The sequence below is a fragment of the Ruegeria sp. YTSC230 genome (assembly GCF_059609665.1).
In genome coordinates this window covers 111339-167638 of the sequence record NZ_JBXWMC010000006.1, presented here as the reverse complement: position 1 = coordinate 167638, position 56300 = coordinate 111339, and the positions used below count along the sequence as shown (strand labels likewise).

Below are 56300 nucleotides of genomic sequence, written 5' to 3'. Positions count from 1 at the left end.
CGAGATGGCATTGATGATGCGCCTCAGGTTGGCTGTCAGGCCCGGGCGACGATGGTGTAGCAGGTTCAGGAACCCGTCCGAGCGTGTTAACCGATCTACTCTGACCACGTCCGCCAACTGCAGAAAGACGATCATCACGACCGAAAACTGCACCATCTCATAAGTGCCACGCAATGGGGCTGAAAACAGACCACGAGCAATAACGTCGACATTCAGAACAACCACCAACGCTAGGACGACGAGCGTACCCAAAGCGTTGGCGGCGATTGCAAGTGAATTGGCGACCCGCGACAGGCCAGCAACTGCGGTCTTCAGCATGAAAGGCCCCTTTCGTGGATCGCCGGACGGTTATTCGGCCGTCCAGTCACGCACTCCGGTGAAACCGGCGTCTTGAAGCTTGCCAAGGTAGGCGGCCAGCATTTCCGTTCCTTGTTCGCCGTTGTCATTCAGCGTCGCGGCCCATTCCTGCGCGACATTCGGCATGGCGTTTGCCCATGCGGTGCGGTCTTCGTCCGAAACCTCAACGATCGTTCCACCGGCTTCAACGTAAGCATCCCGCGAAGCAGCGGCGCGGTCCATCGCGATGCCGGCGACATGGTCACGGTAATCGATGGCAACCGCCGTCAACACGTCTTTGACTTCGTCCGGCAGGCTTGCCCAATAGTCCGCATTAACCGTGATGGTTTTTGAGTTCACAGCACCCAGATCGGCCTTGAGCATATACGGGGCAACTTCAGCGATCTTGAACGTCTTCGCCGCTTCGGGCCACAGCATTCCACAATCAACCAGACCCGTCTGAAGCATGTTGTAGAAATCGGTCAGCCCACCGCGCACACCTGCCGCATCCTTGATGCCTTCGAGATACCGCAAGTTGAGGCCAGCACCTGCAATCTTGCGACCCTCTAGATCTGATACCGAGGCAACCGGTTCCGTGCAGAAAATTTGATACGTGTCTAGGACAACACCTGTGGCCAGATAGACTTGGTTCTGCGCAGCAAACTCGTTCTGCATCGCCGGGTATTCGCGTGCGATTTCATCTACGGCCTTGGCCACGGCACGGGAATCCGATGCCACAAAGGGTGTCGATCCCGATATACCCTGGCTGGGCAGCTTCGAAGAATGGAAGATGGTTGTGACGATGCCTATGTCACCAAGGCCCAGCTGGATTCCCTCCAGAACGCCTTTCGGCTTTACGATTGAACCGCCATAGTTCTCCTGCCAGTTCATCTTGTAGTTGCCGGCGTCGGCCAGTCGCTTGTCCACCTCCGGAATGAAGAAGTTGGTGAACTCCTTCACCCATAATGCCCGGTCTGGGTAGCCATCGATGACAACGGCAGAAATAGTTTCCTCTGCTGCGGCGGGCAGCGCCATGACGCTTGCCAGAGCAGCTCCGATAAGGCTGCGTTTGGTCCAGATTTTCATTTCTCTCCTCCCAGAAAGTCGGGCCTTTTGTCTTTATTGGTTTGTTTTGACCCAGTTGACGGTCAGGTCCGTGCCTGCCGCTTCAAATAGTTTTGCGATGGCGCAATACTTGGCTGTCTCTTCGCCCACCCGTGTCAGCTCCTCCTGACTGGCGGGCGTGTCACACTTCACGGTGAGCTCGATTTCCGGAAACGGAACATCGATCTCCTCCTCCATTAGGACACCGCGCCGATCCAGCCTGCATTTCGCGTCGATTGTCACCGCGCCGAGATCAACTCCCAACCGGTGTGCATTCTTGTGCCCGATGACGTTCGTACAGGCGATCAAGGCTGCCATTGCGGTTTCGGTCGGAGACGGGCCAAGATTTGTTCCGCCGCGTTCAACGGGTTCGTCGACAACCACATCAAGATCGCGAATTGGGATCTCGGTACGCGCATGTGTCGGGCATTGAGCTGTCGTTCGGTAAGTCACGACAGGTTTTACTTTCATAGCCACAGCGTCACCTCTTCATGCATAAGTGCAAACCTTTTCGAATGGAAAACGCGGAAGCTTCTGGAACAATCCGGTCTCGTCTGCGTAGCCCAGATTGCAAAGAAAATTGGACTTGAGCGTCGTGCCCGCGAAGAACTCCTCGTCGACGATCTTGTTCGAAAAGCCTGACATGGCGCCAACGTCCAACCCGACAGCCCGGGCCGCAATCATGAAGTACGCGCCCTGCAGAGTGCCGTTTCGAAAGGCCGTGTCCGCTACGTATTCGGGTTTGTTTTCAAACAAAGGCCGCCGATCTTCGTGCGGGAAAAGAAACGGCAGTTCCTTCCAAAAGTCCAAGTCGTAGGCAATGATCGCCGTGACCGGTGCATCCATCATCTTTGGCACGTTTTTCGGCTTTAGCGACTTGGCAAGCCGTTCTTTGCCTTCAGTGCTTTTCACGAAAATAAAGCGCGCGGGCAACGTGTTCATGCTGGTCGCGCCATTGATCGTGATGTCGTAGATCTCTTCAAGTAGGTCGTCGGAAACAGGCTTGTCGGTCCACGCGTAGTGCGATCTGGATTCTCGCAGGATCAAGGCGATCGCGTCATCCGACAAACGTGGAATCCGTTCGCGCAGATCGCGATGATCCTGCTGCGCCTTGGCGCGAAGTGCCTCCAGTTCTGCCCCGGTTGGTGCGCTCATGCTGCGGCCACCTTTGACTTGGCGTCTTTCTCGTCGATGATCGGGTTGGAGCAAATGCCGATACCTTCAATCTCGATCTCCACGGTTTCACCCGGCTTCAGCCAACGTGGATTGGGCTTTTTGGCGTGACCGACACCCGGTGGTGTGCCCAACGCAATCAGGTCTCCGGGCTCCAGAGTGGTGTATTCCGAAATCGTCGCAATGACCTGACGAACGCCCCAGATCATGTTGGCCGTGTTCGAGCTTTGTAGGATTTCATCGCCCACGCGGCTTTCGATCTTCAGACCGGAAGCCCCTTCGGGCAGTTCGTCCGGCGTTACGGTGAAAGGACCGATCGCGCCCGTATCATCGAAGTTTTTGCCCGGCGTCCATTGAACGGTTTTGCGCTGATAGTCCCGCAGCGACCCGTCGTTGAACACGGTGTAGCCAAAGACATAATCCAGTGCGTCCTCTTCCGAGATATGCCGACCTCTTTTTCCAACGATCAGCATAAGCTCGGCTTCGTAGTCTAGCTTCTCAGAACAGGTAGGCCGCACCATGGGCTGCCCCGCCGCCATGATCGAGTTCTTCCCGCGCATGAACAGCGTCGGATACTCCGGGATATCATACCCGCCTTCCTTGATGTGGTCGGTGTAGTTCAATCCCATGCAAATGATCGTTCCGGGAGCGGCAACGGGCAATGCCGGAGTGATGGAAGACACGGGCACACTGTCTGCCGCGTCAATTTTGCTGGCAAGTGAGTCGGCCAGCTCAGGCTTGGCTATCAAACCCATCAAATCCGAACCGACGACAGGGTCCAAAGCCGTTAAATTCACTGCGTTTTCGCCGTTTACAGCAAAAACCGCTGTGCCTTCCGAGGTTTCTCCCACCAGGTATTTCATTTTCACCATCCATGTCAGTTCGCTTGATTTTTGCCGACTATTTTGCCATATGTCAAATAATATCGATATTTTTGGAGATCCGCGATGGTTGCTTGGGCAGATTATAAATCAGAAGCGAAAAGCCGTGGCGCGCTGGCACTGGAGCTTTATGTTGCACTCAGCACCCCGACCAAAGCGCCAGAAGACGTAAAAGCATCCCTTCCGGATCACTTGGCGTATCAGGCGGATCTTGAACGCGCGGGAAAGTTGGCTTTTGCTGGGCCGATGTCGGATGAGACCGGTGAGCATATGCAAGGGGTTGGCCTGATCATCTATCGCGCTGACAGTCTTGAAGCCGCGCGGAAGTTGGCCGAGGGCGACCCCATGCACAAAAGCGGGGCGCGCAGCTTTGTACTTCGGCGCTGGATGATAAACGAAGGATCGCTGAACCTTTCAGTTGGTCTATCGACTGGCACGAGCGCCCTCAGTTAAGAGCACTCAAGAGTTTTTGCCGCCAAAAAGGAACAGTCAGATATGGACGCCATGCTTGATACCGAGGGCAAAGAGACATCAGCCACTCATGGCGCGTATCGAAGGCTGCGCGAAATGATCCTGACCGGCGAATTGCCACCCGGACAAAAACTTAAGATCGAGCAACTCCGCAGCCTTCTGAACACTGGCGCAAGTCCAGTTCGCGAGGCTCTTAGCCTTTTGACCTCAGACATGTTGGTCGAACGGATGGACCAGCGCGGGTTTAGGGCTGCGCCAGTGAGCAAGTGTAACTTCGAGGAAATTCTTCTGTTGCGATGCAACCTCGAGGAAACCGCGTTGCGTGCCTCCATCGCCAACGCGGATGCGGCCTGGGAGGATCGACTTGTTTTGCGTCACCACCATATGAAAAAGGCCAGCCAAAATGGGGCACACGACTTTGAAGACGCTCACAAAGCGTTTCACATGGCGTTGTTGGACAATTCGAAACTGCCATTGCTACTGCGATATTGCTCGCAGCTTTACGACCTGAACATTCGCTACCGCTATCTGGCGGCGGGCGGTTCGAGCTATAAAAAGCGGGACATCGCCGCCGAACATCATCACATTCTGGACGCCGCACTAGATCATGACGCAGACAGCGCGACCAAGCACTTGATCGATCACTACCGTCGAACGGGTGAGTACCTGAGCAGCCAGATGGATACCTGAAATGCAACGGAATTGGTTTCTGGGCGATCTATTAAACCAATTGCTGGACCGTCCTGACAAAAGGCGTGGCAAGGATGACAAACGATCCATTGCTGAACTTTGCGAGGCGCTTTTGTCCACAGAAGGTGAGGTATCGGGCTTCACGCTCGCGTCCACCATACTTGACCGCTACCAGACCCTGGATGACGCGGGAAAACTGGACTTTTTTGTCTACTTGAATGACCAGCTTGAGTTAGACGCAGAAAAACTCGCTGACACGGCGCGCCTCTATGCCAATGATCGAAGTGTCGATCTGTATCAAAAGCTTAGTGAATCCGCAGAACCCAGGCGGCAAGAGTTATTGCGTCGGCTGAACCAGCCGTCTGGTGCGACGCAAGAACTTGTGGCTATGCGCGTTGATCTACTGCGATTTCTCAAATCTGATGCCGAACTCAAGCGAACCGATATTGATTTTGTCCATTTGTTGAGAAGCTGGTTCAATCGAGGCTTTCTTGTTCTCAAGCAAATCAGCTGGGATACGCCTGCCCGCGTTCTGGACAAGATCGTCGCATATGAGGCGGTTCACCAGATCAACGATCTGGACGACTTGAGGCGCAGGCTCTACCCACCTGACCGTCGTTGTTTTGCGTTCTTCCACCCTTCAATGCCCGATGAGCCGCTGATATTTGTCGAGGTGGCCCTTACAACTGAAATCCCGGGCGCGATCGATACGCTTTTGTCTGAAGCTCGAGAACCGATTGAAGCCGAGCATGCAAAAGTCGCGGCGTTCTACTCCATTTCAAACTGCCAAAAGGGTTTAGCAGGAATCAGTTTTGGGAACCTGTTGATCAAACAGGTTGTGACCGAACTTTCGCGAGAGCTTAGAGGTCTCGACACCTTTGTGACCTTATCGCCTATACCAGGGCTTAGCCGTTGGCTGGCCGGCGAAACAGAACATCCAGAGCACGGCCATACCGCCCAGGCCGTACTGGCAGCGACGGCCTCAGCGCAAGACGTGCGCGCGATGGCCGCCCGGTATTTGTTGCTTGCGAAGCGCGAAGACGGGATGCCGTTAGATCCCGTGGCCCGCTTTCATCTGGGCAATGGTGCTGAACTTCATGAGCTGCACGCTGACGCAGATCAGTCGCCAAATGGGCGCGCCCAGTCCGGAGGCGCGATGGTCAACTACCTTTACGATTTGAACAAAACAGAACGTCACCACGAAGAATTCGCGACACGTGCTACGATCCAAGCCTCGCGTTCAGTTCGTGCGGCTTCAACTGCGGCGCTTGCGATCAAACCAAGGGAAAATACAGCGTGACCAATACCCTCTACGACAGCTTGTTTGCCCGCCACGAGGGCAACAAAGCTCCCTTCCTGCAACTCGATGATGGCAAGGTGGTTTCCTATGACGCATTTCTGAAGCGCGCCGCACAGATCGCGCATGTTTTGCAGAACAGCGGAGTTTCTCCTGGGGATCGCATCGTAGTGCAGGCCCCCAAGCTGGCTGATACGATTGCGCTCTATGCTGCTTCGGTTCAGGCAGGTGCTGTCTACCTGCCACTTAACACTGCCTACACCATGGCAGAGTTGGACTACTTCATCTCTGATGCTCAACCGGAGATGATCATTTGCGACAGCGACGATGAAGCTGAAATCAAAAAAATGGCAGCCCAATCGGGCGCAAAGCTGCTGACCCTCGGCGGCGATAGTCCAAGCCTAAGCGTAGAGGCTGACGCACAACCCTGCGTATTCGAAACCGTGGATCGCGCGCCGGACGACCTTGCGGCTTTGCTATATACATCAGGCACTACGGGCCGTTCGAAGGGTGCAATGCTAAGTCAGCGAAACCTGCTGTCCAATGCCCAAGCTCTTGTGGATTTGTGGGCCATCACCAGCGCCGATCGCCTGCTTCATGCGCTGCCAGTCTTTCACACACATGGGCTTTTCGTGGCGATGAATACGTCATTGCTCGCAGGTGCCAAAGTTCGGCTTATGAAAAAGTTCGACATTGGCATGATCCTGGAAGAGTTGCCCCACTCGACCCTTCTGATGGGTGTTCCCACTTTCTACACCAGATTGCTTGCGGATGACGGTTTCACCAAAGATATCACAAAGAACATGCGTCTATTCATTTCCGGTTCAGCCCCATTGCTGGCCGAAACCCATTTGGCGTTCGAAACGCGCACGGACCATCGGATTCTCGAACGCTATGGCATGACCGAGACGAACATGAACACCTCAAACCCGTATAAAGGTGAACGCCGCGCAGGAACTGTCGGCTTGGCGCTTCCCGGCACCGAGGTGATCGTTACCAATCCCGAAACTGGAGAACCGCTTCCCCGGGGCGAGGTTGGAATGATCGAAGTACGAGGGCCCAATGTGTTCAAAGGCTATTGGCAGATGCCCGAGAAAACCGCCGAAGAGCTAAGGGAAAACGGGTTCTTCATCACCGGAGATTTGGGCCAGTACAGCGAGGATGGCTATCTGTCGATTGTAGGCCGGTCAAAAGACCTGATCATTACAGGTGGTTACAACGTCTATCCCAAAGAAATTGAAGACGTCCTGAACGACATTGATGGTATCCTGGAATCGGCAGTTTTTGGCATTCCCGACACCGAATTTGGCGAAGCTATCATTGCCACTCTGGTTGCCGAGCCTAGCGCGCAACTTGACATGGAACAGATCGCGGTGACCATCAGAGACAAGCTGTCTCGCTTCAAACATCCGCGTCGCTACGAAATCGTCCCGGATCTGCCGCGCAATACAATGGGAAAGGTTCAAAAGAATGTGCTGCGCGAACAGTACGCGCAAAAAGAACGGCCAATGGGTGTGTCCTAGCAGCCCGCTGAAAAACTCAAACCAACCACGACCCTTTGATCTGACAACCTCTCACTTCGAACTGCCTATTCATCAGGAGATTCACTATGACCCGCATGACGGCAAAGGACTTCGACCAGGAACTTCTGGACCTGTACGACTTTTACGCGCACGGCAAAATCACCAAGCGCCAGTTCCTGGACCGCGCCGGTAAGTTCGCGGTTGGTGGTTTGTCGGCGGTCGCGTTGCTGAACATGCTCAGCCCGAATTATGCTTTGGCCGAGCAGGTATCCTTCAACGATCCCGATATCCATGCAGACTACATCACCTATCCTTCACCAAATGGAACCGGTGATGTCAGGGGGTACCTTGTCAGACCGGCTGGTGTGGATGAACCCCTGCCCGCGGTGCTGGTCATCCACGAAAACCGCGGCTTGAATCCCTACATCGAGGACGTGGCGCGCAGGTTGGCGAAAGCCGGGTTCATGGCTCTGGCTCCAGACGGCCTGACGTCGGTGGGCGGATACCCAGGCAACGACGCCGATGGACGCGAGCTGCAAAAGACAGTGGACCGGGTCGAGTTGATGAACGATTTCTTCAATGGGTTCGAATACTTGTTGAACCGGGATGATTGCACTGGGAAGGTCGGCGCTGTTGGTTTCTGCTACGGCGGCGGTGTGGTCAGCGCAATTGCCGTGGCCTATCCCGAATTGGCCGCAGGCGTGCCATTCTACGGTCGCCAGCCAGCAGCCGAAGATGTGGCCAAAATTCAAGCGCCGTTGCTTGTTCAAATGGGAGAGCTTGACGAACGCATCAACGCGGGCTGGCCAGATTTTGAGACTGCTCTAAAAGCCAACGATAAGGTTTACGAAGCCTATATCTACGAAAATGCCAACCACGGCTTTCACAATGACAGCACGCCACGCTATGATGAGGAGATGGCAAACCTTGCCTGGAACCGCACAATTGAATGGTTCAAAACCTATCTGAAGTAATTGGGGTGTGCTACGAAACCAACCTTGCGTTGGTATCGCTTTGCGGACGTCCACAGTTCTCCGAGAACAAATCTCGTGAAGTCCGAGCACTCTGACTTTCGTGATTAGAGCGCCCGCTTGGTGTCCCTGGTTTGTAGAAGGCGTGTAAACAATGAAAGCATCGTTTTTCATAGATGTCCGCATTGGTAGGCTGCGCAACCACTGGGTGTTTTAGAGCACAGCAACGAATCACGAACTTCGCTGAATGGGTGTTATGTGAAGCGATCTACGGTTGTATCAAGAACAAGCGGTTTCATCGTCTTGGCGGAAAAGACGAACGCGGGGACCGCCAACATCGGTGCCACAACCCAATACAGTCGGTTTAGAGGCGTGGGACCGTCGGTCAGAGCGCACATCCTGTTAGAATTGGCTACACAGATGCGTCCGGGTTCGACTTCTTTGGGTGAACTAAAGGCTGACCAACGCGATCAAGCGCAACAAATTGGCTCAAATTATTGCGCACTCCCAAGCCCGAACGAAAGAAGGCTTAGAAGGCGGCTTTGCGGAAATATTACAAACGTGACCTTGTCGTTTCATGTAAATGCGTTTTTCGAAATTCCGAAGGTGTCATCCCAGTTTGAGCGCGAAAGGCGCGGTTGAATGGCCCCAGTGAGGAAAATCCCACATCGTAAGCGATGCTCAGGACCGAACGCTCTGCCAACTCGGGCGATGACAACATGGATTGCGCCTCTTGAATGCGGAACGCGTTCACGAAGCTCGCAAAATTCCGGTGCCCCAAGCCTTGATTGATTGCGGACCTAATGCGGTGTTCCTGTGTCCCAAGATGTGCGGCCACTTGGGCAACGGTCAACCTTTCGCATCGCCACAGCCCCTCAGACATCGCGGTTTCAATACGTGTCATGAGCGCGGACTGCGCTGGGTTGGCTTGGTCACCCCGCTTTGGCGGGCGCGGTATCCAGATGTCTGGAACCACGCGAACCGACCACAGCAGGAACGCACTTGCAGACAGGAAAAACGCACTTGCCTGTAGTGCAAATACCCAGACAGGAAGCGCTTTATCCAGATGGGTGATTTCAAATCCGGTAATGAGAATTCCCAAACTGAGGATCCAGATCAGAAACCAACGCCGAAACCGGCGACGGGCCTCGATCAGATCCCCTGCCTGACCTGAAACTACGATCCACAGGCTATGGAAAAAGAAGATCAGTACGCAGATACCGCGAACTACACCAAGTTGCAGCTGTAGTTGAGAAAGCCATGCCAATCCGACTATCAACACAGCGATCAAGATCTGCCAAGGTCGAACAAAAACGTCATCCTGGAACAGCTCAATCACGGCCCAATAGAGCAAGACAGGGATCACACCTGCGATCATCACAAGCACAATCCGAACCGGGCCGTCGGTTAGATCAATGCTTGGCGAGGACACAATCAAGTAGGGGCCAAAACTGAGGCACAGCAAGACTACTGCCATGCTTTTCCGCTGGAATCCCCCGTTTCTCATGAAGACAGCGGCGCATAGCACGAGTGTGCCGATGGCACTGCCGCGCAGGAAGATATCCAAAATCATTGGGTCTGACATCACATGCGCAATCGAAGTCGGATTTACCCCGCCGGTCAACGGTATAGCCATGCTGAAACTGAAAAATCCTCGCCGATTTTGCAAGAAACGGGTCGACTTTCAAACTCAGCGTGCTCTGATTTGCTTCGCTGGCCACTGTCCGCCACATGTCAATTCGCATTCGGAGCAGACAATGACTCAGTTAGCCACACTCCTGTCCATCTACACGGATGTCTTCGGCGGAGACCTCTTACGCTATATTTTTGGCGCCGGCGGCACGTATCTATTGATCAATATCATGCTGGCACGGCATCTTTTTGCACAGAAAATTCGACCCTCTGCAGTGCCACAAGGTCAAATCCTCCGCGAGATACTGACAAGCCTGCGCACAGTGCTTATTTTTACTGCCGCAGGGACATCCATCGTGCTTGGTGCAAGGGCAGGTGTCATCACAATCTACCAAGACATAGCCGCATTTGGCTGGACCTATTTCGCGTTCAGTATCGCGGTGTTGATTACCCTTCATGATGCGTGGTTCTATTGGACGCACCGTGCCCTGCACTACCCGCCCCTGTTTCGCCGGTTTCACCGCTTGCATCACAAATCACACCAACCAACTCCCTTCACCTCCTACAGCTTTGACGTTGGCGAAGCCGTGGTGAACGCTGTCTACTTGCCTTTGGTTCTGATCATTCTGCCAACACACCCAGTCGCTCTGTTCATCTTTGTGACCCATATGATGCTGCGCAATGCAATCGGGCACTGCGGGATCGAAATCTTCCCCGCCAACGCAAAAGGCAAGCCGGTCTTTGGCTGGCTCACGAGCGTTACTCATCACGATATGCATCATGCGCATGCGCGATATAACCACGGGCTCTATTTTTCTTGGTGGGATCGGCTTATGAAGACGGAGCATCCAAGATACTTGACCGAATTCGCCCGCGTCGCACCGCGTTTGCCCGTCCGAATTGTCAAAACAGCTTTTTTGGTGATTGTGGTTGGCGTCGGTATGTTGGCCAGCCAAGGACATGCCTTTGACCTTAAAGGCCATTACGCATCCCCCGGGCTCGGCGTGATTGTCGCTTTTGAAGATTGCGCATCGAATGAAGCAATGAAGTGTGGACGTCTTGTTTGGGTTTGGAACAAGGACGATACGCCTCATGTGCAGGTTGGTGATATGATCCTGACCGAATTGGTCTTTGACGGCACGGTATGGGAAGGGGCGCTACGCGATCCAGAAACAGGACGGACATATCGTGGATCCATCCGGCAATCGGCCAAGCACCAGTTGACACTAAAAGGCTGCGCTGGGGTATTCTGTGCACATCAAACCTGGCATTCGACCCAGTACCTCAAAACTGTGCTCAAACGTCATGGGAATTAGGTACAAGGCCGTCTCCAAAGACGGCCCTGAGCTGCCGTTGACCGGTGCCCATCAATGCTGCGGTTGCACCCGCATTCCAGACACTCGCTGCAACGCAAACTCAGTAGCTAACCGCACTCACAGTATGCGCAAAAAGCCGGTCATTACTTTCTCAATTTCAAATGTCCCCATTGCCCCTGAGCGTCTCATAAACGCATCTCTAAAATGTTGATCTGTTCAATTAAAACAAAATAGGCTGGCGAAAAACGCCAGCTCTATACAATTGGTGTGAGGATCGTGTGGATTATCCAAGCGGTTTGTATACGACCGCATCAATCTCGACCTTGGCGTCTACCATGATTTGTGAACGGACGGTGGAGCGTGTCGGGCCTCCGTTGGGAAAATAGCTCGCATAGACCCGGTTGAACGTCCAAAAGTCGCGGGGATCATCCAGCCAGACACCGACTTTTGCGATGTCATCCAGGGTGCAGTCAGCCAGCGCCAGAGCCGCCATCAGGTTCTCCATCGTTTTCCGGGTTTGCGCCTCAATACCGCCCGCTTCGATTTCGCCGTTTTCTTTCATCGCAACCTGTCCGGAAATGAACACAAAATCTCCGGCTCTTACCGCAGGTGCAAAGGGAAGCGGTTGCCCGCCTGCTCCGGTTTTGTCATCGCCCAAACGCTCGATCTTTTTCTCAGTCATTGAAGTGCCTTCCTTCTGTTAGGTTTTTCCGTAAGGATTTGGATCCACGGCGCCATAGCCCGTGGTTGATAGGGCTGCTCCCCGGTTCGCGAGCTCAGCTGATTTCAGGACATCTTTGATTTTCAGGTAAGCAGACAGGAATATTCCGTTGAAACAATCTCCGGCCCCGGTGGCGTCAACCGCTTGAACCACTACACCGGGGATAGTGTGTATGCCTTGTCCTTCAGACACGGAAACTCCATCTGCGCCTAGTGAAAGCGCAACAACTTCAGCACCCAGATCATGGTAGAAGCTGATGATTTCCTCAGGGCTGTGAAGACCCGTCAACTGGCGGGCATCATCGAGCCCTGGCAAGACAATGCTGCATTTGCGCATTGCATCGTGGGTAACCTGTCGTGCCTTGTCCAATGGCCATAGGGCTGTACGTAAATTGGGGTCGAAGGCAATTGGAATACCTGACGCTTGCGCAGTTTGGATTGCATGTTGGGTCGCTGCCTGTAACTCAGGACTTACCCCCAGGCTGATCCCGGAAGTATAGAACATCCCGGCATTGGCGATCACATCATCTGGAACCTGAGCCGGTAGCATCCGGCTCGCGGCAGAGCCTTTCCTGTGATAAACAAAATGGTGCCCACGTTCATCATGAAAGACAAAGTAGAGCCCGGTATCTTCTCCTGAAGCGGACTGCACATGTGCGTGATTTACACCTTCTCGGGACCACAAACCCCTGAGTTTCTCACCGAATTGATCACCTCCGATGCGTGTGATCAAAGCGACGTCTGTCCCTTGTCTTGCAGCAGTCACCGCAACGTTAGAGACATCGCCACCGAACCCGCCTTTGAACGAGCCATCCGGGCAAGCGGTCAACTCGAAGAGGGGCTCTCCCAAACATATGAGGTCAGCCATAGTGCACCTTATTGATACCCGTCGCCTTCAGAAACTTTGGGCAGTGTTTGCGTCAGCTATTGAACTTTACCACGTGCCGCGACGGGAACTTGTCCCAACGCGTGATCTCCACGAATGGTTTCAATCTGGTCCACCATGTTGGTGACGACACAGGCATGATTGGGAACGATCCGGACACGCTCACCAACTTTCAGGTCGATTTTATCTGCCACCAGCACGCCGTGCTCCTCGGACAGGCCCTGAACCAAAATGTTCGGTCGACCAATCACGTATCCATGGCCTTCCAGCCCCAACAGGTCAGAGGTCAGCACCTTTGATCCGGCATCGATAACGGCACGATTGTTTGCCGGGACAGAGATCACCGTGGCAAGAACGCTCAATGCACAGTCCTCCCAGGTGCAAACACCCCGTGCCTGCAGTGAACGGTCGTTATAGATGTAAGTGCCAATCCTGTATTCGGTTGCAACGGGAACATCCTGCGCTTGCCACATGCCCGGCGAACCACCATGGGAAACGACGCGTACAGGCAGCCCGACCTCTTCGATTTCATGTTTGGCTTGGACAAGCCAATGTTGAACCTTCGCCTCCTGCCCTACCGGCGGGTAGGTCATAAGACCGAGAAACGAAACGTCCGGTTTTTCATCGATGTAGCGTGCGAGATCCCGTGCCTGCTCAGGCGTAGTTACGCCACACCTTGCCGCACCCGTGTCGCATTCAACCAGTATTCCGAGCGGGTTTGGAGCATCCGCAAAGAACCGCGCTAACCCGTCTACAGTTTCGGGGTTATCCGCGACAACAGAAAGGTTCACCTTATCAGAGAGGGTACGCAATCGCGCCAGTTTGGCATCGCCGAGAATGTTAAAGGTAATCAGCACATCATCAATGCCACCTTCGGCAATCATTGCCTCAGCCTCACTAATTTTCTGGCATGTTATGCCAATTGCTCCAGCCTCTAGCTGCCGTCGCGCCAGCATGGGAAGTTTGTGGGTTTTGATGTGCGGTCGAACGCTGAGCCCGTGTTTCGCACAATGCTGCTGAAAGCGGTCGATGTTTGCTTCGGCAATATCCAGATCGACCAGGACAGCCGGTGTGTCGATATCGGGAAAAATCATTCCACAACCTCCTTGTGAGGGTTATTGACGATGGGCCAAATTGGACGTGTCAGGTTTTTGTAGGGTGTTTTGGTGGGATCATTCGGATAGGGGCCTTCGACGGCGGCATAGATAATTTTGGAAGCGACGTCGGAGAACGCGCCGTGGAAGTGGTTTGTGGACTTGACGACCAATATCTTCTTGTCGGTGATGTCGATGCCAAGGTTCGTGAACAGGTCTGGCGAAAATGCCTGACTTCGGTTTGAATTCAGAACAACCTCTATCCCACCCAAACGTATGACAGAGCAGTCCCCCATCGGAACAACGGATGCACCAAAACTCTGAACCGCATTGCGCTGGTTTCGAACCACCGTAACCGTAGCGTCAATTGGCTTCCCCGCCAGAGCTGATGTTTTACCGCCAAAGCGAAGGTCGAACACTGCGCCTTCACCGGCTGCATGGCAAAGGCGAACCGCCATAGGATCCCAAATCGTGCCGAATGCTACGGATGTGAGCTTCTGAGCAATAGCTTCCTCAATAATGAGCGTTGAATCCCCCGCTACGCCTCCACCGGGATTGTCCCAAACGTCCGCTACGACCACTGGCCCATGTATTGCTTTGTTTGCCTCTCTCAGTGCTGCACTGGGCGACAGGTAATTTGGCTTTGTCTGCCCGCGGAAGGAAAACAGTTCAGCCCCCAGTTTCTGAGCCAAGCAATCCGCCTTGGGCTGGTCATCGTCGGTCAGAACGACAATCTTAGCGCCAAGGTCCGGAGAATCTCCGGCCATGAATCCATGAATGACGGAGGCAGAGAGAACCTCGCCATTTGCTTCCATCTGCTTCAGTTGATCGACAAACCCGCGCATAGGTTCCTGACTGGTCGGCAGAATATCCAACATGCGCACGTCAAAAACCGAAGTGACGGGCCGGATTTCGCCCTTGATGGTTCGCAACGTCAGGTCGACACAGGCCTCTCCTGCTTCAACAAAGTCAGTGTGTGGAAACTCTTTGAACACAGTGATCACATCAGCGTTGGTTACTCGTCTGTCGCTGAGGTGGCTGTGAGGATCGAAGCTCGCTCCGATAACAGATTCCGGCCCGACAATTGCTCGAATTGCTTCGATCAAATCGCCTTCGCAATCCAGACAATCCTCGGAGATCATCGCCCCATGCAGACCTAGAACAACGCCATCCAGAGGCATTGCAGCTGTCACCTGGTCCAGCACCTCTTGTTTCAAGCGTGCCCATGTCTCGCGATTCAACAATCCGCCTGGCTCTGCCCATGTGGCGGTTCCCTCAATCAACTCCAGCTCATTCGACTGCGCCCTTTTCCTCAATGCAGGAAATACGGCACTGCAAAGCGTTGGGGTTTCGGGGTGCTTGCCGGGAGGTGCATAAAAGCTCTGCTCAAAATCGGAAAAGTCCGTGCGCAGGGGAGAAAAAGTGTTCGTTTCGGTTGCGAGGGACGCACAGAAGACCCGCATGTTCAATCCAATTTGTTGCTGGGGTCGGAGGCCAAAAGTTGGCCTCCGACGAGTTGTGCTGCCAGTTGGTTCTAGCAGTCAGGGAGGATCAATCGAGGTAGGACGCGTTGTTGGCGTTCTCTACCGCAGCTTTGAAGCTTGTCAGTAGCTCTGCCGCCTTTTCATCCAGGTTCTCCTGAACATGTGCTTCAAATGCAGGCTGCGTTGCAGCTGCCATGGAGCTTCTCTGTTCGTCAGTTAGAGCAGTGACCTCAATCTGATCCATCAAACCCGCAAGGCCGCGATCTGACGCCTCAATGATACGCGACAAGCCACGACTGGCCGTCACGCAGTTTTCTGCGGCTGTGCGGATCGTCGCTTGCTCTGCCTCTGACAGGCTTTCATAGAAGGCACGATTTATCATGAAGGTGTAGGGTGAGAACAAGTGATTGGTCAGCGTCATGTATTGCTGAACCTCTGCAAAATTAGCGAACGAAATGATCGGTACAGGATTCATCTGACCGTCAATCACTCCGGTTTGCAGCCCGGAATACACTTCACCCCAAGACAGTGGATAGGCTTCCGCACCCAACGCCTGAATAATCTTCTGATGTGACGGCAAGGTCATAGTGCGAATGCGAATGCCATCAAAATCCTTCAGGTCCGCGATGGGGCGTTGCGAGTTGGTTACCGCAAAGAAACCACCGGTGTCCGGGAAGCCCAGCACCACAACATCGCCCATCTCTGCCTCGATATCAGCGGCCAGCGCCTCACCAAATTCGCCATCAAAGACCTCGTAAGTTGATGCGTTGCTGTTAAAGGCAAAGGGCAGGTTTAGCACATCGATACGCGGGTAGTAGCTGGCCAACGCACCAGTTGAGGTCAAGGTTGCTTGAATGATCCCGTCCCGCATCTGTTGAACGTGTTCTGCTGCGGAGCCTAATTGGTTGGACCCGAAGACCTCAACCGAAACACTGCCATTGGTGCCTGAGTTAACAAGATTTGCAAATACTGCCGTGCAGGCATGAGCTGGGTTTTCAAACGGGTCAGTTTTGTTGTCGTGGCCAAATTTTATCACCCCACCTTCGGCCAATGCGCTGCCAGCAAGCATGGTCGCGGTCAGCGCCGCACCTGTCAGAATTTTTTTCATAATAGTTCTCCTGTTGGTTTGGTTTTTGTGGCGAAACTACTGGGAAAAGCCCAACATCCGGGGAAGCCAAAGCGCTGCGTTCTCCCAGAAAGCAAAGACGAAAAGGATCGCAATTTCTGCTATTAGAAACGGGAACAGTTTGATTGAAATCCGCTCCAGCTTTTCGCCGGTCACGGAGGACAGAACAAACAGGCAAGCACCCACCGGTGGCGTCATCAGTGAGATGTTCAGAGCCAGCACAAATATGATGCCGGCGTGGATCGGCTCCAGTCCGACTTGCTCTGTCAGCGGCACTAGGACAGGTGCAAGGATGATCAGAATGGCTGTGATGTCCATCACCATGCCGACAATCAAAAGCAAACCAATGATGATCGCGATTACGGCATACCGGTTGTCAGAAAGCCCAAGAACGGTTTCGGCAATCAGTTGCGGAATGCGTTCAAAGCTCATCCACCAACCAAGGATTCCGGCAAAGGCGATTATTACGAAGATTACCCCGGTGATACGCGCGGTACGCACCAGCATCGCGTAGAAACTTTTGAAGGTCAGGGAACGATAGACGAAAACACCGATGAACATGGCATAGGCCACGGCAATCGATGCTGCCTCCGTCGGGGTGACAATACCGCCCAGGATGCCACCCAGAATGATCACAGGCATCGCCAGGGCGGTCAGAGAGGAAACGAACGTTTCCCAGATCTCGCGCGGGGTCGCTCCGCGCAACGCTTTGGGTAGATTTTCCCGTTTGCCGCCAATTGCGATCACCGCCATGCAGACCATGCAGATCACCAGGCCTGGCAGAACTCCGGCCGCGAACAGGCCGGCAATGGAAACGCCCATTAGAGACCCGTAGACAACCATTAGCCCCGATGGCGGAATGGTCGGGCCGATGATGGACCCCGCGGCCGTGACCGCGCAGGCATAGTCGCGCTTGTAGCCCTCTTTCACCATTGCTGGCACAAGCGTCCGGCCAAAGGCCGCCGCGTCCGCTGTCGCCGAGCCTGTTAATCCGGCAAAGAACACTGACGCCAACATGTTAGTATGGGCCAGCCCACCCCGAAACCGTCCGACCAAAACCTGCGCAAGTTTCACCAAACGACTGGTGATCCCGATATCATTCATGATCTCACCGGCCAAAATGAAGAACGGCATGGCGAGAAAGGGAAAGATGTTGAGGCCGTTGAATATCTTACTGGGACCAATCGCAAGAAACTGCGTTCCTCCCATATCGATCAACCCAACAACGCCAGCAAGGCCAATAGCAAAACCAATAGGCATTCCAAACAGGATGAGTGCAACAAATACGATTGCGACAATCACAGTGTTTCCTCCGCCTTTACAGCAAAGGGCGGTTCGTCAATGTGCGTACCCAAGTCACGAAACAGGACAAGCATCAGCTGCACAGATGACAAGGCCGCTGCGACGGGAATGGCTGCGTAGAACGGAGCAAGGCTTGCCCCAAATATCATTGCCTGCCTTGGCGCTCCGCTTTCCACGAAACTGATACCAAAGAACGCAACATATAAAAATAAAGCCAACGCCAATACATCCATCGCGATAAGAAGAGTTCGCCGCAAGCGAATTGGGAGCATCATGACGAATGCCGTGAGACCGATGTGATCTCTGCGCGCAATACCAGATGAGACCGCGAGCAACGCGGCCCAGATCATCAGATAGCGGGCCAACACTTCTGGCCACGGAAGTTGCCAGTGAAAATAATAACGGTCAATTACGCCAAGCCAGACATCCAGAACCAGAGACAGCATCAAAGCTGCGACAATGCCTTCAACGACTGAATTTATCCTTGAACTTGCGCTGGCGAACCAGTCCGACATTCGTATTCCTCCCCAGGATCCGAATCTGTAACTTGGTTACACAATGCGTGATGTTTGATGAGATATCAACGAAAAAATGTAACTTAGTTTCGTTAAGCGCCGCGAAGAGGAGATCTCACGACGAATTTCTTGCCCATATACATCAATGCCTGTAACTAAGTTTCATGACCAGTCATAAGGAATTTACCGGCTTGCCGAACGAATCTCGCCCCATATCAGATGGTAGTGCCCCTCCACTTAAGGGCAGAATTGGAGCAGTCGATTTGATTCCGGCACTGCACAATTCAGAAACCAAACTGGCAGTTCAGGAGCAGAAGGTCGCCGATTATGTAAAGGACCACCTCAACGAAATCAGCGCCATGACCATCGGGGATCTCGCGCAACGCTGCTCGGTCAGCAAGCCAACCGTGGTTCGATTCTGCCGCAGCCTCGGCTGCGAAGGATTTCGAGATTTCAAACTCCGCCTGGCCCAGAACGTCGCTGTCAGCGCACAATATCTGTATAGAAACGCCGATGACGAAAGCCCTGACGCAGATACCGCGATTGACCAAGTTCTTGGGGCTTTGTTTGCGACCCTGGATGTTATGCGCGGTCAAATCGATACGGCGAAACTCGAAGAAGCGAAGAACGCTTGCCTGGGTCGACGACAAATCCTGTTCTCAGGAATAGGCGGGGGCTCTTCGCTCGTCGCCCAGGAAGCTTCCAACCGGTTTTTTAGACTTGGGATTCCGTCATTCTTTGTAAATGACAGCTATGCTCTACAAATGCGTGCTGCCGCGCTCGGAACCGAAGACGTACTCTTCCTTGTTTCGGCGAGTGGTGAGGCCGACGCTATCGTAAGTGCGACCGAAGTCGCTAATGGTTATGGCGCGACCACAATCTGTATCACAAAGCCCAATACAAGACTGTCCGACATATCTAAAATTGCTCTTCTCACGGAGCTGCCTGAGGACAGTGACATCTACAAACCTACAGCCTCGCGATATGCCCACCTCGCCATTGTTGACGCATTAGCCATGACCGTGGCGCAAGAGATGACCGACGAAACGAAAGAGAATCTCCGGCGAATTCGCGCATCATTGACGGCCTACCACGGCAGAACCGGCCCACAGCCATTGGGCGACTAATCTATGTACGAATAGACGAGTACCCGACATTGCACGATTGTTGAGAGCAAGAGCAGCGAACTGCCCCTGCTCGGTCGGCTGTTCAGAATGGCACCCGGTGGTGCGAAGGCGGTGGGCGTTCAATCTGTGGCGGGAGGCCGACGTCCTCCCTAAGGAAATCCGGCAGTTCAGCTAACTTGCGCAGAACCGGCCGTTCTCTGCTGGATTGCAAGGCAAATACAGCATCCAGCCGCAGCAAGAGGCCACGCGACCGTTTGAGGGGGATATATAGTGATAAGGTTGGCATTGTTCTCTCCATGAATGATGGAAAGCCGCCACGTGAAAAAACACAAAAAAGGCCGCTCACGAGGCGGCCTTCAGATCGGAAACCTGTCAGACCGCTTTAACGGGCTACTGCGCCTGCCGCGCGAAGCATTGAGGTCTGACGATTCAGCATATCTGATCTCTCCTTTGTCAGGGTTTCCAGTCCCGCAAGTTACCAGACGGGTAGCTTCGGTTCAACAACCTTTAAATGTTCTGGTCGAATTTCGCCGGATTTCGAACTAACGCCTATTTGCGTTGAAGAAGTGCTTTGTCCTGGTTGCATCCATTTGCATTCCCTCAATGGGGCACGTCCGCCAGCTACGCTGTCGTTAGCCCGATTTGAGCCCTTACCTGCCGTTTCAGAGCTACGTGGTCGCTACGTCTGCATTCGTCAGGTTCGGGTCTCATTGCAGACATTTGACGCCCTTTTTGAGCTAGAACCACCGTTTGCGTCGGTTGAATTTGCAACAGGACGACCATCAGAAGTGAGTTTCACAAATGAGCCCTAGGCTTAATTGGAATTGGTGAACACATCCTTCAACCTAACAAAAACTCCCTGGCTATTTTCGAAAGGTTAGAGCTTCACCGGTAAAGATCGCCACATAGATAATGCCAAGTTTGTCCGGCAATGACCGTTACCGCTCAATGATATGGATGCCGGGTCCGAGACAAATATGGAATTGGTTTTTCGTCATTGGCTTCGAAGTCGCACAAGTCAAATAGCGAAAAAGGCTGCAAAATATTGTGGATCGGGTATCTATATGTTGTTCGACACACCAGTATTCCTTCTGTGCTCGCAATGCCGACATCTTAGTAGGGAGAGTTCAATGTCCATGACGGCCCGCCGTGCAAACACTGCTGCGCATTCCATCCAGAAAGTCGAAGCCTTCTTTACAACCTACAATGCTGCGGTGAAGGAAACGCCAGCTGTCGCAGATTTCACGTTTGGCAATCCCCACGAAATGCCTTTGCCCAGTGTCGTCGATGCGCTGAAGATCCACGCCGAACCTCAGAGTGTGGATTGGTTTGCGTATAAGACCAACGAAGCGGACCCCTGCGCGTTTCTGGCAGATGCCTTATCCAAAGAGTTGGGGCTTCCATTCGAGGCGGATGACATTGCGCTGACCAAAGGCGCTTTTGGGGCCATCAAGATGTGTTTCACCATGCTTCTTGAGCCCGGAGACGAATGCATCGTGCCGCTGCCGGGCTGGTTCTGCTATGGGCCAATGCTAGCCGCAGCCGATGCCAAAGAGGTTCAGGTGCCTCTGGATCCAGACAATTTTGACCTTGACCTGGAGGCTATTGCAAGCGCCATAACCTCTCGTACCAAAATCGTGGTTGTTAATACGCCGCACAACCCGACTGGTCGCATATACTCGCGTTCTGATCTGCAACAGCTTGCCGACCTGCTCGAGGCTAAGTCAGCTGAGATCGGTCATCGAATTTGGATATTGTCTGACGAACCCTACCGCCGCATTCGGTTCGACGACATTGGCTTTACGACACCAGCAGCCGTCTATCCGCACACACTGATCGACTATTCTTACGGGAAAATTCTCCTCGTGCCCGGCCTGCGCCTTGGCTACCTTGCGATCTCACCAACCTTGCCTGCAGCGGAACGAAAAGAGCTTCAGACTCTGCGGTTTGCCGTGCAGATGGCGGATGGTTGGAATGTCCCGGATGCTCCGTTGATCTATGCGCTGCCGGACCTTGAAAACGTCTCAATCGACATTGCCGCCCTGGCTCGCCGACGCGAACGAATGCTTGGTGCTTTGGGTCAGTGGGGATACAGGATGACAAGACCAGAAGGCACCTTTTATCTATGGGGGAGAGCCCCGGGCGGTGATAGCGATGCCTTTGCTGAATGTCTTCAAAAGCAAGGCGTTTATGTGATGCCAGGAACAGTTTTCGACCGCCCAACGGATTTTCGTATTTGCCTTACAGCTACTGACGAAATGATAGAAAACGCAATGCCTGCATTTCAGGCGGCCGCAAACCAAATGCTGAAATGAAGGCTGGCATCAGATCGAGTTAAAGGCATCTCGATTGTGTGACAGCTTTGTTGCGCATACCCGAAACCAAACGCTCCTTAGTGTTGACTTCGAATATACGCTACGAGTCCAGAGACGACTTAGGTGATGAGCGCAGCATTTGTCGTTCAGGGCGGCTTCCCGTATTGAGTGGGCGCACTCTAGCTTCCGGTAGACAGCGAGAGTGCAATTGGGTCGAGGAACCAGTGAATCGACCACACAGGGCACTTCAAACCCGCCCCGAGCAGCGTTAGTCTCCGATCCGAGCAACGCTGAAAGGAGCCGGTCCATGTCACTCTTCTCAAAACTCTTCGGCGGCGGAAAAAAGTCGGATCCTGAGCCGGTCGCATACAAAGGGTTCGACATCTTCCCCGACCTGATTGCCGAGGGTGGAAAGTACCGCCTTTCGGCACGTATCGAAAAGACAATCGATGGAGAGCGCAAAACTCATGCGATGGTCCGGGCGGATGTCTTTGACAGCCGGGATCAGGCCGAGAGCTTCAGCCTCACCAAGGCAAAGCAGGTGATTGATGAGCAAGGCGAATTCATTTTCGATTCAGGAAACCGGTAGCAGTTTAGACTACGACAAATTTAAGTTAGGTCAGGAAGCGAGTTTTAATGTGCGCTTCAACCGAAAAGGTCCAGTTGCTGAAAACAAAAAAGACGACGTGACAAAGACCCACGATCCAATGTTTCTGCGCGTGAGTTCTTCTGAGCTCACGCACACTAGTTCTCAACAATTACCCTATCAGCGTGCTTTCGAAATACCGGTTGCCGCGACATGCCCATATTCTTAAGAGGAGTTCTCTGACGAGGTATCGCCATGGAACAGTTTTTCTTGTGTATGAGCCATTCTAGCTATGGCGGGTAGCTGGTTGATACCGCCAATTTCTTCAATCAAATCAGAGTGTCAGGCGACACATAGTTTTGCCACTCACGCTTAACTAAGCTATTGTTTTCGTTTTATCTTCCATTTCAATAGTGCACACGTTTTTCCATTTGCGTCTCAAAGGTCTTCCGTCGTGTCGGCTGAACTCCACGAGAGTTTCCATTCGCCTAGAGTGCGGAATACATCGAGAGAAAACCCAATGCAAAAATCGCTTCCAGAAAGCGATGTCATTCCGTTTGAACTTTAAAAGTGTTCTTTTATCGACTGCCTCCGCCACTACTGCAGTTGTAAAATGTCCGGAACGCAAAGTTTTCTTTTTGCTGGCATTTTGTCCGCACCATCCGATCGTTTCAGTCGTTTCGGACCGTCTTTGACCTTGATCTTCGGCTTTGCTAGTGGGCCCTTCAAGGTCACGGGCCAAGGGCTCTTCGAAAGTGGTTCGCCAATCTTGCGGGGCTGTAGACTTAAATCCAAAACCTTGCCGGCCACATCGACGCCGCCAAAGACGACAACTTGGACATGATCTGTCTCCAATGTGGTTTGTTCCGTCGAAATACTTCCGGCTGAGATACTAATCGGCGCGCGCAAGCATACGATTGGGGCAACCTTTTGTTTTTCTTTGGTAAACACCCAAGGTAGCACCCCTAGTCCTGCCAGATCTAAGAGCTGTGTCTCGATCGAACCGTCACGCATTGAAACTGTGGCGTTGCCGTTCATGCTGTTTGCAAAATGCTTGGGTGAATCGGTTCCGCCGGTCACCGAAAAATCTGCATAGATCGTACCGCTTGCGCCTTTTTTGAAGTTCAGGCTGTGAAGAATTTCATCCAGCTGCCAGCCACCTGCCTTGCCGGTCAAAGTGAGCAGATGCGCGTCGTTCGATAGATCCATCTGCCCGCTGACGTCGAAATGAGCACCTCCATATTCAAACTTCAAAGGTCCAGCCTTGAGCTCATTTTCGGTGAGCGTCAGTTCGCTCTGCAAACTGCTAATTCCTTTGGCACCTTCTATGTGCCGAAGGTCAATGTCGACATCCATATCCATACCGGACAAGAGAACTGAACGCCCAATTGGTTTAAGCGTCACATCTGTTAAAGGGCCAGTGTCACCTGCTTCTTGATTGACGTCTTCCTTGTTGGACTCCGTACTACCTAGCTTCCGCAACTGTGCAGCGGCCTGAATGATAGTTCGAATTTGATCTATCTTTATTAGATCACTCTCAATGGAACCCTTCAGCACAGGGTCACTTGTTGCATCATCAAGATCGGCGACAATTTCCAGGACAGATTCAGCAACTTCGACATTGGCATTCGCGTTCCAATCGGTGCCTTCGCTAACGAGGTTGATTTCAAGGCGAGCCTGTCCGGTTTCCACGCGTTCAAGCGATAGCGCCTCCAAAAGGTCCGCCCCGGATGGGACTGCGACATCAATTGCCAAATCCAGGTCCTCGAATTTAAGTACATTCTTGACAGTGCCATGCACCTCAAGGTTCCAGACGTCCGTATCGCTTGTCTTTCCATCCAAGTTCGTCAGCGAAAGCTGATTGATGTCGCCGGCCAAATGGAAGTCACCGGCAAACCTGCCAAGCTGGTCGTCTGGTCCCAACAATTCTGGCGAGATCAAACTGGCGGCCGGTATATCCATTAGGCCTTCAGCTGATACTCCTTGCAACTGAAGCGCGTCATCGACCGAACCGTTCAAAATGACAAACGGATCGGCGGGGTTCCCAATTCTCAGGTTGATGCTTCCGACACTCAAAGCGCCTTCTGGTGTTCTGGAAAGCCCTGAGAACTTGATCGGGGGCGGGCCTTCGCCGGACGTGTCCAACGTGAAACCGTTGGTCTTAATGACCATTTGTCGCTGCGGCACCTGCCCAGGCACGCTGTCGATAACCATGTCGACTGCGATAAGTTTAAGATCATATCGCGAGGCGGCTGGGGCTGGTTCAGCATCTTCTGGGTATAACCGAATGCGGGTTGTCAACGATACGTCTTCCGGATTTCCCAATTCCCCGATCTGCCCCGTCAACGAAAGGCTTTGTCCGCCTTCCAATTCAGCCAATACAGATAGGTCGTCAATTCGTGCTACACTGTCGACTGATTTGAACGTTGCACCAATATTCCCTGTACCTTCCAAAACGCGATTAAGCTTCAAGATATCGAGAAGCTGGCCAAGTTCGGCAATCTCCACGGTCGTTGCCACTTGCAGACCGTTTTCTTGGGGGGCTTCCTCGGCGACAATAGAAATCTGTTCAAAGTTCACCGCCACTTGAAACGGGTCTTCCGCAGGGAATGTCGCGTTCAGATCAAACCTCTCTCCGTTCAGCGAACCGGCCCCGACTGCAGTCGCAACATCGGTTTCCGTATCGCGCTTTAAAAGCAGCTCAGGAAGCTGCAGATCCAACTCAAGTCCGTTTAAATCGTTCTGATAAAGAATGGCGATATCAGTCAGATCAATTTTGCGGTCCGTTAGAATTCCGGCTAACAGCGGCGTCGGGGAATTTGCAGGTTTCCCGGCTTCGGCTTCCGTTTGGGCAATGGACTGCCAGTTTCCGAAGCCGTCTTTGTCTGTGATTAGGTTCAGATGAACACCTGAGAGTGAAAGACCACTCAGTGACAGTTTACTGTTCCAAAGGTCGCGCGCGGAAACTTCAAACTCGATCTCATCGATTGCTGCAAGTTTCACATCAGCATTCTGAGAACCAGGTAATTCCAGCCCTGCCGCTGACACCTGCAATTGCCGGCCAATACCCAGACGCACTTCATCTTCAATTCTAACCTCCTGGCCAAGTTTCTTGGAGATCAGATTTTCGACGAAAGCAGTCCTGACCGAGGAAAACAACGCAGAAGACAGGAAAAGCCAAGCTGCAAACACAGCGACAAACGCGACAGCGCAACAAATCAAAATACCTTTTGCAACGTATCGCACGTTCTTCTCCTAAAATTCCGATTCATCCAATGGGCAGCCTAGACCATTTAATCATTAAGTTAATGGAATATATGGTCGGCAAATGATCTGAAATCTGAATGAACTTTAACATATAGCTGATATTCTCGCCTATTTAGTCGAACCGCTAAGAAGCGGGTAAATGACAAACGTTCGGCTAGTGTTGCACGCTCGGTTTCTAAACAGCTGGCATGAAGAGAGTTTTACTAGCCAAAACGGATGCGCTGCATGAGCTTTGACCATGGCGCACGACGTAAGCTTCAACCGACAGGCTGCCAAGTTCCTCCGATTTTCCATATTTATCTAATTACTGCTATGTGTGAATTCATCAAACGATGAGGACATGATGAATTCACTAACCAGAATAACACGTGGGATAGGCGTCGCTTTCAAAGACGGTAGAGTGAAAGGCATTCTTGCCTTCACAGTCGGAATGATTTTATGGGCCTCGGTCTTTTACCACTTTGTCGAAGGTTGGAGTTGGCTCGACTCAATCTACTTTTCTGTCGTGACGATTTCGACTGTGGGGTTTGGTGACTTCTCACCTGAAACCGCGGCAGGGAAGATCTTCACAATGATTTACATCGTCGTGGGCCTCGGTGTCTTCGTGACCGCGGCGACCACAGTGGCGGATACAATCTTGTCCCAGGACGACAAAAAAGCGGACAAGTAGATTATCCCAATTTGGCCAAATCGAGTTCATGCCCAGGCATTGGTTTGACTGGGCCCATCAAGCCGTGGCCCGGATTCATTTGTGTCTTCAAGCTGATAGATGATCACTAAAATTCAAAAAAATATACATATTATGTTTTTTGAGTGTAACATTCGAAAAACACATGGAGGGATGGAATGGAAAAGACTCAGGACGCGAAGATTGTCGATCTGGCAATACGATTGCTCTTTCTCGGACTATTCCTCTATAGCGCCCTGGTCATGGTGGCCCCGCTTGCAAGTGTGGTTATCTGGGCAACGATCCTCTGTGTGGCGCTTTACCCGGCATTTGATTGGCTTCAGTCCAAGCTGGGAGGGCGGAAAAAACTTGCCACTACGATCTTGGTTTTGTTGGGCCTTGTTCTGACCCTCGGGCCAGTCGCTACGGCGGTGTCTGGTGCCGCAGAACTTGGGTCTGACTTCGCGGAACAAGCAGACAAAGGTGAGTTGAAAGTCCCACCTGCGCCCGAGGGTCTCAAGGAGTTGCCCTTGGTGGGAGACAAAATTGCCGATGTCTGGGGAATGTTTGAACGCAATCTTGACGGCGCGCTTGCAAAATATGGCACGCAAATCCTTGAGATCACCAAATCGCTTTTTGGGAAGGTGCTGGGCATCGGAATCGGGCTTCTTGGCTTAGCTCTGTCCGTACTGATTATGGGGGCTTTGTTCAGCCCCGGGCCAAGTTTGGTCCAGGGTCTTCAGCGCTTTGCCAACCGTGTCTTCGCACCACGCGGCGGTGAATTCGTAACACTGGCAGGCGCAACGATCCGGAACGTGACAAAAGGCGTAATTGGCGTAGCAGCCATTCAGGCGGTCTTCGTTTGGATACTGTTGGCTTTGTTCGGGATTTCTTCGGCCGCCACTCTGGCATTTATCTGCCTGATACTCTCGATTATCCAAATCGGGCCCGGATTGGTTCTAATACCGGTAATTATCTACGCATGGAGTTCCATGTCCGGCGGAACTGCTCTGATCTTCACCATATTGGCCGTTCCTGTCATGATAATGGACAGTTTTCTAAGACCCGTGTTCATTTCAAAAGGCCTTGAGACTCCCATGTTGGTCATCCTCATCGGTGTTCTCGGCGGTATGATGGCGTACGGATTGATCGGCGTCTTTATGGGGCCGGTTCTCTTCGCTGTCTTCTATGAGCTATTCAAGGTTTGGATTGATACCTCGCCCGAAGCCGAGGGCGCTGCTGAAGGTGCGGCGAAATGAGGAAGACAATATGGACAACCCTGGCTGTCATTCTGATTTTTCTTGTTTGGTACCTGGTCGCTGATCGGAAAACGCCATTTACCGGGAACGCCAGAGTAAAAGCCGTGGCGACCCAAATTGTCCCGCAGGTGACTGGCACCGTGACTGAAGTCTTGGTCGAGAATGGTCAGATTGTCTCGGCCGGAGATGTCCTTGTCCGGATCGACCCGCGACCCTACGAGATTCAGCGCGACAAGGCGGAAGCTGATCTCGAAGCAGCCACTCAAGAAGTGGGTGCATCTTCGGCAGAAGTAAGAGCGGCACAGGCTAAACTAGCAAGGGCGCAAAGCGATCTGGATACGATGCGTATTCAGACGGAACGCGTATTTGCGCTCGAAAAGAAAGGGTTGATTGCCGTCACAAAGGCCGATGATGCACGAGGGCAATTGGCAGAGTCCGAGGCTAACTATGAGAACGCAAAAGCGGATCTGGAAAAAGCAAAACAGAGGCTTGGTGACGACGGGATTGAAAACCCGAAAATCCAGCGCGCGTTGGCCGCCTTGGCAGATGCAGAGCTTAACCTTGAATGGACTATACTACGTGCTCCGGCGACAGGTGTCATCTCTAACTTGCTGATAGCCCCCGGAACATATGCGCGATCAGGCCAGGATCTATTGACGTTTCTGGACGCGACTGACGTCTGGATCGAAGCCTATTTTTCCGAAAACAACCTAGGAAGAGCCTCGATAGGATCTCCGGTTGACGTAGTGTTGGACATGCATCCAGGTCAGATTATTCCGGGTGTCATTGAGAGCTTTAGTGCGGCTGTTTCCCTAAGTGGCGGTGATGTGCCCGGGCAATTGGCGAGCCCGCCGAGCACTAAAGGCTTTTTGCGGGAGCCGGAAAGGTTCCCAGTCAGGATCGTATTGCCAGGCTATGAAGCTGGAAGTGCCGAAGATGACCTTCGCTTTCAGCTGAACGGTCAGGCCGATGTGATCATGTATCTAAGTGACAACTCGTTGCTGAACCTCGTAGGTCGCACCTACATCCGCGTGGTTTCAATACTGTCCTATGCGTACTGAGGACCAACGCTCTGTCGCCCGGCTTGCGGTGGGTGTCACCGGCGTCTTTTCCTTGGGCTTGTTTCTTGGCTGGCCACTCGCCGTCGTTGGGGCGGTGTTCGCCGCGCTGTTTTTGCAGGCGCCCGCCGCATTGCCTCTGGCAGCATTTGCTAAGCTGTTTGTTTTTTCGATTGGATTGATGTTCACTTCGTTCCTGGTGTCGTCAATCTTCTCACCATATCCTCTTGTTTTTCTCATTCTGGTGGCGATTGGAATAATCCTGTCTTTCATGTGGTCGGTTTCAGGCGCCGGAGTTTTACCAGGTGTCATCGCTCTCATGGGGGCATTGATGATCCCAAACTTGGTTCTGCAATCACAGGATCTGGCCTTGGTGCTTGTGTATTGGATACCTTTGAATCTGCTGTTTGCGGGCTTTGTTTCGACACTGATGTTCGCGTTGATACCCGCAGAACCTCAAACGGCGGCACAAAAAAAAGCTGCAACGCAGCCGAGTTTCGACCCACATCGCCGAATTGTCCGGATGTCGCTTGTCACAGTGCCGTTTGCTATGGCGTTTTTTATTTCTGGTGCGTCTGCATTGTTGGTTCTGTTCTTTGTCGCGCTGTTGAGCCAGCAACTCGCGGCGATGCCTGCCGCGGGTAAAACCGTTGCAAGGGCTATGCTGACGGCAAACCTCCTTGGGGCGGCAGTATCCATCATTTGTTATGAAATAAACGTAATAGCTCCGGTTATTCTCACCCCCATTTTGCTGTGTTTTTTCTTTTGCTTGGCACTCGGAGCACTTGGAAAATCTCAAGTTCCGCTCGCCGCCGCCGCCGGCTCCGCTATTACAACGGCTCTGATTGTATACGGCGGGTCGGTTGCACCGTTTTCAGACGAGGCAGACGTCAAGAGCATCACTCGAGTTTTGCAAGTTGCCAGCGCCGCCTTCTTTGTAATCATCGCATATGTCGTGGTGGATGAATTCTGGCCGGAAAAAGAGCGCCAGGCGGCTCAATGAAGTCAGTTGCGATGTGGCATGGTTCTGAAAGAAGTAAAGTTTCCAGTGTGACCACATTTATTTGATTTATCCGGTCAGAAAAAAATCAGCTTTGTCCGCGTTGCGCTTGTCGCGGAAAGGCATCTCGAATGGTAGATTTCGGGACCGCCGCATGAATTGCAGCGTCATAACAAACCACGAACGTCGCTGAAGCGGTTTAATGTGAAGCGATCTCTGGTTGAGTGATGGCCGTTCAATGGTACGAGTACGAAAGGCTGCCTCGCGGACAAAGCCGACTTTCGCGGCAACCGCGCTAAGGGCTGCTAAGCATTCACTCGTTTCAATGTCGGACGGACACGAACGTTAACTGAGTTTCACCACTCTTCTCTTACGCCAGACTGTTGCGAAGTCTTTCTGCAAACAATTCCGCAAACTGTTTTGTCGCAGCTGATCGGAACTGCGTGGGGGGGTAGACGGCATAGATACCTCCTGTCGGAAGCGCCCAGTCCGGTACAAGCCGGATCAGTCCACCGTTTTCGATTTCTCTCTTAGCAAAAAAATCCGGCAGAATAGAGATCCCGGCTCCTTCGATTGCCATTACCTTGATCGCTGGTGTTACGTCTGCTCGCAACGCGGGGTTCATTTTTACGTCACAGGTTTCACCGGTTGCTTTACTAAACGTCCAACTCAGTGGGTTTGGCAGGGCTCTGTGTTCGACGAACGGAAACGCTGCCAATCGTTCCGGATGGTCTGGCCGTCCAAGTTGCTCAACCAAATCAGGCGACGCCACTACGATTTGCTGAAATTCGGCCAACTTGCGCGCAACGTTGGCGGAATCGGCAAGCCAGCCTACCCGATATGCAATGTCAAATCGTGCCTCGACCGGATCGAACCGCGTATCGCTTAGCGTCAAGTCAATCGTGACAGCCGGATAGGCGATGCGAAACTCGGCCACGACCGGTGAAACGTATGTTACGCCCATATCGAGAGGGGCGGTGATGCGCAGGTTTCCAGTCGGTTCTGCGCGCCCTTGCTTTGCCATTTCATAAGCTTCTTCGGCCTGCGCCACTGATGCACGTGCGGCCTCATAGAAGGATTGTCCGGTTTCCGTGAGGTTTAGATGGCGAGAGTTACGCACAACAAGAGTTGCACCAAGCTCTTCCTCCAAATGCTGAAGCTGCTTGCTGACGACCGCCTTGCTAATACGCATGCGATCAGCGGCCGCTGTAATCGTTCCTTCTTCCGCGATGGCAACAAAATACTCCAGGCGATTTAAGTTCGATTTCTTCATCATTCGTCACTTTTTAACTGACATTGTGTCCACAGATATTGCCTTTAGTCAACATTAGCGGCGCACTACTTGTGGTTTACCAAAACGGAGACTGCAATGACGCGCTTCACCTATATCTACGATACCTATTGCGGCTGGTGCTATGGCGCGGCACCGGTGATCAACGCGCTGGTTGAGAGTGGTGCTGATGTCACCGTTATGCATCGTCATTTGTTCCAGGGCGCAAACGCATACCGAATGGGCGATGGCTTCGCCCGAAAGGCTCTGCAATACGACCGACGCATTGAACAGCTGACCGGGCAAGTGTTCAGTGACGCTTATGTTCAAGACATTCTGGGAAACCCTGATGAAGTGCTGGATTCCAGCCTGACCGCATACGCCGCAGCTTTGGTTCATGATCAGGGCGCTAGCGCTGAGATGAAGCTGGCAAGTGTTTTGCAACGGGCGCGTTATGTCGACGGTATTTCCGCAGGTAACAGCGAAGCGGTTCGTAGTGCCCTGATTGAATTCAGCGTGAACCGTTCGTTGGACGAAGGCAGAAGCCTCGCCCGGCAGATCAGTACGGACGCTGGAAATTTGCAATCACGGTTCGGGTCGCAAGGCGTCCCAACTTTGCTGATGCAAACCGACGGCAGAACAACCCAAGTCGATATCTCAGCTTACCACACCCTTCCAGAACAGATCGCGGCATTGGCCGCATAAATGCTAGGAGCATCCCTATGAAGACGGTCCTCACTTCTGCAGCAGCCATGCTGCTGTCCACCGCTGCCTTTGCGGCTGATCTCACCATCACCGCCTTCAGCCCGAATGAAGGCAGCCTGTTCCCGGTCTCATCGAACCTGATCGAAGGTCCGAATGAGGTGATCCTGGTGGACGCCCAGTTCGAAAAGGACGATGCAGAGCAACTAGTTAATATGATCAAGGCGACGGGTAAATCCCTGACGACCGTCTTTAGCAGCCACAAGGATCCTGACTTCTATTTCGGGTTGGACACGATCCGTGCAGCTTACCCGGATGTCAAAATCGTCGCGACACCTGAGACCGTCAAAGGCATCGAGAAAACCATCCAGCTCAAATACGATTTCTGGGGCCCGATCTTGGACGCGAACGCCCCATCCGAATTGATTGTACCTGAGGTTCTGGAAGGCGACAGCCTGACGGTCGATGGTGAAACCGTGCAGGTGATCGGCCTCGATGGGCACGATCCGGTTCATACATTCCTGTGGGTGCCTTCGGAAAAAACTGTGCTGGGCGGCGTTGTCCTTTATGAAAACGTGCATGTCTGGATGGCCGATAACCAAACCCCGGAAAGCCGCGACAGCTGGCGTGCAACGTTGGATCAGCTTCTTGCGCTGAACCCCGAACGGATCATCCCGGGTCATGTCATTGGGGACAGCGCAGAAAACGCAAGCATCGTTGACTTCACCAAAGAATTTATTGCCGCGTTCGAGGCGGCCGCGGACAAGGCGGGAGATTCCGCAGAATTGATCGCCGCGATGCAGGCTGCCTATCCCGACTTTGAGAACGTGAGCGATCTGGAGCTAAGCGCCCAGGTTATCGAAGGAGAGCATTCCTGGCCGTAAGTCTAAACCGGCATCAGAGGCCGTCCAATTCGGTCTCTGTATTACGAAAGGGGCGCTGGCCCACCAAATCCGGCGCCCAATCACCAACAGTTCAAAACTCAGTTTGCTGTGAACTACACCGCATTTGCCGCGACGAAGAGAAGAAATTTCATATCTTGCAAGTTCACGAATACCAAGATTACGCAATACGGCATCATTGGTGCTGTCCTGTTTGCGTTCGTTTCGGCGACAACATTTGCCGTCAACGCTCAGGAGCAAAACATGACTCCATTGGAAATTGTCAAAAGCACCTATGAGGGCGAAACCTCCGAAGAAAACGGTCGCAACCTTCAGGCGCATTTGGCTCCTGATGCCAAATGGACCGAGGCAGCGGGTTTTCCCTAGCCACCATTCATTCACGTTGCGGCTAAGGTCTGTTGTGAGCCCAAACTAACGGATGCTGCGACACGCACGAAAGGCGGCTTACAAGCGCGGTATGCGATGCGATTAATAACTCTGATCAATAGGTCAAAGAGACAACATGATCGATCAAGAGCAATGAAAAAGAGTTCTCGCTACTTATGATAAGCTGATTAAACAGCGAGGGTTGCCGGGTGTACTTGTGAAACCCGTACGCGCGGAATGGTGTGGTCACGAAATGGCGGATCGTGACAAAAAAATCGCCCTATTGATCATCAAGGAGCTTCAGAAGAGATTTGCAGCGTCACATCTGCACGAACCAAAGATCCTGATACAGGGGTGCGGTGCAAAGATTTATCCCGGTGAAGCCATAGAACGGACCTCTAGTCTGACTGATCAGTCATAGATTTCTACCGAAAGCGCATCCATCGCATATGAGGTTTCGATATTTGCTTGGCCGTCCACGTAATTGAGTGACTGGGACCTGCTCAGCGCCCGCATTTCCCCGCTTATCCAGACAGGCTTATATAACTCGTCGATTTCGAAGCCTTGTTCGTATCGCACATAAACCATCTGATTGGCTGGAGGTGGTGGTGTGTGAATGCAGGCTCCAACTGTAGGAACCAGAAGGAATTCGACCGCCTTCTGGTCGACAATATCCAGGGGAAGGAGATAGCCGGGAAGACGCACGTTCTCCCCCAAAAGGTCAAGGTTCGGTTCGCGCGCGGCAATCAACCGTTGGTTCATCACAATTTCGCGTTGTTCAAACAACCAATCTGGGTCAAGACCTTGAGATACGAGGTCTTCGCGGATCTGAAACGCTTCGGCGCGCTTCTCGTCATCCGCAGTGTCCGCATGCAGAATCTCAATCCGATAAAGCATGGCCAACGCATTGACCTGAGAATATTCTAGGGTGGCAAAAGGATCGTGGTAGGGCCGCTCTTCAGGAAGGAGATCCTGCCAACTTATGTTGCGCGGATCCGCTGCTAGAAGAGGCCCCGCAATCGCAAGGGCGAATAAGATATTCAGAAAATGCGCAATGGTCTTCATTTCAGCGGATCCTTTTATTCAAAACCGCACCGACAGTCCGTCTGATAGCGTCATACGGTACACCCTTAACGCAGGTATAATACTGGCAAGAAGACCAGAGCAGAAAACGAGGGCTATGAGAAGAACCTCGCGAAAACTCGGCAGGCCAACACCGATGCGAAGCCCAAAATTTGCGGCAAGAATCGGATCTATTACGAGCGTGAGAGCGCTGAGCGCGATTACTCCAAGCACGATGCCGGCCAACAACAGTAAAACGGCTTCAAGCAAGATCAGGGAAAATACGCCAGCTGGTGCTGCGCCCACGGATCGAAGGATCGCAAATTCACGCCGCCGGTTGTCGAGCGAAGCAGACAACATGACCACCATGCCGATCATTCCAGCCACTGCCACAGCGCCTGCCATCAGACGCAGCGCAGTCTCGGCCGTGCTGGTAATCGACCAAAGTTGCAACAGCGCGACATTAGGGAGAACAGCAGTCAGTGCCTCGTCGCGATGGTCTGCCAGTTGCCGTTGAACTGAAAGCACCGCCGTTTTCTCCTCCAGCCCGGCAAAAATCGCGTTGATGGTCCCCGGTTCATGATCATGGCCATCGTGATCGTGCCCGTCAGAGGTCGTGACAGTTTGCCCCTCGTCTTCATGGCCGCTTCCGTGAGCATGACGGTCGTCATGTTCCTGATGGCCTTCTTCGTGCTCGTCAGGCTCGTCTAACTCCACATGGTCATGGTCTTCGTGTTCTTCGGCGACTTCAGGTGCATCGACTAAAGCGAACGGATCCGCAACCGCTACTGCCGGTTCTTCGTGCAAGGCGTCAAAACCATCGAGTGAGACAAAAACCATTCTGTCGACGGCCGTCCCGGTATGCCCCAACACGCCGGTCACTGTGAATGGCGCTTCGTCGTGCACATCAAAGGCGACTTCCCCTGAGCCATGGGCATTCACGATTTCAGTGCCTGACGTGTACCCGAAAGCCTGAGCAACTTTTGCTCCAATCACTGCGCCATCTGGAGATTTAAACGGAACACCTTCAGCAAATATCAGTTGCTGGCCGCCACTATGACGAAAGTGGTCAAAATATTGCTCGGACGTTCCGATCACGGGATATCCACGATGGTTGTCACCCATCATGATCGGCACTGTCCAGCTTATCTGGGGCAGATCTTCGATCTTCTCGTAGCTGTCCCAGCTGATACCAGCGCCAGTTGTGCCGACACCAAAAACCGTTGCCATCAGGATCTGCACATCGTTTCCGCGTGCCGCAATGATCAGGTCGATCCCTGATGCAGAATTGGCAAAACCCGCTCGTGCCTCTGTTCGCAGTCGTTCAACCCCAACAATCAAAGCCACGCTCAAGGCAATGCTAAGAACAGTTAACGCAGCGATAAAGCGGCGATTGAGAAGGCTTTTATAACAAAGATTGAACATCACGTTTTGCCTGCGTTCAGCATCGGCAAGTCAACGCTCCGATCGAAGTGTTTTTCTAGGCTGCGATCATGGCTGACAAATAACAAACTCGCCCCTGATGCTTTGCATTCCTTCAACAACAACTGGACAAACGTGCCTTTCGCTTCCTCATCCAAAGCCGAGGTGGGTTCATCCGCCAAAACTACTTCAGGCGCCCCTATCAGAGCACGCGCCGCCGCAACGCGTTGTTGCTGCCCAACACTCAGTGCGCTGGCAGGTCGATTGATCAGCTCAGCATCCTCGAGACCCAGCTGACTTAGCAACCGTGTTGCGGTAGCTTTGGGGTCTGGCCCCGACCGATTGCGCCGTTGCGCTGAAAACCGGCAGGGCAGCAACGTGTTTTCAAGCGCACTGAGCCAAGGCAAGAGATTAAAGACCTGGAAAACAATCCCCAAATGATCCACGCGAAAACGGTCACGATCACCTCCGGCCAAAGCCCCTACATCCGTGCCTGCAACGCGAACCGCGCTTTGCGGTACATCGATCACGCCAGCAATTGCCGAGAGCAACGTGGTCTTTCCGCTGCCACTGGGGCCTCTCATAAACACGCTTTCCCCGGCCTCAAGATCGAAGCTATCGACTGAGAGTACCGGGTCAGGTTGACCGGGCCACCGAAACACCAAGGATTTGAGTTCGACAGTTTTCATTGATGACACAGATGCTTTGGCTTGGTTTTTCAAAGATAATTGAGCTTTTTAGTGATCCAGAAAAGGATCTCTGCCAAAACACCAATGGCTCCGGCTTTGTCTGTCTTGACCAAAGCTGTTCCTGACGTTCCAAATTGCAAGGAATTACTGTCTGCATCTGCAGGTAGTTCAACCAATACGATGTAGCTGGATATCCCGGCTAGTTCGCGCAATGAGGGAAGACCTGATCTTAGATCAACAGTACCTTCGACAGTTCCGACCGGAAAATCGGAAATACGGCCGGTAATTTCTCCACCGGGTTCCGTTCTAAAAGCAAGCCGGATTTCATCACCGACCGAAACATTAGCGCGACTAGATTGGGGCAGAGTAGCAATTACTGCATAGTCCCCAGGTTTGACAAAAGTTATTGCCCCTTGTAGCGGAGTGGCGCGGTTACCTGGTCGGAGTGAAACAGCCGTAACAACGCCGTTTCCGGGCGCTTTTACAACCGTTTGTTCTAAATCCCAAAGAGCTTGCGCAAGTGTCTGCTCGGCCTCCACAACACCTGCGTCACGCCCGTCGATCTTCGCGGCGATACGCCGCTCAAGGCTTGTCTTTCGGGCTTCTGCTGCGCGGATATTCGCGGTCAACTGGTCGATGGTTGAGACAGCTTCTTGCAGTTGGAACGTGGTTGATGCCCCGCGTTCTTCCAAACGGATGATGTCATCACGACGCTGAATTCCGAAAGTCAGCTGAGCAGTCAAGGATTCAATCTCGGCCTCGGCAGCTGATAAATCTGATACCAGTTGGTCGGCAGATGACTTTGCAGTTTCCAAGACAGCTTCGAGCCGGGAAACCTCGGCTTTGAAAACCTCATTATCTATCCGAAATAGGGTCTCGCCCTTTGCGACTTCCTGGTTTGGCTCCACAACGACTTCTGTAACCGTGCCCGCCACGTTCGGAGCAATATTCGTTGAAACACCCTGAATGGATACCGGGCCAGTCGGAGTTGTGTGGTTCAGCGCACCGATGACCACCAGAGCGATAACAGCGGCTACTCCGTAAACTAGAGTTTTCCAGAATCCATTCCAGGGGAGAAGGTGAAACTTGGAAAAGACCAGCCAGACTATTCCAAAGTAGAGGCCAAGTACGATTAACAAGACTTCATTCCTTCGTGATGTTTCCAGAAAAGCTCGAACGACCACCCGAACTTACGAGTGATCGCCCTGTTTGTCATGATGACTTAGTTGTCAACTTGCTCTTCCAACACTTTGCGGTTGGCTTCACGATGGCGCCACGCCGCGCCCATACTCTCCTTCAGGTTTTCGGGAAGCGCTTCCAGAGGAACAACAAGATCGTCATCAACTGGCCACTCGGTCAGCAGCTCAGGATGATATCCCTCGGGATAGTACAGCTTAGGATCGATCTCCATATCGCGCACGTAGGGTTCTTGAATGTCTTCGCGCCGATGGGGTGGCTTCGGCACGATCAATTGACCATTGCTAAAGTCAAACTGCGGCGCACGTGAGTTTGGAAACTCGGGCAATATGCCTTCGCGAACCCATATCTGATCTTTGGTCACATTCACTACGATGCCGTCTGGCGCGCCAAAGTGATAGGGACCCTTCCAGTGCTCGCGGATCTCCGCGACGGTTTCTTCAATCTGATAGGGGTCATAGCTCATGTGCGTATTCATCAAAAGCCGGGGTTGCACCAGATTGGCAATGTAGCCAGCAGCATAGCTGGGTGTGTGATGAGTATCGACTGTATAACGCCCCAGAAATGGCGGCACGCCCTGAACACCAGATGAGATTTCGATGATTTCCTGCTGCTGTTCCGTGACGAAGACATCACAGCCTTTGGCAAAAGGAATATCGATCATGTTGGGTCGACCGTCACCTGTCCAGATGAAGCACATGCCATTCCAATCCATCCGGTATCCGGACGCACCGTCTTTGGCATGGCTTCTTTGCCAGTGTGTGACTTTGACCCCGTCTTCATCATAGATCACGCCGCCATTGTCACGGAAATCAAATTCGTTGACTTCGATGTCCCAACCTTTGCCAACTGGAAAGACGCTGAACGCATCCCGGTGCCAGCCGGTCATCATTTTCATGCCTTCTACCATAGTTGCGGTGCCGTACTCCTTGGTGCGGCCGGATGGGCCGTGGACCGTCAACTGCTCGTGCCATCCACCGGCCCAGGTTCCGAACATCCACAGGTACGGCAGCCCACCAAAGTGGTCTACGTGCAGGTGCGTGATGAATACATCGGTAATTTCATTCAGTGCATATCCACTGGCAATGATGTTCGCTGGTGAGCCCTCACCAATGTCAAACATGAAAATCTTACCGTTACCCAGCTCAACAAGAATCGCCGTGTTCATTTGTCCAGGGCGAATGAACGGAGCAGATCCCATGAAGATAATTCTCATCTCGTTGGGCTGTACATCTTCGGTGCGTGGGAACCAGTTTGCCGCACTTTTCAACCACGGTTGAGGAGAGATGCCCTCAAAGGTCAGACCCTCTTTCCAACGTCCCATTGGGACGCCGCCAGTCAGTGCAGCCTCAATATCTTCTTGGGATGAGGGCTCCTGTACCGGAGGAGCCTGACCGAACGCATTTGTGGCGAACAATGTCGCTGCGACGGCGAGTGCGCTGAGTGACTTAATTGACTTCCTCTGTCTGTTTTGCAGCATATTTTCAGTCCTTTGTTCGAGCCTGGGTGAATATGGGAACCACTTCTGAAATGGCTTTCGGGACAATCTCTGAATTGGTAAATCGAGAGAGATGCTCGGCGATTTCCTCGGCTAGCCCGTCTAGGCTTTCGGTGACAGGATCGATCAGACATGGTGACGTCTGCTCATTGACCTTCCGGGCCCTCTCCAACTCGGTTGAGAGCAACTCGAAGTCACCGCAAAGTGCCTCGAATCCATGATGGTTCTTTCGCATGACTCGGATGCGGCTGATTTGGTCCGGAAAAGCGAGCTCTAGTAAGTTGATGTCCGTCATTGCCCTGGCGCCTAGTCCATCTCTAGGCACCAGGCTGAGGGCACATCGCGCAGCGCGGAAGGGTTACACCGTGAAATTAGGGTGACATTCAAATATTCATTTGACAGTATGGAGTTGAAAATACAGAGAAACTTGAAGTTTCAGATGCCCGACAGAGAATTGACCCTTGATCCGGAACGTCACGCGACCCGTGTGAAGTACGCGCTGGACCAGGTGTTGGCGAGTGACATGTTTGGCAAGGCGGAACGCCTTCGGAATTTTCTGAGCTACGTTGTCGAAGAGGCCATTGCGGGTAGATCCGAGGCTATTCTTGGCAAAACAATCGCTCAGGATGTTTACTTCAAGAGTTTTGCCAGTGATGACGGCCACATTAACGTTGTTCGTGTGGATGCGGGGCGGTTACGGCGGAAACTTCAGCAATACTATGAAACGGCAGGTGCTGGAGACGATCTGCGCATTCACATTGATAGCGGCGGCTACGCGCCTTGGTTCGAGGACCGCTCTAGTACAATTCAGAGCAATGTCGATCATACGCCATTCAGGCCAGGATTACCCTGGCTGATTGGCATCCCTGCTGTCACCATAGCGATCATTGCTCTTGCTTACGTCTTGGGCGGGCGCATGGAACAGGTTGTTGATCTCAACCCAAAGACATCCGCGCGCTCACTTGAGCGACAGGCTCTATCCGCTAAATCACCCGCTGCAGTACAGGCGTCAAACTACTGTGATCAAGCTCGGGGCCTGCTCTTTCCAATCGCAACTATCGATAACCAGATCCTGGCCAGCGACATATTTAGAATGGCAATAAATGAGGCTCCCGATTTTTACTGTGGATATGCCGGATTGGCCCATAGTCTGGGAACCCAGGCTCTACTAACGCGAAGCGAGGAAGAGCGTGACGCGCTGATACTGAATTCAGGACAAATGGCACAGAAAGCTGTGGACATTGCGCCCTCAAACGGCTGGAGCCAATCGGCAATGGCATGGGTATCTTATGTTTCTCGCGACTATGACAGAGCTTTGGAGTATTCAGCACTCGCCCAGTCGCTTCGACCCAATGACGGAAACGTTCTGGACTTTCGCGGCGTGATACTACTGGTTATGGGTCGCTTTGAAGAAGCGTATGACGTCAGCGACCCAAGCCACCCCAGAGAGATAGGAAGTCATCGGTTTGCCCACAGGAACATTCACGCGGTTGCAAGTTTTCACATCGGTGAGTTTAGGGAAGCAATCGCATCTTTGAAATTTGCGAGTGACAATGGTGACCCCGTCAGTGCACTGTCTTTGGTATTTTTGGCGGCTTCCTACCAAAGGTTGGGCGAATCCAAAGAGGCACATGCAACCTTGAATAAACTGAAACAGTCGTGGCCAGAGTTCAGGCCGGATCTTGTTCTAGCAGCATTTTATTCCAGTCCAAATCTATCGGACGAAGTGATTTCAGCCTTAACAGATGCGGGATGGCGGTTTTAAGATATTCCTTTTCGAGCCATGGTTGGAGACAGGCACATGTGCGTAAAGTGTGTTTTACCGCCAACACAAGAGAACATACCTTGGTAGTGTTAATGTACGCCGAAAGCGGTCATCGGAAATTGTTGTAGCTAACGGCAGATTTGTCCACATTGCGGTCTTCACCGATCCGGATTTCGATTGGCGGGTTTCGCGAGCGCCGCATGAATTGCAGCGTCATAACAAACCGCGTACGTCGCAGTATGGGTGTTATGTGAAGCGATCTCTGGTTGAATCTTTACCCACCCTGGCTCTCATCACTCCAACGACCTAAATCATAGATTCCGTGTTTCTTCATACGACGTATGAAAGCAAGGTAGTTACCGCGTTCGCCACGTGGCAGATTAGCAAGAACAGGCAGCTTCGCTGTCTGACCTGCAAATCAGCTCTGATTTTCCGAAAGGGAAGTCAGATCAAACCAAACTGTCTGCGGGAGTATGAAATGGTGCGGCGTGTTAGTTGATGACGCAAAGATCAAATTCAACTGATGTCCAACTTTGGGGGCGCCATCCGATGTCGAAAGTTCACTGCTTTTCTGGTCCAACTGTGGCGGTTGGGTCTGGTTCGTGCGACGTTCAACAGATATGTGGAACATCACTGATCTTTGACTCAATCGGCCGCCAAAACCTCAAGAAACGAACAAATCGCGTCATTCAATTCTAACCCAAACGTCAAGCATTTCTGACCCAGCACGAAGAGCGGCCACTCATCAACGCTGCGGCTTAGGCCTCAATTGAGCCCAAAGTGCAACTTGCTGCACTGTGCATCAATCTCGGCAGTGCACAAAAAGCTGACCTTTCAAACCTCGGCGGACGATCATAGCAAACATTTGCCGAGACCTTTTAGAGCAATCGCTATTAGGAACTGGCTGGACAAGCTATTGATCACAATTTGCTGTTCTGCCGAAATCTCGCGCCTGTTGCGGGTCGCTTTGATTGCAAAGTCAGGCGATGGTCACTGTCCCGAATTGGTTTTCGCGATACTGCAAAGCAGATCAACATGTCGATCCAACCAATCCTCGTTCAGTGCTTCGTGACGTATGAGTTTGCGGAAATAAGGTGCAGCCACTGCTAGTTCTATAAGCTGGTCAACCGGAACGTCGGCGGTGATCTCACCGCGGCCTATTGCGGCTGCAAATACTGCTTCAACACTTGCGAACCTGTCTTTCATAAATTCAGTGATCACCAACCGCGCTTCTGCATCGGTGGACGCCGCAGCGACCACCTGTGGCGCGATTTGGCCCCATGGTGTGTCATTCAAAGCTCCCATCAGTATTCCGAGTAACCAGCGCAGGTCAGATCGCAGCGGGCCATCGGTTTTGGGCGGTATGTTCGGCGGTGTTGCGATGCGCCTGAATGCTGCATCACGCAGACTGCGCGCATCTGGCCAGTGCCTGTAAAGTGTGCTGCGCGAAATGCCCGTTGCCTTTGAAACTGCGCCATGAGTTACGTGCAGCACGCCCTCATCCATTAGTATCTTTTGCGAAGCATCAAGCGCGGTCTGTCGTGTGGCGATCAGCCTAGGATCTTCTTTCAATCACCCCTCCTATAGAACATTTTGTTGCGCAGTAGGACACTTTGCTCTAAAAACATGACCAGTAAAACCTAAATCCCAAAACTCAATTTCGCAAACACGTCTTATCAAAATGGGAGCGTATCAATGTTCAAAGTGGCAGCAACCCCGCTGGTGGTACTCTTATCGATGGGCGCGACAACCGCATTGTCCGAGAGTGGCACCTACGAGCTGGATCCTGGACACAGCCAGGTATTGTTCAGCTACGACCACATCGGGTTTTCAGAAACATTTGGAATGTTCTCAGGTTTTAGCGGTGAGATAGAGTTCAACGAAGATGATCCGTCTGCCTCATCTGTCACAGTGTCTATGCCTGTAAAATCCATGATCACGGGCTGGAATGCCCGTTTGCAACACTTCATGTCCGATGACTTTTTTAGCGCGAGTGACGGTGACGTGGTCACATTCGCCTCAACCAGCATTGAAGTGACCGGGAACAATTCCGCGAATATTTTTGGCGACCTGACCATGAATGACGTCACCAAACCTGTTGTTCTGGAAACAACGCTTAACAAGTCGGCGCCATACCCTTTTGGCGAAAAGGAGGGCACGCCGACCTTGGGGCTGGCAGCGACGGCGACTATCGTGCGGTCTGAATTCGGACTTGGGGCGTTTGCACCTGCGGTGAGCGACGAGATAGAGCTCTTAATCAATATCGAAGCGTTAAAGGCTGAGTGAAGTGTGCAAGGGCACCGATACGGCGCTGAGCACTCAATCTTTACTTTTGACGGGCTGACAAGAAAATGAATGTGTTCCTGAGACAACTGGCGGTTGCTACGACAGCACTGGCTTTAACGTGCCCGTTGGCATACGCGCAAGAGCGCTCCTTGCCGGAGCGCTCCTCGCCCCGTCCTGAAACAACAAGCGGCGTACCGCATACTCAGATGGGTGTCGAGATTGATGCCGATTTGGCACGGCTATTGCTGGAGCGTGTTGCGCAATTCCCAGGGGTCACACTTGGACCGACACGCATTTCGCTACCTGGCGCGATTGGCTTTCAGCTTGATCCCGACATGTTGTTGTCTCAACCGAGCTCTATCGTCGGTGGGTTTGAATTTGCGCATATGCATCCTGATGGCAGCTTGCACGCTTCGCTGCACCCCGCAATGGCGCGACAGGCAATTGAGGCTGGTTGGGCCGTTGCACACCCTTGGGCCAAGCAACGTTCTGGGTGGAGCGGCTTTGTGATGATATACACACCGACCACACCAGAAGAGTTGGATGTCGTCATCAATCTAGTCGAAAGTTCGTACACCTTCGTCACCGGCAACACCTTGGGTTAAGCCTGTTTTGCCCGAAAGTGTGCGGTGACGCCTGCTTCCTTTAAGAGTGCTGTTTCAGCCGCCTTGCCTTTAGCGGTCAAATTCTCTCTTACATTGTCGCCGTGGTGCAGCGCTCGATACGTTCAAGCCATTCGCATCAATGGTAGCTCCCGTCCCGCGCAGTTGAATTAGCAAAGCTCAGCGTCGAAGGTCCGCTTCGGGCTGTACTGCGTCCTACGGACAAAAAATGCGAATGGCCGCAAAGTTTGCGTCTTGCTTGTTCATGCGGCGTTCAGCGAAAGTCGATCCATATCAGACCCACCCTTGGCGCAGATCGCGGCGAAGGTGCCAGGAGAGCCCTAAATACCTCATGCTGCGCAAGCGCTGAATGACGGGTTTCTCGCGATCATTTACCGGGGCTGCAGTTGGGCAAATTGTCGAAATTCTCTGGTGACAAGTTCACCTAGCGAGCAACACGACACACTATCCGCAGCAGCCATCGCCCAGCTGAATTGGTGGGCAGGGAATGGTGGCAAAGGAACAGTAGACACAACAGTCGCCTTCCAACGGCTTCAAGACTGTTCTGCATGACTTGCATTCATAGAACCACTGGCAGGCATCCGTAGGCATTTCTTCAGTTTCGCTGTGCCCACATTTTGGGCAAGTCAGCGTGCTTTCAAGCACAACAGTTTGTTCCGTCATTGTCTCACATCTGCATAATCAGAAAATCGTTGATCCGAGCCTCATAGAATACGACGACCCAAGCCCAGCCGGTCATCACGGTCGTCCCCAAAAGCCACCATTTCAACTGCTTTTGGGAACCGTGTTGGTAAGATACCAGCCAAGATACCGCGACGAGCGCGGTCGAAATTGCCAACACGTAGTAGCTAGCCGCTGCGAATTTCCCAAAGATTGCCAGCCAACTGCCGCCCAATCCCAGCAGCATCATCGTCATGGGTAATACACAGCAAGTCGCCACGCCAAGTGCTGACAACGATCCTATATAACTAAGTTTGAGCACCCTCTGCATTTTCGTTTTCAACGGTCCTTTTGCGCGGAGTTGTCTAAGCTACCCTGTCTCGTATAACTTCTGTAGCCACTACAGGATCAAGGTGGGAAGTCTCACATGTTTGCGATTGGGGAAGCATCCCGGCAAAGCGGTGTCGGCATTGAAACGATCCGCTACTACGAACGCGAAGGGATCGTTCCTAAACCGGAACGCGCTTCAAATAATCGGCGGATGTACTCCAGGCAGGATATTGGACGGCTTCGGTTCCTAAAGAAATGCCGTGAACTGGGCTTTCCGCTTGCCGATGCGAGGACGCTCCTCGAGCTATCTGAAAGCGATGGCGATGATTGCCAATCTGTCAAGGACTTGGCTGAACAGCACGTCCTGAATGTGCGTGAAAAGATAAAGGAACTTGAGCGTTTGGAAGCGGCGTTGACTGAACTCACAGCCAATTGCGACAGCGGGAATGTTTCCTGCCCTTTGCTTTCTCAATTGCGTACCGGGTAGTGGAACATCGGGTGTTGCGCGACCCTTTGGTACGCTCGTTGTGTTCGCTCAGCATCCGGGGTAGCCTCGCCACGTGACGTACCTTCGGCCAATAACCACGACACTTCTTACGGTTTGCCTGATCCTTGTTATGGGGCTTGGGAACGTCGCGCATGCTCTAGCTAGTGAGTGCGTTGGCGGGCATTGTATTGATCACATGGCCACAAGTGTTGAGGTGCAACACGCTAACCACGAGTTGGTCGCTCCTAGCGAAGACAGACAGCATGAACCGGACAGCGCAGCACATGAAGGATGCAATCCTTTCCTGTGCAATGTTCTCGCGCTCACGGCGCAGGATTTCCAAACCACACCCAACCGATCCGTGATTGTAGCGGTATGGCAGGCCTCAAACCTCTCCACGCTTAATGAACCGGGCAACCCGGACAGACCACCTAACTCTTGAAACAGGTTTCCGACGTTGTTCATGGCAGTGAACACGTTCCGGTGTGCTGCGATTTGTTTGCGGCACCACTCTGTTACATAAGGTTAGGACCAGTATATGAACCGAAAATATCTCCTGATTGGCACATGCGCCGTGGTAGCCATCGCTGCCTATATCACCCTACGTCCCGCCCCTGTTGAGGACGCAGCGCAATCGGCACCTACCGAGGCCAATGCAATGGTGACAATTCAGATGCCGCCTATCGAAGGAAATGCGGCCATCGGGCAGCGCATATTCGAAAACGCGTGTTCCGCATGCCACGGCAGCAACGCGGTAGGCGTTGAAGGCGCAGGGCCACCGCTGATCCATGTTATCTATGAACCCAGCCATCATGCAGACGAGTCCTTTCAACGCGCGGTCGCAATGGGCGTCAGAAGCCACCACTGGCAGTTTGGCAACATGCCTCCGGTTGAAGGCTTAACCCGCGGTGACGTGGCTATGGTCATCGACTATATCCGCGAAATCCAGCGCGCTAATGGAATAAACTGAGGAATACCCCAATGAAAACGCTCAGCATAGTTGCATTGATCTCCACACTTGTCACAAGCGCTTTTGCCCATTCGAGCGTGGACACCACCACACCCGAAAACGGCGCGACAGTTGCCGAAGTGCCCTCTGAGATCAGTTTCAATTTCGCGGATGATATTCGCCTGACAAAAGTCAACATGATCCACCAGGAGGCACATACCGTCACACTCGATCTTGGAGGCCAGACAAGTTTTGGCCGCGCATTCGCGCTCCCGCTTCAAGGCATGGGCGAAGGCACGTATCGCATTGAATGGCGGGGCTTGGGTGCGGATGGGCACGCCATGCAGGGCGAATTCACCTTCACAGTGGACTGAGCATGCCCGATATCTGGGGAATAGGCGCGATTTTGTCCAAGCTGATGCTGTATGTCGGCATTAGTGGTGCGACCGGTCTTTTGATCATTCGGGCTGCTTTTGCCGAATTGGTGTCGCCTCTGGGTGATAGAATGCGTGGTCAGATTGCTCTGTTGGCGGGGCTTGCGCTTGCGGGCTCTTTCCTGGGGTTCATGCTGCGCGGTGCAGCCTTGACGGGCGGAGCTGATGGTATGACCGATCCAGAAATGCTCGGTCTGCTGTGGCAGACCTCGGTTGGCGACGTTCTCTTCTACCGGGTTGTCGGGACGGTATTGATGATCTTCGGGATATTCACACCCCTAGTCGGCCAATGGATCGCGCTTGCCGGTGGAATGATCGCCCTGTGGTCATTCGCCCAGATCGGGCATGTCCCCGAATTAGAGATAACTGGCGTCCGTTTGCTATTGCTTTTGCACCTTCTGGGAGTTGCGTTTTGGGTCGGTATCCTTGGACCGTTGCGTACCCTGTCGCAACGGCAAGAGTATTTGAACAACGCGGCCATGTTGGGGCATCGGTTTGGACAGGTAGCTTCGATCATTGTCCCTGCGTTGATTTTGGCGGGACTGCTGATGGCCTGGATGTTGCTGGGCGATATGCGGGCGTTAATGACAACGAGTTATGGGCAAACCCTGCTGATCAAACTTGCACTTGTGGGCGTGGCCCTGACGTTGGCAGCCGCAAATAAGCTCCGCTTCGTTCCGGCCATGCAGTCCGGGGATAATAATGCCGCCCGCCACTTGGCGCGCTCCATTGAAATCGAAACTGTGATCATTCTGATGGTACTTGCAGCAACCGCAACACTCACCAGCGTTTTGACCCTACCGAACTGAGGTATCCCATGAACGTGCGGGACTTTTTGATAGTCCCATTTTTCAGCTTAGCAACGGGTGCAACTGCTGGTCACGAAATGGACGACCGGGACTTGACCAATGGGCAGACCCTCTACGCCGAACAGTGCGCTTCTTGTCATGGCGTCAATCTCGAAGGGCAGCCGGATTGGCAGACGCCTGACAACAACGGCATTCTGCCTGCGCCGCCCCATGACGAGACTGGGCATACATGGCACCACGACAACCAGCTTCTGTTCGAGTACACCCAGTTGGGTGGCGAGGCGGCGCTGGCGGCGCGTGGCGTCGACGGCTTTGCAAGTGGCATGCCCGGCTTTGGTGATACCCTCACCGATGACGATATTTGGGATATTCTTGCCTATATCCGTTCCACTTGGCCTGAACGTGTTCAGGAAATTCAAGCAGGCCGCAACCCACCGCATGACTAAGAAAGGCAACCTTCGCCACGTGGCGGTAAGGACATTGCGCCCATGTCGGGTTTTCGTGAAAAAGCCTTGCGCGCAAGTCTTTGAGTGAAGGTCGGTGATGCGCGATGCAATCGAAAGCGATACTGACAAGACCACTAACCTGCACATCTGGCAGGTCGGCCCGAGATATTATTCAGTCATCGTCTAGGTCGCTTCAACAGCTCCAAGATCACCAGACGAATGCAAGAGCCTGATAGGTGGATTTGACCACGTGGCAAACACTACGGTAGAAGTGAACAAATTCGTGGCAGCCGCATAGAGGCTGCAATCACCGGGCTGACAGATGTGATGAAACAGGCTTACGTGCACATTCAAAGAGTTGGCTTGGCTGCCCTCTTTCTGGCGTTGGTCGTTTGGTCCGTAACACCATCATTCTCGCATGTACCGGCGATTATTGAGACGATCCAAGACCATCTTGAAATGGTCGAGGATCATGGCCATTCGCACGGGTTCGAAGAAGATCTCTTGTGGGCGATGCACGGCCATAGCCACGACGTGGCGGATCATGACCACAAGCAGCCGTTTCTCGCCAATGTTTCAGGCACCGCACCTGAATGGCACAGGGACGAGGCATGGCGAAGGCTTACCTCAGCCCGCGGCCCTAATCGTCAGTTCCGAATAGATCGACCTCCGCGAACTTGATCGGCACCGCGCGGCTCACGCGCATCACCGATCAATCCAAATATTTAGCGGAGTTACTCCATGAGAACCTTCCATAAAGGCGTCAGACGCAATTCTAAACGTCTCGCGTTCTTCGTCCTGTCCATGTTGCTGCTATCGCCCAGCGCAGCATTGGCGCATGATGTTACGCCCGGCGATGCTGGATACATCCAAGAAATCTGGGGCGTGCACATCATCCCCTTCATGTATCTCGGGGCTAAACATATGGTCACGGGCTACGACCACATCTTGTTCCTCCTTGGTGTCGTCTTCTTCCTCTATCGGTCGAAAGACGTAGCAGTCTACGTGAGCCTCTTTGCTATTGGCCACTCTATAACGATGCTCGCGGGAGTATGGTTCGGCTGGGGTATCAGCTCCTACATTGTGGATGCCATCATCGGGCTGTCCGTTGTCTACAAGGCGCTCGACAACCTAGGGGCCTATCAACGGTGGTTCGGCTTCCAGCCTAACACCAAGGCAGCGACTTTCATCTTCGGCCTGTTTCACGGCACCGGCTTAGCCACGAAAATACTGGACTACCAGATCGCACCAGACGGGCTGCTACCCAACCTCCTGGCATTCAATGTTGGCGTCGAGATCGGCCAACTTCTGGCACTCGCAGCGATCCTCATCGTCATGGGGTACTGGCGAAAGAGCGCCAAATTTTTCGAACAAGCCTACACCGTCAATGTCGTCATGATGACCATCGGTTTTGTGCTGATGGGATACCAACTGACCGGCTATTTCGTGGCCGCATAAGGAAAACCTCAAATGTTTAACGCAAAGAAACCGAGCCTCGAAGAATTACCGAGCTCAGCCCAGCTTCTTCGATCCACGATAATCGCTGCTATCAGCGCCGCGGCGATACTCGTTGTGGTCGTTTTGCCTGCTGAATACGGGATTGACCCAACGGGCGCAGGCCGCGTGCTTGGCCTGACTGAGATGGGCGAAATCAAGCAGGAACTGGCAGATGAAGCCGAGCAGGATCAGCAAGTTCACGGGGCGGATCAGTCATCGAACTTACTCGATGACATCTTCGGTCTGTTCGTTGGCACAGCACACGCTCAGGAGGCGTGGCAGGATACAATCACGTTCACGCTCGAACCGGGTGAGTTCACCGAGATCAAGGCAACCATGGAAGAGGGAGCGACCCTATTCTACGCGTGGGTGGCCGAAGGTGGTCGGGTCAACTTCGACCTCCATGCACACGCGGGCGACCAAAACGTGACCTATGAGAAAGGGCGCGGTCAAACCGAAGGCGAAGGTAGTCTTGAAACTCCTTTCGCCGGAGATCACGGCTGGTTCTGGCGCAACAGGGACGATGAGGCGGTAACGGTGACGCTTCAATTGCGCGGCGACTACAGTGCTATAGTCCGGTAGGATTAGGTCAGAGAACTGGGCGCGCCTAAAACTCTAGGCGCGCCGTTGAAAGCCGACCTTGGCGCAAGCGCAGCGAATTGGTGCTTTGTCCGCATTGCGGTCTTCGTCGATCTGGATTTCGATTGGCGGGTTTCGCGAGCGCCGAATGAATTGCAGCGTCATAACAAACCGCGTACGTCGCAGTATGGGTGTTATGTGAAGCGATCTCTGGTTGTATTATCGCCCATCTGAGTCCTCATCACTCCAGTGCCCCAATTCATAAATGCCCTGTTTTTTCATACGACGTATAAAAGCAAGGTAGTTTACCACCTGATCGACCTCATCCATGTCTCCGGTGGCATAGGCGACTGCAATCATCTTGAACTGAGCTTCAGGATCCTCCGCTACTTTTTCGTCACACCGATCCGCACTATTTTCAGTCCCAAATGAAGCGGTCCGTGCTTTGTACACTTCACCCTTCATCTCATTGAGGTAGGGCTTTTTACTGAGTTCGGGGGTGTTCTCGCCCAACTTAACCACGGCCTCCCAAATTGGATTGAGGCGTTCAAAAAGATCATTTCGACCATCAGTCATGTCTCTTCACCTCGCAGTTTAACAAATGCTTGTAGTTTGCCTTTAGGAAAAACTGACAGCGGCCTCCCGCGTTCGCCACGTGGCAGATCAGCAGGAACAGGCGCCTTCGGCTTCTGATCTGCAAATCAGCCCTGATTTTCCCAATAGGGAAGTCAGGATCATTGAAATCAGTCTAGGTGCTTGGTGAAGGAAGTGAGGCAAAAATGGCAAGGTTCTGTAGCTGGTGGCAGAACTATGTGTCGCTTCACAAAAGCACTGTGGAACGTCACTGATCTTTGACTCTATCGACAGCCAAAACCTCAATAAATCGGTCAATCACGTCATTCAATTCTGACCCAAACATCAAGCATTTCTGTCCCAGCTATAACGGCATCCATCGATGGACGATACCGACAAGAACAATGACAGGCATAATTTACTACCGCTACGCTTACAAACCAGTGCTAGTTATTGGATTGATATTCCCGGCATAATGTTTCCAATTTTTAGGCGCTTGATGCGAAACTATTTTGGAAACTATCGATTGTTTCCAACGGCTATTATTAGGTCATCTGGTCGTCTACGGCGTTGCGAAACCGTCGCGCCAGATAGTCTACGAACGCTCGAGTTTTCGGCGCTAAATTGCGCCTTTCGGCAAACATTACGACAATATCTGTGCTGGGTGGCGCGTATTTCGGCATGACATGGATGAGTTCCCCGGATTCGAACTTCCGGTTTGCAATGTAGCTAGGTAGTCGCGCGATACCGATGCCAGCCAGTGCCGCTCGAAAAACGACATCAGTGCTGTTCCCCTCAAAACTTCCCGTTGCTTCAAATTTTTCGCCCACCTTCGGTTTGATGCTGTTCCAAGCGTTCCGTTGGCTTCTCCCGGCAACCCGCAAGCAATTGTGCTCAGCCAATTCGGCAAAATTCGACGGTGTTCCAGAACGCTCAAGGTATTCAGGTGAGGCACATAGCACCCTTCGACTCTGCATAATTCGCCTGATGACCATATCTGGGTTTTTGCGTTGTTCAGCAAAGCAGATCGCCACGTCAAACCCTTCACTGCGAAGATCAATCTCCCGGTCGGTTAAATCCAACGATACTTGAACTTCAGGATTCTCCTCCATGAATTCAGGCAAGGCGGGGATCAGCTGTGACTTACCAAAGGCAACCGTGGATGCGACTCTGAGCACTCCGCGCGGGACACCATCAAAGCTAAGGATCATCGCCTCGGCTTCTTTGAATTTGTCAGCCATCGCTTTGCATTTTTCGTAGAATGCTTGGCCTTCCAGTGTTGGAGAGATACCCGTTCTGGTGCGATTAAGAAGGCGGTAGTGAACCTGATCTTCAAGTAATCCAATCTGCTTACTTACTGCTGATGGGGTTTGCCCCATTGATCGTGCAGCCGCAGATATGCTTCCTTGCTCGACCACTGTCGCAAAAATTAACATTTGCGCAGAAATATCCATGTCATGACCCTTGCTGTTCCAATCTGGCATGGGGCCTATGCCAGATTGCCAAATTGTGAGCGCTACCAAACAGACGTATCTCTGCATTGCAGCATAAATACTGCACCGCAGCAACGGACGAGGCAATATCATGGCAATTACACGATCAAACAGCGCGCTGGATGTCGTATTCGAAGCTGGCCGCACGTTCTTTCATCAAAAACTGGACGCGATGCGAAAGGCACAGGCCAAACGCAGGGTTTATCGCGCAACGTATTATGAGCTCTCGGTGCTATCTGACCGCGACCTAACAGATCTGGGCATTCCGCGCAGTAGCATCAAAAGACTTGCTATGGAGGCTGCGTATGGCTGTTAACACCCAAACGGCTAGTTCAGATCGTGGCCAGGCCATTACCGTATCAATCGCCTTCCTGGCTTGGATCGGAGCCTCGGCAAATGCTGGCCTAAAGACTTTTCAAATGGCCAGGATGCTCTCCACACTTTCGAGTATGAGCGACTACCAGCTCGCTCAGATCGGAATTTCGCGATCCGATATCCCGGAATATGCCGCAAAATTGATGGCTGACGAATAGAGAAGTAGACCCTCAGGACAGAAGATTGCAAGAAATTTGCTGGTCCTCGCTCCTCCCAGAGTAAGCCAGCAAAAGCGGCGGCGAAAAAGCCAACAGGGAGCGCCAACGCAAAGGGCCAGCATTTTCACCTCCTCCCGAAAATGCTGGCCCAAACCACCCTGCCAAGCAGGAGCCGCGAAAAATGAGAGGTAGGAGTGACATCATAATGGTCGTGATTATCGTCAACACCAAGATGAAGATGTGAAACCGGAATGCGTATGTGTCGCCTCAAACGATCCCGCTGGTGTCCACAAGTTGTTGAATTCAGTGGTTGTCTCGAGGCAGTGACTTACGCGCGATGTCGCGATAGGCGTCAGCATTGCGTAGGTTCATACCCTTGTCAAAAGGTTGCACGAGATCACGGAAATACTGTTGCCAAGGAGATTGGCTTTCGGGCACGGGATATCCGCCGTTTTGGATTAACTGATCCTTACGCCGCTCAAGTTCCACATCGGAAATCAGAATGTTGACTGTGCAGGTGTTAAGATCAACGCGGATCCGATCCCCTGTTTGCAGAACTGCTAGGCCACCATTGTCGGCAGCCTCTGGCGCAGCGTTCAGGATTGATGGCGAGCCAGAAGTGCCAGATTGGCGCCCATCACCTATGCAGGGTAATTCCTGAACGCCTTGCTTCAAGAGATAGGATGGCGCACGCATATTCACGACTTCTGCTCCGCCGGGATACCCTTTGGGACCGGTTCCGCGCATAACGAGAATACAACGGGTGTCGATATCCTGAGATGGGTCATCAATGCGCTTGTGAAAATCTTCAGGTCCATCAAAAACAACTGCGCGACCCTCAAACGCGTTGGGATCATCGGGATTGGTAAGATAGGCTTTTGCAAATTCTGAACCGATGACACTGGTTTTCATCAACGCGCTGTCAAATAGATTGCCCTTTAGGTTGATGAACCCTGCCTTGTCTTTCAGCGGGGCATCAACAGATTTAATGACGTTGGAATTTGTGCTGCGCCGGCGCGTGCAGTTGTTGGCTATGCTGTGCCCGTTGACAGTTTTGGCCTCTGCATGAGGTAGGCGACCAGCTGCAATCAGCTCTGCGATCACGGCAGGAACACCGCCAGCGCGGTGGTAATCTTCGCCGAGATATTCGCCTGCGGGCTGTAGATTGACCAAAAGTGGCACATTGTGCCCCAAAGCCTGCCAGTCATCATTGTCAAGCGGCACACCTAGATGGCGCGCAATAGCATTTAGGTGAATAGGCGCATTGGTGGATCCACCAATGGCGGAGTTAACCACGATAGCATTCTCAAAAGCCGCGCGCGTCATGATGTCAGACGGGCGCAGATCCTCCCACACCATTTCAATGATGCGTTTTCCGGTCTCATAGCTGATCTGACCGCGTTCGCGGTACGGGGCCGGAATGGCCGCCGCGCCTGGTAGCTGCATGCCGAGTGCTTCGGCCAAGCTGTTCATCGTGGTGGCGGTTCCCATGGTGTTGCAGTACCCCACCGAAGGAGCAGAGGCTGCGGCGATTTCCATAAATTCATCAGAGGAGATTTCTCCGGCAGCGAGGCGTTCGCGGGCTTTCCAAATAACAGTGCCGGACCCTGCCCGCTTTCCCTCGTACCAACCATTCAGCATAGGTCCTACAGAAAGAGCAATGGCTGGAATGTTGACTGAAGAAGCTGCCATCAGAAGCGCAGGTGTGGTCTTGTCGCAGCCAATCATCAACACTACGCCATCTATCGGGTAGCCATAAAGCGATTCAACCAAACTGAGATACGCCAGATTGCGGTCGAGCATGGCGGTGGGGCGTTTGCCGGTTTCCTGAATGGGATGGACCGGCACTTCGATGGCTGTGCCTCCTGCTGCGATTATGCCGTCACGTACCCGTTTGGCAAGTTCCAGGTGGTGGCGGTTGCAGGGGCTTAGGTCGCTGCCCGTCTGTGCAATTGCGATTATCGGTTTAACGGATTGCAGTTCTTCGCGCGTGAGCCCGTAGTTTAGATAACGTTCCAAGTAGAGCGCGGTCATTTCCGGATCATCCGGATTTGCGAACCAATGCCGCGATCTGAGGTCTTCGGGCTTCATACGTGGCATACATGCCTCCTAAGTCTTGGTCTTGTGCCGACTAGAACTTTCGACCCGTGATCATACCAAACATCGCGAAAAGCGTATTCTAATAGTTAAACAGCTTGCCAACCCAAGCTTGGCTGCCTTGAAGCATTGAAAACACGCCTCCCAAAATTCACCACTAACAAACTATGGCAGGCCATCGCGCACCTGAGACAAAGCGTCCTTTGAGGCAGCTGCCATCAAGCGGGCGTCCGAAGCGATTGTGACAAACTGGAATCCCATTTCAATGCGTTTCAAGGCGTATTGCGGTGTCCCGTTATGGCAACCTGCGAATTTTCCATATTCTTTTGCCTTAGCGGCTATCATTTCAATGGCCTCGGCAACAGGAGCTTCGACCTCATCGAATGACGGTCGACAACCCAGTGCTAGGGAAAGATCGGAAGGTCCAATGTAGACGGCGTCAAGACCTGGAACCGACAGTATTTCTTCAAGGTTGTCGAGACCTTCCAGCGTCTCGATCATTGCGAAGACGACAATCGTGTCATTGGCATGCTCTGGGTAGTCTGAACCACCGTACAAGAGGCCCCGGATCGGCCCAAAGCTCCTTGTTCCTTTGGGAGGGTAGTGTGTCCAGGCCACAAGGTTCTCAGCATCTTCACGGCTATTGATCATTGGACAAATGACACCGTAAGCTCCGGCATCTAGCACTTTCATCAAAATACCGGGCTCGAGCCACGGCACGCGCGTTACTGGGACGGTATCGGTTGTCGAAATCGCAGTGAACATCTCGACCGCCTTCTGGTAGTCGATTACGCCATGTTGGATATCAACAGTAAGTGTGTCCCATCCTTGATGCGCCATGGTTTCGGCTGAAAAACCGCTTGGGATCGACAGCCATCCGTTGACTACAGGCCGCCCAGCGGCCCAATGCTCTCTAATTTTGTTTGGTCGCATCGGTTTACCTTTTCAGAGTATCCACACATATGGCCTGATCGTATCTGTTCTATTCCTCAAGAATACCCTGACCACAAAAATCCCCGCCCTGAAAAACTACGGATACGTGGTCGATTGCAGGTTGGATGCATTCGGCATCGATACGGGCGCGAAACGCCTCAGAGTTGTCTTTTGGCTTCCATCCCAAAAAGCCTGTCTCACGATTGTCCCACCAGGATGCATCGTTGTTCGAGGCACCGTAGATAATCGGACATCCCAAACGCGGAATAGCGAAAACACTCTCGATAAGAGATTTCAGATCATCGTAACTCAACCACGTTGCAAGCATGCGATGGTTCTTTGGTTCCGGAAACGATGAACCAATGCGGACAATTGCTGTCTCTATATTAAATTTCTCGAAGTAAAGCCGTGCGAGAGCTTCTCCGAAGACTTTTGACACTCCATAAAGACTATCGGGCCTTACCTGTGCATTGGCATCAAGCCGTGTTGTCTGTTCATGAAAGCCAATCGCGTGATTTGAACTGGCAAAAAATATCCTCGGCGTTACCGACGATTTTCGGGCCGCTTCATAGAGATTGAAAACACCGTCGATATTGGATTGTTTTATAGTTTCCCAGGGTGCTTCGATCGATTGCCCGCCCATATGAACAATCCCATCGCACCCTTCAACCATGGCCTCAACCGCATCTTTGTCGCCCAAGTCACAATACACAATTTCTTCATTTTCACCGGCAGGGCCCACATCCTCTCGCGCGCCAAGGCGAATGGTTGTGGCGAGGCCCTGCAAGCGAGACCGACAAACCGACCCAAGGTTGCCATCAGCACCCGTTATCAAAAGTTTGTTTAGCACTTTGTATATCTCACTTTTTAGCAGGCAGCGTTTACTTCGCTACAGATT

59 protein-coding genes (2 of these 59 cut by a window edge) are annotated in these 56300 nt (G+C 52.7%); 29 read left to right on the top strand and 30 right to left on the bottom strand.

From position 1 onward, the window contains the following. The 5 genes in view from AC2FD9_RS13565 to AC2FD9_RS13545 are tightly spaced (at most 33 nt apart) and all read right to left on the bottom strand, a layout consistent with a single transcriptional unit that may run on beyond the window. Nucleotides 1-318 carry the 5' portion of a TRAP transporter small permease gene (locus AC2FD9_RS13565; protein ID WP_058273382.1) on the bottom strand. 234 nt of this gene lie to the left of the window's left edge, so the window shows 318 of its 552 coding nt (coding positions 1-318); the start codon lies at nt 316-318; its stop codon lies off the left edge, out of view. A gap of 30 nt (nt 319-348) precedes the next feature. After that, entirely contained in the window at nt 349-1422 is a 1074-nt protein-coding gene (locus AC2FD9_RS13560) for a C4-dicarboxylate TRAP transporter substrate-binding protein (RefSeq protein WP_496837350.1), read from the bottom strand. A gap of 33 nt (nt 1423-1455) precedes the next feature. Continuing rightward, the gene (locus AC2FD9_RS13555; protein ID WP_109312673.1) at nt 1456-1911 is read right to left on the bottom strand and encodes an OsmC family protein; all 456 of its coding nucleotides are present in this window, start codon (nt 1909-1911) and stop codon (nt 1456-1458) included. Between the two features lie 18 nt (nt 1912-1929). After that, nucleotides 1930-2595 carry a malonic semialdehyde reductase gene (locus tag AC2FD9_RS13550; protein WP_496837348.1) on the bottom strand — a complete coding sequence of 222 codons (666 nt, stop codon included), beginning with the start codon at nt 2593-2595 and terminating at the stop codon, nt 1930-1932. Then, nucleotides 2592-3476 (bottom strand): fumarylacetoacetate hydrolase family protein, encoded by an 885-nt coding sequence (locus AC2FD9_RS13545; protein WP_108862238.1) that lies wholly within the window; start codon nt 3474-3476, stop codon nt 2592-2594. The genes AC2FD9_RS13550 and AC2FD9_RS13545 overlap by 4 nt, the downstream gene beginning before the upstream one ends. Before the next feature lie 84 nt (nt 3477-3560). On the opposite strand from AC2FD9_RS13545, the gene AC2FD9_RS13540 reads away from it, so the two are divergent. The 5 genes from AC2FD9_RS13540 to yghX all read left to right on the top strand — a co-directional run bounded on the left by AC2FD9_RS13540 (nt 3561) and on the right by yghX (nt 8449). Continuing rightward, on the top strand, nt 3561-3947 hold the full coding sequence (locus AC2FD9_RS13540) for a YciI family protein (RefSeq protein ID WP_108862230.1): 387 nt from the start codon (nt 3561-3563) through the stop codon (nt 3945-3947). A gap of 51 nt (nt 3948-3998) precedes the next feature. Next, nucleotides 3999-4655 (top strand): GntR family transcriptional regulator, encoded by a 657-nt coding sequence (locus AC2FD9_RS13535; RefSeq protein ID WP_234416760.1) that lies wholly within the window; start codon nt 3999-4001, stop codon nt 4653-4655. 1 nt (nt 4656) lies between these two features. Beyond that, nucleotides 4657-5955 (top strand): malonyl-CoA decarboxylase, encoded by a 1299-nt coding sequence (locus AC2FD9_RS13530; protein WP_108862232.1) that lies wholly within the window; start codon nt 4657-4659, stop codon nt 5953-5955. Next, entirely contained in the window at nt 5952-7475 is a 1524-nt protein-coding gene (locus AC2FD9_RS13525; RefSeq protein WP_496837346.1) for a malonate--CoA ligase, read from the top strand. The genes AC2FD9_RS13530 and AC2FD9_RS13525 overlap by 4 nt, the downstream gene beginning before the upstream one ends. Before the next feature lie 86 nt (nt 7476-7561). Next, nucleotides 7562-8449: a YghX family hydrolase gene (yghX, locus tag AC2FD9_RS13520; RefSeq protein WP_472724752.1), complete on the top strand. Its 888-nt coding sequence runs from the start codon at nt 7562-7564 to the stop codon at nt 8447-8449. Nucleotides 8450-8999: 550 nt separating this feature from the next. Here the strand turns inward: yghX and AC2FD9_RS13515 are convergent. Next, nucleotides 9000-9923, bottom strand: coding sequence for a helix-turn-helix transcriptional regulator (locus AC2FD9_RS13515; RefSeq protein ID WP_496837344.1), 924 nt, complete (start codon nt 9921-9923; stop codon nt 9000-9002). A 61-nt stretch (nt 9924-9984) separates the two neighbouring features. Here AC2FD9_RS13515 and AC2FD9_RS13510 point away from each other — a divergent pair, with 61 nt between their 5' ends. Beyond that, a complete protein-coding gene (locus AC2FD9_RS13510; RefSeq protein ID WP_496837342.1) occupies nt 9985-11394 on the top strand; it encodes a sterol desaturase family protein in 1410 nt (469 codons plus the stop codon). A gap of 283 nt (nt 11395-11677) precedes the next feature. Here the strand turns inward: AC2FD9_RS13510 and AC2FD9_RS13505 are convergent, their stop codons facing one another. From AC2FD9_RS13505 to AC2FD9_RS13475, 7 genes are all read right to left on the bottom strand, one after another. Next, on the bottom strand, nt 11678-12076 hold the full coding sequence (locus AC2FD9_RS13505; RefSeq protein ID WP_496837340.1) for a RidA family protein: 399 nt from the start codon (nt 12074-12076) through the stop codon (nt 11678-11680). An 18-nt stretch (nt 12077-12094) separates the two neighbouring features. After that, nucleotides 12095-12982: a sugar kinase gene (locus tag AC2FD9_RS13500; RefSeq protein ID WP_496837338.1), complete on the bottom strand. Its 888-nt coding sequence runs from the start codon at nt 12980-12982 to the stop codon at nt 12095-12097. Nucleotides 12983-13038: 56 nt separating this feature from the next. Next, nucleotides 13039-14094 carry a D-TA family PLP-dependent enzyme gene (locus tag AC2FD9_RS13495; protein WP_496837336.1) on the bottom strand — a complete coding sequence of 352 codons (1056 nt, stop codon included), beginning with the start codon at nt 14092-14094 and terminating at the stop codon, nt 13039-13041. Further along, entirely contained in the window at nt 14091-15557 is a 1467-nt protein-coding gene (locus AC2FD9_RS13490) for a M81 family metallopeptidase (RefSeq protein ID WP_496704930.1), read from the bottom strand. The genes AC2FD9_RS13495 and AC2FD9_RS13490 overlap by 4 nt, the downstream gene beginning before the upstream one ends. Nucleotides 15558-15645: 88 nt before the next feature. Then, nucleotides 15646-16686, bottom strand: a complete 1041-nt coding sequence (locus AC2FD9_RS13485; RefSeq protein WP_282170035.1) for a TRAP transporter substrate-binding protein — start codon at nt 16684-16686, stop codon at nt 15646-15648. 36 nt (nt 16687-16722) lie between these two features. Beyond that, nucleotides 16723-18006, bottom strand: coding sequence for a TRAP transporter large permease (locus tag AC2FD9_RS13480; RefSeq protein WP_496837334.1), 1284 nt, complete (start codon nt 18004-18006; stop codon nt 16723-16725). Continuing rightward, nucleotides 18003-18452 (bottom strand): TRAP transporter small permease, encoded by a 450-nt coding sequence (locus tag AC2FD9_RS13475; protein ID WP_496704931.1) that lies wholly within the window; start codon nt 18450-18452, stop codon nt 18003-18005. The genes AC2FD9_RS13480 and AC2FD9_RS13475 overlap by 4 nt, the downstream gene beginning before the upstream one ends. Nucleotides 18453-18685: 233 nt before the next feature. Between AC2FD9_RS13475 and AC2FD9_RS13470 the strand changes: the two genes are divergently transcribed. The 3 genes from AC2FD9_RS13470 (at nt 18686) to AC2FD9_RS13460 (ending at nt 22552) form a co-directional block, all read left to right on the top strand. Beyond that, nucleotides 18686-19648 (top strand): MurR/RpiR family transcriptional regulator, encoded by a 963-nt coding sequence (locus AC2FD9_RS13470; RefSeq protein WP_496755633.1) that lies wholly within the window; start codon nt 18686-18688, stop codon nt 19646-19648. Between the two features lie 1130 nt (nt 19649-20778). Then, complete coding sequence (locus AC2FD9_RS13465) at nt 20779-21963, top strand: aminotransferase class I/II-fold pyridoxal phosphate-dependent enzyme (protein ID WP_496837332.1); 1185 nt, start codon at nt 20779-20781, stop codon at nt 21961-21963. 307 nt (nt 21964-22270) lie between these two features. Continuing rightward, the gene (locus AC2FD9_RS13460) at nt 22271-22552 is read left to right on the top strand and encodes an HlyU family transcriptional regulator (protein WP_282170040.1); all 282 of its coding nucleotides are present in this window, start codon (nt 22271-22273) and stop codon (nt 22550-22552) included. A gap of 594 nt (nt 22553-23146) precedes the next feature. Here the strand turns inward: AC2FD9_RS13460 and AC2FD9_RS13455 are convergent. Further along, nucleotides 23147-25795 (bottom strand): AsmA family protein, encoded by a 2649-nt coding sequence (locus AC2FD9_RS13455; RefSeq protein WP_496837330.1) that lies wholly within the window; start codon nt 25793-25795, stop codon nt 23147-23149. 451 nt (nt 25796-26246) lie between these two features. Here AC2FD9_RS13455 and AC2FD9_RS13450 point away from each other — a divergent pair, with 451 nt between their 5' ends. The 4 genes from AC2FD9_RS13450 (at nt 26247) to AC2FD9_RS13435 (ending at nt 29803) form a co-directional block, all read left to right on the top strand. Beyond that, entirely contained in the window at nt 26247-26486 is a 240-nt protein-coding gene (locus AC2FD9_RS13450) for a potassium channel family protein (protein WP_162896884.1), read from the top strand. A gap of 176 nt (nt 26487-26662) precedes the next feature. Continuing rightward, nucleotides 26663-27742 carry an AI-2E family transporter gene (locus AC2FD9_RS13445; RefSeq protein WP_496837329.1) on the top strand — a complete coding sequence of 360 codons (1080 nt, stop codon included), beginning with the start codon at nt 26663-26665 and terminating at the stop codon, nt 27740-27742. After that, complete coding sequence (locus tag AC2FD9_RS13440; protein WP_496837327.1) at nt 27739-28803, top strand: HlyD family secretion protein; 1065 nt, start codon at nt 27739-27741, stop codon at nt 28801-28803. The genes AC2FD9_RS13445 and AC2FD9_RS13440 overlap by 4 nt, the downstream gene beginning before the upstream one ends. After that, nucleotides 28793-29803 carry a DUF2955 domain-containing protein gene (locus tag AC2FD9_RS13435; RefSeq protein ID WP_496837325.1) on the top strand — a complete coding sequence of 337 codons (1011 nt, stop codon included), beginning with the start codon at nt 28793-28795 and terminating at the stop codon, nt 29801-29803. The genes AC2FD9_RS13440 and AC2FD9_RS13435 overlap by 11 nt, the downstream gene beginning before the upstream one ends. A 367-nt stretch (nt 29804-30170) precedes the next feature. On the opposite strand, the gene AC2FD9_RS13430 is transcribed toward AC2FD9_RS13435, so the two are convergent. Continuing rightward, on the bottom strand, nt 30171-31073 hold the full coding sequence (locus AC2FD9_RS13430) for a LysR family transcriptional regulator (protein ID WP_496837323.1): 903 nt from the start codon (nt 31071-31073) through the stop codon (nt 30171-30173). 96 nt (nt 31074-31169) lie between these two features. Here AC2FD9_RS13430 and AC2FD9_RS13425 point away from each other — a divergent pair, with 96 nt between their 5' ends. The 3 genes from AC2FD9_RS13425 to AC2FD9_RS13415 all read left to right on the top strand — a co-directional run bounded on the left by AC2FD9_RS13425 (nt 31170) and on the right by AC2FD9_RS13415 (nt 33040). Next, nucleotides 31170-31775, top strand: a complete 606-nt coding sequence (locus AC2FD9_RS13425) for a DsbA family protein (protein WP_496837321.1) — start codon at nt 31170-31172, stop codon at nt 31773-31775. Between the two features lie 17 nt (nt 31776-31792). Then, nucleotides 31793-32656, top strand: a complete 864-nt coding sequence (locus tag AC2FD9_RS13420) for an MBL fold metallo-hydrolase (protein ID WP_496837319.1) — start codon at nt 31793-31795, stop codon at nt 32654-32656. A 108-nt stretch (nt 32657-32764) separates the two neighbouring features. Then, nucleotides 32765-33040: a hypothetical protein gene (locus AC2FD9_RS13415; protein ID WP_496837317.1), complete on the top strand. Its 276-nt coding sequence runs from the start codon at nt 32765-32767 to the stop codon at nt 33038-33040. 411 nt (nt 33041-33451) lie between these two features. On the opposite strand, the gene AC2FD9_RS13410 is transcribed toward AC2FD9_RS13415, so the two are convergent. From AC2FD9_RS13410 to AC2FD9_RS13385, 6 genes are all read right to left on the bottom strand, one after another. After that, nucleotides 33452-34105: a DUF3299 domain-containing protein gene (locus AC2FD9_RS13410; RefSeq protein ID WP_058274490.1), complete on the bottom strand. Its 654-nt coding sequence runs from the start codon at nt 34103-34105 to the stop codon at nt 33452-33454. An 18-nt stretch (nt 34106-34123) separates the two neighbouring features. After that, the gene (locus AC2FD9_RS13405) at nt 34124-35527 is read right to left on the bottom strand and encodes an ABC transporter permease (protein ID WP_496837315.1); all 1404 of its coding nucleotides are present in this window, start codon (nt 35525-35527) and stop codon (nt 34124-34126) included. Continuing rightward, the gene (locus AC2FD9_RS13400; protein WP_496837314.1) at nt 35527-36213 is read right to left on the bottom strand and encodes an ABC transporter ATP-binding protein; all 687 of its coding nucleotides are present in this window, start codon (nt 36211-36213) and stop codon (nt 35527-35529) included. Before AC2FD9_RS13400 ends, AC2FD9_RS13405 begins: the two co-directional genes overlap by 1 nt. Before the next feature lie 29 nt (nt 36214-36242). Next, the gene (locus tag AC2FD9_RS13395) at nt 36243-37229 is read right to left on the bottom strand and encodes an HlyD family secretion protein (protein WP_282154346.1); all 987 of its coding nucleotides are present in this window, start codon (nt 37227-37229) and stop codon (nt 36243-36245) included. 206 nt (nt 37230-37435) lie between these two features. Beyond that, the gene (gntH, locus tag AC2FD9_RS13390) at nt 37436-38890 is read right to left on the bottom strand and encodes a guanitoxin biosynthesis MBL fold metallo-hydrolase GntH (RefSeq protein ID WP_496837312.1); all 1455 of its coding nucleotides are present in this window, start codon (nt 38888-38890) and stop codon (nt 37436-37438) included. A gap of 4 nt (nt 38891-38894) precedes the next feature. Further along, a complete protein-coding gene (locus AC2FD9_RS13385) occupies nt 38895-39203 on the bottom strand; it encodes a hypothetical protein (RefSeq protein WP_282170053.1) in 309 nt (102 codons plus the stop codon). A 132-nt stretch (nt 39204-39335) separates the two neighbouring features. Here AC2FD9_RS13385 and AC2FD9_RS13380 point away from each other — a divergent pair, with 132 nt between their 5' ends. Then, nucleotides 39336-40673 carry a tetratricopeptide repeat protein gene (locus tag AC2FD9_RS13380; protein ID WP_496837310.1) on the top strand — a complete coding sequence of 446 codons (1338 nt, stop codon included), beginning with the start codon at nt 39336-39338 and terminating at the stop codon, nt 40671-40673. 990 nt (nt 40674-41663) lie between these two features. On the opposite strand, the gene AC2FD9_RS13375 is transcribed toward AC2FD9_RS13380, so the two are convergent. After that, the gene (locus tag AC2FD9_RS13375) at nt 41664-42245 is read right to left on the bottom strand and encodes a TetR-like C-terminal domain-containing protein (RefSeq protein ID WP_496837308.1); all 582 of its coding nucleotides are present in this window, start codon (nt 42243-42245) and stop codon (nt 41664-41666) included. 123 nt (nt 42246-42368) lie between these two features. On the opposite strand from AC2FD9_RS13375, the gene AC2FD9_RS13370 reads away from it, so the two are divergent. Beyond that, nucleotides 42369-42959, top strand: coding sequence for a YceI family protein (locus AC2FD9_RS13370; RefSeq protein ID WP_496837307.1), 591 nt, complete (start codon nt 42369-42371; stop codon nt 42957-42959). Nucleotides 42960-43165: 206 nt separating this feature from the next. After that, on the top strand, nt 43166-43564 hold the full coding sequence (locus AC2FD9_RS13365) for a luciferase domain-containing protein (protein WP_496837305.1): 399 nt from the start codon (nt 43166-43168) through the stop codon (nt 43562-43564). A gap of 462 nt (nt 43565-44026) precedes the next feature. Here AC2FD9_RS13365 and AC2FD9_RS13360 read toward each other — a convergent pair whose 3' ends face one another. Together AC2FD9_RS13360 and AC2FD9_RS13355 are read right to left on the bottom strand one after the other, a co-directional pair. Then, nucleotides 44027-44245, bottom strand: coding sequence for a GDCCVxC domain-containing (seleno)protein (locus AC2FD9_RS13360; RefSeq protein WP_496760873.1), 219 nt, complete (start codon nt 44243-44245; stop codon nt 44027-44029). 4 nt (nt 44246-44249) lie between these two features. Further along, a complete protein-coding gene (locus AC2FD9_RS13355) occupies nt 44250-44498 on the bottom strand; it encodes a hypothetical protein (RefSeq protein ID WP_496755648.1) in 249 nt (82 codons plus the stop codon). A gap of 171 nt (nt 44499-44669) precedes the next feature. Here AC2FD9_RS13355 and AC2FD9_RS13350 point away from each other — a divergent pair, with 171 nt between their 5' ends. From AC2FD9_RS13350 to AC2FD9_RS13315, 8 genes are all read left to right on the top strand, one after another. Continuing rightward, a complete protein-coding gene (locus AC2FD9_RS13350; RefSeq protein WP_282120584.1) occupies nt 44670-45059 on the top strand; it encodes a MerR family transcriptional regulator in 390 nt (129 codons plus the stop codon). Nucleotides 45060-45597: 538 nt separating this feature from the next. Further along, nucleotides 45598-46029 (top strand): c-type cytochrome, encoded by a 432-nt coding sequence (locus tag AC2FD9_RS13345; RefSeq protein WP_496755649.1) that lies wholly within the window; start codon nt 45598-45600, stop codon nt 46027-46029. Between the two features lie 11 nt (nt 46030-46040). After that, nucleotides 46041-46382 carry a copper resistance CopC family protein gene (locus AC2FD9_RS13340; RefSeq protein ID WP_496755650.1) on the top strand — a complete coding sequence of 114 codons (342 nt, stop codon included), beginning with the start codon at nt 46041-46043 and terminating at the stop codon, nt 46380-46382. Between the two features lie 2 nt (nt 46383-46384). After that, nucleotides 46385-47251 (top strand): CopD family protein, encoded by an 867-nt coding sequence (locus AC2FD9_RS13335; RefSeq protein ID WP_282120581.1) that lies wholly within the window; start codon nt 46385-46387, stop codon nt 47249-47251. Between the two features lie 77 nt (nt 47252-47328). Then, nucleotides 47329-47697 carry a c-type cytochrome gene (locus AC2FD9_RS13330; protein WP_282120658.1) on the top strand — a complete coding sequence of 123 codons (369 nt, stop codon included), beginning with the start codon at nt 47329-47331 and terminating at the stop codon, nt 47695-47697. Nucleotides 47698-48060: 363 nt separating this feature from the next. Beyond that, nucleotides 48061-48378: a hypothetical protein gene (locus AC2FD9_RS13325; RefSeq protein WP_496837303.1), complete on the top strand. Its 318-nt coding sequence runs from the start codon at nt 48061-48063 to the stop codon at nt 48376-48378. A gap of 123 nt (nt 48379-48501) precedes the next feature. Beyond that, complete coding sequence (locus tag AC2FD9_RS13320; protein ID WP_282120657.1) at nt 48502-49155, top strand: HupE/UreJ family protein; 654 nt, start codon at nt 48502-48504, stop codon at nt 49153-49155. 12 nt (nt 49156-49167) lie between these two features. Further along, on the top strand, nt 49168-49776 hold the full coding sequence (locus tag AC2FD9_RS13315; RefSeq protein WP_496704518.1) for a transmembrane anchor protein: 609 nt from the start codon (nt 49168-49170) through the stop codon (nt 49774-49776). 216 nt (nt 49777-49992) lie between these two features. On the opposite strand, the gene AC2FD9_RS13310 is transcribed toward AC2FD9_RS13315, so the two are convergent. Next, nucleotides 49993-50349 carry a hypothetical protein gene (locus AC2FD9_RS13310; RefSeq protein WP_496837301.1) on the bottom strand — a complete coding sequence of 119 codons (357 nt, stop codon included), beginning with the start codon at nt 50347-50349 and terminating at the stop codon, nt 49993-49995. Nucleotides 50350-50891: 542 nt separating this feature from the next. After that, nucleotides 50892-51830 carry a LysR family transcriptional regulator gene (locus tag AC2FD9_RS13305; RefSeq protein WP_496837300.1) on the bottom strand — a complete coding sequence of 313 codons (939 nt, stop codon included), beginning with the start codon at nt 51828-51830 and terminating at the stop codon, nt 50892-50894. A 100-nt stretch (nt 51831-51930) separates the two neighbouring features. On the opposite strand from AC2FD9_RS13305, the gene AC2FD9_RS13300 reads away from it, so the two are divergent. Next, nucleotides 51931-52155: a DUF1127 domain-containing protein gene (locus tag AC2FD9_RS13300; protein WP_496698297.1), complete on the top strand. Its 225-nt coding sequence runs from the start codon at nt 51931-51933 to the stop codon at nt 52153-52155. Beyond that, nucleotides 52145-52372 carry a DUF1127 domain-containing protein gene (locus tag AC2FD9_RS13295; protein WP_496741671.1) on the top strand — a complete coding sequence of 76 codons (228 nt, stop codon included), beginning with the start codon at nt 52145-52147 and terminating at the stop codon, nt 52370-52372. Before AC2FD9_RS13300 ends, AC2FD9_RS13295 begins: the two co-directional genes overlap by 11 nt. 303 nt (nt 52373-52675) lie before the next feature. Here AC2FD9_RS13295 and AC2FD9_RS13290 read toward each other — a convergent pair whose 3' ends face one another. From AC2FD9_RS13290 to AC2FD9_RS13275, 4 genes are all read right to left on the bottom strand, one after another. Next, the gene (locus tag AC2FD9_RS13290; protein ID WP_496837298.1) at nt 52676-54472 is read right to left on the bottom strand and encodes an IlvD/Edd family dehydratase; all 1797 of its coding nucleotides are present in this window, start codon (nt 54470-54472) and stop codon (nt 52676-52678) included. A gap of 162 nt (nt 54473-54634) precedes the next feature. Beyond that, a complete protein-coding gene (locus AC2FD9_RS13285; protein WP_282170070.1) occupies nt 54635-55402 on the bottom strand; it encodes an HpcH/HpaI aldolase family protein in 768 nt (255 codons plus the stop codon). A gap of 49 nt (nt 55403-55451) precedes the next feature. Then, nucleotides 55452-56252, bottom strand: a complete 801-nt coding sequence (locus AC2FD9_RS13280) for an NAD-dependent epimerase/dehydratase family protein (RefSeq protein ID WP_282170071.1) — start codon at nt 56250-56252, stop codon at nt 55452-55454. 31 nt (nt 56253-56283) lie between these two features. Then, a protein-coding gene (locus tag AC2FD9_RS13275) for an amidohydrolase family protein (RefSeq protein ID WP_496837296.1) crosses the window boundary here: on the bottom strand, nt 56284-56300 show its 3' end. Its footprint extends 853 nt past the window's final position; the window shows 17 of its 870 coding nt (coding positions 854-870); its start codon lies beyond the right edge, outside the window — the gene reads right to left on this strand; its stop codon occupies nt 56284-56286.

Bases quoted from the DNA above. Each gene is read 5' to 3' on its own strand.
- AC2FD9_RS13425 (WP_496837321.1), top strand. From the start codon at position 31,170: ATGACGCGCTTCACCTATATCTACGATACCTATTGCGGCTGGTGCTAT.
- AC2FD9_RS13310 (WP_496837301.1), bottom strand. From the start codon at position 50,349: ATGACTGATGGTCGAAATGATCTTTTTGAACGCCTCAATCCAATTTGG.
- AC2FD9_RS13365 (WP_496837305.1), top strand. From the start codon at position 43,166: ATGGGTGTCGAGATTGATGCCGATTTGGCACGGCTATTGCTGGAGCGT.
- AC2FD9_RS13495 (WP_496837336.1), bottom strand. From the start codon at position 14,094: ATGATTTTTCCCGATATCGACACACCGGCTGTCCTGGTCGATCTGGAT.
- AC2FD9_RS13485 (WP_282170035.1), bottom strand. From the start codon at position 16,686: ATGAAAAAAATTCTGACAGGTGCGGCGCTGACCGCGACCATGCTTGCT.
- AC2FD9_RS13290 (WP_496837298.1), bottom strand. From the start codon at position 54,472: ATGCCACGTATGAAGCCCGAAGACCTCAGATCGCGGCATTGGTTCGCA.
- AC2FD9_RS13370 (WP_496837307.1), top strand. From the start codon at position 42,369: ATGTTCAAAGTGGCAGCAACCCCGCTGGTGGTACTCTTATCGATGGGC.
- AC2FD9_RS13345 (WP_496755649.1), top strand. From the start codon at position 45,598: ATGAACCGAAAATATCTCCTGATTGGCACATGCGCCGTGGTAGCCATC.
- AC2FD9_RS13510 (WP_496837342.1), top strand. From the start codon at position 9,985: ATGGCACTGCCGCGCAGGAAGATATCCAAAATCATTGGGTCTGACATC.
- AC2FD9_RS13450 (WP_162896884.1), top strand. From the start codon at position 26,247: ATGATTTTATGGGCCTCGGTCTTTTACCACTTTGTCGAAGGTTGGAGT.
- AC2FD9_RS13350 (WP_282120584.1), top strand. From the start codon at position 44,670: ATGTTTGCGATTGGGGAAGCATCCCGGCAAAGCGGTGTCGGCATTGAA.
- AC2FD9_RS13400 (WP_496837314.1), bottom strand. From the start codon at position 36,213: ATGAAAACTGTCGAACTCAAATCCTTGGTGTTTCGGTGGCCCGGTCAA.
- AC2FD9_RS13560 (WP_496837350.1), bottom strand. From the start codon at position 1,422: ATGAAAATCTGGACCAAACGCAGCCTTATCGGAGCTGCTCTGGCAAGC.
- AC2FD9_RS13300 (WP_496698297.1), top strand. From the start codon at position 51,931: ATGGCAATTACACGATCAAACAGCGCGCTGGATGTCGTATTCGAAGCT.
- yghX (WP_472724752.1), top strand. From the start codon at position 7,562: ATGACCCGCATGACGGCAAAGGACTTCGACCAGGAACTTCTGGACCTG.
- AC2FD9_RS13295 (WP_496741671.1), top strand. From the start codon at position 52,145: ATGGCTGTTAACACCCAAACGGCTAGTTCAGATCGTGGCCAGGCCATT.
- AC2FD9_RS13430 (WP_496837323.1), bottom strand. From the start codon at position 31,073: ATGAAGAAATCGAACTTAAATCGCCTGGAGTATTTTGTTGCCATCGCG.
- AC2FD9_RS13410 (WP_058274490.1), bottom strand. From the start codon at position 34,105: ATGAAGACCATTGCGCATTTTCTGAATATCTTATTCGCCCTTGCGATT.
- AC2FD9_RS13545 (WP_108862238.1), bottom strand. From the start codon at position 3,476: ATGAAATACCTGGTGGGAGAAACCTCGGAAGGCACAGCGGTTTTTGCT.
- AC2FD9_RS13515 (WP_496837344.1), bottom strand. From the start codon at position 9,923: ATGGCAGTAGTCTTGCTGTGCCTCAGTTTTGGCCCCTACTTGATTGTG.
- AC2FD9_RS13550 (WP_496837348.1), bottom strand. From the start codon at position 2,595: ATGAGCGCACCAACCGGGGCAGAACTGGAGGCACTTCGCGCCAAGGCG.
- AC2FD9_RS13335 (WP_282120581.1), top strand. From the start codon at position 46,385: ATGCCCGATATCTGGGGAATAGGCGCGATTTTGTCCAAGCTGATGCTG.
- AC2FD9_RS13320 (WP_282120657.1), top strand. From the start codon at position 48,502: ATGTTGCTGCTATCGCCCAGCGCAGCATTGGCGCATGATGTTACGCCC.
- AC2FD9_RS13535 (WP_234416760.1), top strand. From the start codon at position 3,999: ATGCTTGATACCGAGGGCAAAGAGACATCAGCCACTCATGGCGCGTAT.
- AC2FD9_RS13440 (WP_496837327.1), top strand. From the start codon at position 27,739: ATGAGGAAGACAATATGGACAACCCTGGCTGTCATTCTGATTTTTCTT.
- gntH (WP_496837312.1), bottom strand. From the start codon at position 38,890: ATGCTGCAAAACAGACAGAGGAAGTCAATTAAGTCACTCAGCGCACTC.
- AC2FD9_RS13530 (WP_108862232.1), top strand. From the start codon at position 4,657: ATGCAACGGAATTGGTTTCTGGGCGATCTATTAAACCAATTGCTGGAC.
- AC2FD9_RS13470 (WP_496755633.1), top strand. From the start codon at position 18,686: ATGACCAGTCATAAGGAATTTACCGGCTTGCCGAACGAATCTCGCCCC.
- AC2FD9_RS13305 (WP_496837300.1), bottom strand. From the start codon at position 51,830: ATGCCAGATTGGAACAGCAAGGGTCATGACATGGATATTTCTGCGCAA.
- AC2FD9_RS13385 (WP_282170053.1), bottom strand. From the start codon at position 39,203: ATGACGGACATCAACTTACTAGAGCTCGCTTTTCCGGACCAAATCAGC.
- AC2FD9_RS13420 (WP_496837319.1), top strand. From the start codon at position 31,793: ATGAAGACGGTCCTCACTTCTGCAGCAGCCATGCTGCTGTCCACCGCT.
- AC2FD9_RS13475 (WP_496704931.1), bottom strand. From the start codon at position 18,452: ATGCTGTCTCTGGTTCTGGATGTCTGGCTTGGCGTAATTGACCGTTAT.
- AC2FD9_RS13355 (WP_496755648.1), bottom strand. From the start codon at position 44,498: ATGACGATGATGCTGCTGGGATTGGGCGGCAGTTGGCTGGCAATCTTT.
- AC2FD9_RS13315 (WP_496704518.1), top strand. From the start codon at position 49,168: ATGTTTAACGCAAAGAAACCGAGCCTCGAAGAATTACCGAGCTCAGCC.
- AC2FD9_RS13340 (WP_496755650.1), top strand. From the start codon at position 46,041: ATGAAAACGCTCAGCATAGTTGCATTGATCTCCACACTTGTCACAAGC.
- AC2FD9_RS13465 (WP_496837332.1), top strand. From the start codon at position 20,779: ATGTCCATGACGGCCCGCCGTGCAAACACTGCTGCGCATTCCATCCAG.
- AC2FD9_RS13490 (WP_496704930.1), bottom strand. From the start codon at position 15,557: ATGCGGGTCTTCTGTGCGTCCCTCGCAACCGAAACGAACACTTTTTCT.
- AC2FD9_RS13505 (WP_496837340.1), bottom strand. From the start codon at position 12,076: ATGACTGAGAAAAAGATCGAGCGTTTGGGCGATGACAAAACCGGAGCA.
- AC2FD9_RS13445 (WP_496837329.1), top strand. From the start codon at position 26,663: ATGGAAAAGACTCAGGACGCGAAGATTGTCGATCTGGCAATACGATTG.
- AC2FD9_RS13555 (WP_109312673.1), bottom strand. From the start codon at position 1,911: ATGAAAGTAAAACCTGTCGTGACTTACCGAACGACAGCTCAATGCCCG.
- AC2FD9_RS13435 (WP_496837325.1), top strand. From the start codon at position 28,793: ATGCGTACTGAGGACCAACGCTCTGTCGCCCGGCTTGCGGTGGGTGTC.
- AC2FD9_RS13285 (WP_282170070.1), bottom strand. From the start codon at position 55,402: ATGCGACCAAACAAAATTAGAGAGCATTGGGCCGCTGGGCGGCCTGTA.
- AC2FD9_RS13540 (WP_108862230.1), top strand. From the start codon at position 3,561: ATGGTTGCTTGGGCAGATTATAAATCAGAAGCGAAAAGCCGTGGCGCG.
- AC2FD9_RS13405 (WP_496837315.1), bottom strand. From the start codon at position 35,527: ATGTTCAATCTTTGTTATAAAAGCCTTCTCAATCGCCGCTTTATCGCT.
- AC2FD9_RS13460 (WP_282170040.1), top strand. From the start codon at position 22,271: ATGTCACTCTTCTCAAAACTCTTCGGCGGCGGAAAAAAGTCGGATCCT.
- AC2FD9_RS13500 (WP_496837338.1), bottom strand. From the start codon at position 12,982: ATGGCTGACCTCATATGTTTGGGAGAGCCCCTCTTCGAGTTGACCGCT.
- AC2FD9_RS13330 (WP_282120658.1), top strand. From the start codon at position 47,329: ATGGACGACCGGGACTTGACCAATGGGCAGACCCTCTACGCCGAACAG.
- AC2FD9_RS13360 (WP_496760873.1), bottom strand. From the start codon at position 44,245: ATGACGGAACAAACTGTTGTGCTTGAAAGCACGCTGACTTGCCCAAAA.